The sequence below is a fragment of the Arthrobacter sp. B0316-1-20 genome (genome assembly GCF_059091865.1).
Window position 1 is genome coordinate 1 of sequence record NZ_JBNHHC010000016.1, and the last position, 57671, is coordinate 57671.

The 57671-nt window shown below is 68.5% G+C and carries 50 protein-coding genes, 1 tRNA gene and 1 pseudogene (1 of these 52 running past the window's edge); 40 read left to right on the forward strand and 12 right to left on the reverse strand.

Annotated features, from left to right (window positions below; genetic code table 11):
* Positions 1 to 494, reverse strand: a 494-nt coding sequence (locus AC5RW2_RS23790; RefSeq protein WP_494074691.1) for a hypothetical protein, incomplete at its 3' end; no start/stop codon positions are given.
* Positions 495 to 608: 114 nt separating this feature from the next.
* Between AC5RW2_RS23790 and AC5RW2_RS23795 the strand changes: the two genes are divergently transcribed.
* The 10 genes from AC5RW2_RS23795 (at position 609) to AC5RW2_RS23840 (ending at position 10406) form a co-directional block, all read left to right on the forward strand.
* The gene (locus tag AC5RW2_RS23795) at positions 609 to 1454 is read left to right on the forward strand and encodes a hypothetical protein (RefSeq protein ID WP_493999425.1); all 846 of its coding nucleotides are present in this window, start codon (positions 609 to 611) and stop codon (positions 1452 to 1454) included.
* Complete coding sequence (locus tag AC5RW2_RS23800) at positions 1444 to 2424, forward strand: HAD-IIA family hydrolase (RefSeq protein ID WP_494074692.1); 981 nt, start codon at positions 1444 to 1446, stop codon at positions 2422 to 2424. The genes AC5RW2_RS23795 and AC5RW2_RS23800 overlap by 11 nt, the downstream gene beginning before the upstream one ends.
* Positions 2425 to 2484: 60 nt before the next feature.
* Complete coding sequence (locus tag AC5RW2_RS23805; RefSeq protein ID WP_494074693.1) at positions 2485 to 2688, forward strand: hypothetical protein; 204 nt, start codon at positions 2485 to 2487, stop codon at positions 2686 to 2688.
* A gap of 5 nt (positions 2689 to 2693) precedes the next feature.
* Positions 2694 to 3566, forward strand: a complete 873-nt coding sequence (locus AC5RW2_RS23810; protein WP_494074694.1) for a TlyA family RNA methyltransferase — start codon at positions 2694 to 2696, stop codon at positions 3564 to 3566.
* A complete protein-coding gene (locus AC5RW2_RS23815) occupies positions 3563 to 4558 on the forward strand; it encodes an NAD kinase (RefSeq protein ID WP_493999429.1) in 996 nt (331 codons plus the stop codon). Before AC5RW2_RS23810 ends, AC5RW2_RS23815 begins: the two co-directional genes overlap by 4 nt.
* Positions 4555 to 6267 carry a DNA repair protein RecN gene (gene recN, locus AC5RW2_RS23820; protein WP_494074695.1) on the forward strand — a complete coding sequence of 571 codons (1713 nt, stop codon included), beginning with the start codon at positions 4555 to 4557 and terminating at the stop codon, positions 6265 to 6267. The genes AC5RW2_RS23815 and recN overlap by 4 nt, the downstream gene beginning before the upstream one ends.
* Positions 6268 to 6385: 118 nt before the next feature.
* Positions 6386 to 8107, forward strand: a complete 1722-nt coding sequence (gene pyrG / locus AC5RW2_RS23825) for a CTP synthase (protein WP_493980352.1) — start codon at positions 6386 to 6388, stop codon at positions 8105 to 8107.
* Positions 8108 to 8785, forward strand: coding sequence for an NUDIX domain-containing protein (locus tag AC5RW2_RS23830; RefSeq protein ID WP_494074696.1), 678 nt, complete (start codon positions 8108 to 8110; stop codon positions 8783 to 8785). It begins immediately after the preceding gene.
* Between the two features lie 15 nt (positions 8786 to 8800).
* Positions 8801 to 9772 (forward strand): site-specific tyrosine recombinase XerD, encoded by a 972-nt coding sequence (gene xerD / locus AC5RW2_RS23835; RefSeq protein WP_494074725.1) that lies wholly within the window; start codon positions 8801 to 8803, stop codon positions 9770 to 9772.
* A gap of 130 nt (positions 9773 to 9902) precedes the next feature.
* Positions 9903 to 10406: an 8-oxo-dGTP diphosphatase gene (locus AC5RW2_RS23840; RefSeq protein WP_494013789.1), complete on the forward strand. Its 504-nt coding sequence runs from the start codon at positions 9903 to 9905 to the stop codon at positions 10404 to 10406.
* Here the strand turns inward: AC5RW2_RS23840 and AC5RW2_RS23845 are convergent.
* The 4 genes from AC5RW2_RS23845 to AC5RW2_RS23860 are packed head-to-tail and all read right to left on the reverse strand — an operon-like array spanning position 10403 to position 14683.
* On the reverse strand, positions 10403 to 11563 hold the full coding sequence (locus tag AC5RW2_RS23845; protein ID WP_494013790.1) for a bifunctional 2-methylcitrate synthase/citrate synthase: 1161 nt from the start codon (positions 11561 to 11563) through the stop codon (positions 10403 to 10405). The genes AC5RW2_RS23840 and AC5RW2_RS23845 overlap by 4 nt on opposite strands.
* Positions 11564 to 11584: 21 nt before the next feature.
* The gene (prpB, locus tag AC5RW2_RS23850; protein WP_494013791.1) at positions 11585 to 12490 is read right to left on the reverse strand and encodes a methylisocitrate lyase; all 906 of its coding nucleotides are present in this window, start codon (positions 12488 to 12490) and stop codon (positions 11585 to 11587) included.
* Positions 12491 to 14011: an MmgE/PrpD family protein gene (locus AC5RW2_RS23855; protein ID WP_494013792.1), complete on the reverse strand. Its 1521-nt coding sequence runs from the start codon at positions 14009 to 14011 to the stop codon at positions 12491 to 12493.
* Positions 14012 to 14683 (reverse strand): GntR family transcriptional regulator, encoded by a 672-nt coding sequence (locus tag AC5RW2_RS23860; RefSeq protein ID WP_494074726.1) that lies wholly within the window; start codon positions 14681 to 14683, stop codon positions 14012 to 14014.
* 264 nt (positions 14684 to 14947) lie between these two features.
* Between AC5RW2_RS23860 and AC5RW2_RS23865 the strand changes: the two genes are divergently transcribed.
* The 13 genes from AC5RW2_RS23865 to AC5RW2_RS23925 all read left to right on the forward strand — a co-directional run bounded on the left by AC5RW2_RS23865 (position 14948) and on the right by AC5RW2_RS23925 (position 25734).
* Positions 14948 to 15838 carry a ParA family protein gene (locus tag AC5RW2_RS23865; protein WP_493999437.1) on the forward strand — a complete coding sequence of 297 codons (891 nt, stop codon included), beginning with the start codon at positions 14948 to 14950 and terminating at the stop codon, positions 15836 to 15838.
* Positions 15838 to 16776 (forward strand): segregation and condensation protein A, encoded by a 939-nt coding sequence (locus tag AC5RW2_RS23870; protein ID WP_494074697.1) that lies wholly within the window; start codon positions 15838 to 15840, stop codon positions 16774 to 16776. The genes AC5RW2_RS23865 and AC5RW2_RS23870 overlap by 1 nt, the downstream gene beginning before the upstream one ends.
* A complete protein-coding gene (gene scpB, locus AC5RW2_RS23875; RefSeq protein ID WP_494013794.1) occupies positions 16769 to 17401 on the forward strand; it encodes an SMC-Scp complex subunit ScpB in 633 nt (210 codons plus the stop codon). The genes AC5RW2_RS23870 and scpB overlap by 8 nt, the downstream gene beginning before the upstream one ends.
* Before the next feature lie 59 nt (positions 17402 to 17460).
* On the forward strand, positions 17461 to 18723 hold the full coding sequence (locus AC5RW2_RS23880; protein WP_494023259.1) for a pseudouridine synthase: 1263 nt from the start codon (positions 17461 to 17463) through the stop codon (positions 18721 to 18723).
* A 54-nt stretch (positions 18724 to 18777) separates the two neighbouring features.
* On the forward strand, positions 18778 to 19845 hold the full coding sequence (locus tag AC5RW2_RS23885; RefSeq protein WP_494074727.1) for a prephenate dehydrogenase: 1068 nt from the start codon (positions 18778 to 18780) through the stop codon (positions 19843 to 19845).
* Positions 19842 to 20546 carry a (d)CMP kinase gene (cmk, locus tag AC5RW2_RS23890; protein WP_493999441.1) on the forward strand — a complete coding sequence of 235 codons (705 nt, stop codon included), beginning with the start codon at positions 19842 to 19844 and terminating at the stop codon, positions 20544 to 20546. The genes AC5RW2_RS23885 and cmk overlap by 4 nt, the downstream gene beginning before the upstream one ends.
* Before the next feature lie 282 nt (positions 20547 to 20828).
* Positions 20829 to 22382: a ribosome biogenesis GTPase Der gene (gene der, locus AC5RW2_RS23895; RefSeq protein WP_493999442.1), complete on the forward strand. Its 1554-nt coding sequence runs from the start codon at positions 20829 to 20831 to the stop codon at positions 22380 to 22382.
* Between the two features lie 101 nt (positions 22383 to 22483).
* Positions 22484 to 22557: transfer RNA gene (locus tag AC5RW2_RS23900), tRNA-Pro, on the forward strand.
* A 141-nt stretch (positions 22558 to 22698) separates the two neighbouring features.
* The gene (gene gcvH, locus AC5RW2_RS23905) at positions 22699 to 23085 is read left to right on the forward strand and encodes a glycine cleavage system protein GcvH (RefSeq protein ID WP_493999443.1); all 387 of its coding nucleotides are present in this window, start codon (positions 22699 to 22701) and stop codon (positions 23083 to 23085) included.
* 75 nt (positions 23086 to 23160) lie between these two features.
* Complete coding sequence (locus AC5RW2_RS23910; RefSeq protein ID WP_493999444.1) at positions 23161 to 23640, forward strand: FHA domain-containing protein; 480 nt, start codon at positions 23161 to 23163, stop codon at positions 23638 to 23640.
* A 3-nt stretch (positions 23641 to 23643) separates the two neighbouring features.
* A complete protein-coding gene (gene ftsR, locus AC5RW2_RS23915; RefSeq protein ID WP_493977983.1) occupies positions 23644 to 24393 on the forward strand; it encodes a transcriptional regulator FtsR in 750 nt (249 codons plus the stop codon).
* An 11-nt stretch (positions 24394 to 24404) separates the two neighbouring features.
* Positions 24405 to 24908 carry a bifunctional nuclease family protein gene (locus tag AC5RW2_RS23920; RefSeq protein WP_493999445.1) on the forward strand — a complete coding sequence of 168 codons (504 nt, stop codon included), beginning with the start codon at positions 24405 to 24407 and terminating at the stop codon, positions 24906 to 24908.
* Positions 24909 to 25137: 229 nt separating this feature from the next.
* Positions 25138 to 25734 (forward strand): MerR family transcriptional regulator, encoded by a 597-nt coding sequence (locus tag AC5RW2_RS23925; RefSeq protein WP_493999446.1) that lies wholly within the window; start codon positions 25138 to 25140, stop codon positions 25732 to 25734.
* A 140-nt stretch (positions 25735 to 25874) separates the two neighbouring features.
* On the opposite strand, the gene AC5RW2_RS23930 is transcribed toward AC5RW2_RS23925, so the two are convergent.
* A complete protein-coding gene (locus AC5RW2_RS23930; RefSeq protein WP_494074698.1) occupies positions 25875 to 26714 on the reverse strand; it encodes a ParA family protein in 840 nt (279 codons plus the stop codon).
* Positions 26715 to 27019: 305 nt separating this feature from the next.
* Between AC5RW2_RS23930 and AC5RW2_RS23935 the strand changes: the two genes are divergently transcribed.
* Complete coding sequence (locus tag AC5RW2_RS23935) at positions 27020 to 30451, forward strand: pyruvate carboxylase (RefSeq protein WP_494074699.1); 3432 nt, start codon at positions 27020 to 27022, stop codon at positions 30449 to 30451.
* Positions 30452 to 30525: 74 nt separating this feature from the next.
* On the opposite strand, the gene AC5RW2_RS23940 is transcribed toward AC5RW2_RS23935, so the two are convergent.
* On the reverse strand, positions 30526 to 32334 hold the full coding sequence (locus AC5RW2_RS23940) for an AMP-dependent synthetase/ligase (protein WP_493999449.1): 1809 nt from the start codon (positions 32332 to 32334) through the stop codon (positions 30526 to 30528).
* Positions 32335 to 32509: 175 nt separating this feature from the next.
* Between AC5RW2_RS23940 and AC5RW2_RS23945 the strand changes: the two genes are divergently transcribed.
* Complete coding sequence (locus AC5RW2_RS23945) at positions 32510 to 33469, forward strand: ROK family glucokinase (RefSeq protein ID WP_494074700.1); 960 nt, start codon at positions 32510 to 32512, stop codon at positions 33467 to 33469.
* A 14-nt stretch (positions 33470 to 33483) separates the two neighbouring features.
* Here AC5RW2_RS23945 and AC5RW2_RS23950 read toward each other — a convergent pair whose 3' ends face one another.
* Together AC5RW2_RS23950 and AC5RW2_RS23955 are read right to left on the reverse strand one after the other, a co-directional pair.
* Entirely contained in the window at positions 33484 to 33954 is a 471-nt protein-coding gene (locus AC5RW2_RS23950) for a hypothetical protein (protein ID WP_493999451.1), read from the reverse strand.
* Positions 33941 to 34729, reverse strand: a complete 789-nt coding sequence (locus tag AC5RW2_RS23955) for an alpha/beta hydrolase (protein WP_494023253.1) — start codon at positions 34727 to 34729, stop codon at positions 33941 to 33943. Before AC5RW2_RS23955 ends, AC5RW2_RS23950 begins: the two co-directional genes overlap by 14 nt.
* A 160-nt stretch (positions 34730 to 34889) precedes the next feature.
* Here AC5RW2_RS23955 and AC5RW2_RS23960 point away from each other — a divergent pair.
* Positions 34890 to 35576 (forward strand): annotated as a pseudogene (locus tag AC5RW2_RS23960) (lysophospholipid acyltransferase family protein); the annotation flags it as partial.
* Between the two features lie 457 nt (positions 35577 to 36033).
* Positions 36034 to 37419: a class II 3-deoxy-7-phosphoheptulonate synthase gene (locus tag AC5RW2_RS23965; protein ID WP_493999453.1), complete on the forward strand. Its 1386-nt coding sequence runs from the start codon at positions 36034 to 36036 to the stop codon at positions 37417 to 37419.
* A gap of 160 nt (positions 37420 to 37579) precedes the next feature.
* On the opposite strand, the gene pknB is transcribed toward AC5RW2_RS23965, so the two are convergent.
* A complete protein-coding gene (pknB, locus tag AC5RW2_RS23970; protein ID WP_494074701.1) occupies positions 37580 to 39562 on the reverse strand; it encodes a Stk1 family PASTA domain-containing Ser/Thr kinase in 1983 nt (660 codons plus the stop codon).
* Between the two features lie 81 nt (positions 39563 to 39643).
* Positions 39644 to 41413: a LysM peptidoglycan-binding domain-containing protein gene (locus tag AC5RW2_RS23975; protein ID WP_493999455.1), complete on the reverse strand. Its 1770-nt coding sequence runs from the start codon at positions 41411 to 41413 to the stop codon at positions 39644 to 39646.
* Between the two features lie 181 nt (positions 41414 to 41594).
* Here AC5RW2_RS23975 and AC5RW2_RS23980 point away from each other — a divergent pair, with 181 nt between their 5' ends.
* Positions 41595 to 41984 carry an Rv2175c family DNA-binding protein gene (locus AC5RW2_RS23980; RefSeq protein ID WP_493999456.1) on the forward strand — a complete coding sequence of 130 codons (390 nt, stop codon included), beginning with the start codon at positions 41595 to 41597 and terminating at the stop codon, positions 41982 to 41984.
* Positions 41985 to 42042: 58 nt separating this feature from the next.
* On the opposite strand, the gene AC5RW2_RS23985 is transcribed toward AC5RW2_RS23980, so the two are convergent.
* On the reverse strand, positions 42043 to 43143 hold the full coding sequence (locus tag AC5RW2_RS23985; RefSeq protein WP_494074702.1) for a polyprenyl synthetase family protein: 1101 nt from the start codon (positions 43141 to 43143) through the stop codon (positions 42043 to 42045).
* A gap of 178 nt (positions 43144 to 43321) precedes the next feature.
* Between AC5RW2_RS23985 and dinB the strand changes: the two genes are divergently transcribed.
* From dinB to murG, 12 genes are all read left to right on the forward strand, one after another.
* Entirely contained in the window at positions 43322 to 44566 is a 1245-nt protein-coding gene (gene dinB / locus AC5RW2_RS23990; RefSeq protein ID WP_494074703.1) for a DNA polymerase IV, read from the forward strand.
* A 172-nt stretch (positions 44567 to 44738) separates the two neighbouring features.
* Positions 44739 to 45113: an SCO2097 family morphological protein gene (locus tag AC5RW2_RS23995; protein ID WP_493999458.1), complete on the forward strand. Its 375-nt coding sequence runs from the start codon at positions 44739 to 44741 to the stop codon at positions 45111 to 45113.
* Between the two features lie 413 nt (positions 45114 to 45526).
* Entirely contained in the window at positions 45527 to 45958 is a 432-nt protein-coding gene (gene mraZ / locus AC5RW2_RS24000) for a division/cell wall cluster transcriptional repressor MraZ (protein WP_493987551.1), read from the forward strand.
* A gap of 202 nt (positions 45959 to 46160) precedes the next feature.
* On the forward strand, positions 46161 to 47150 hold the full coding sequence (gene rsmH, locus AC5RW2_RS24005; RefSeq protein WP_493999459.1) for a 16S rRNA (cytosine(1402)-N(4))-methyltransferase RsmH: 990 nt from the start codon (positions 46161 to 46163) through the stop codon (positions 47148 to 47150).
* On the forward strand, positions 47147 to 47812 hold the full coding sequence (ftsL, locus tag AC5RW2_RS24010) for a cell division protein FtsL (RefSeq protein WP_494025803.1): 666 nt from the start codon (positions 47147 to 47149) through the stop codon (positions 47810 to 47812). Before rsmH ends, ftsL begins: the two co-directional genes overlap by 4 nt.
* Before the next feature lie 27 nt (positions 47813 to 47839).
* The gene (locus AC5RW2_RS24015; RefSeq protein ID WP_494074704.1) at positions 47840 to 49618 is read left to right on the forward strand and encodes a peptidoglycan D,D-transpeptidase FtsI family protein; all 1779 of its coding nucleotides are present in this window, start codon (positions 47840 to 47842) and stop codon (positions 49616 to 49618) included.
* Positions 49615 to 51273 carry a UDP-N-acetylmuramoyl-L-alanyl-D-glutamate--2,6-diaminopimelate ligase gene (locus AC5RW2_RS24020; RefSeq protein ID WP_494074705.1) on the forward strand — a complete coding sequence of 553 codons (1659 nt, stop codon included), beginning with the start codon at positions 49615 to 49617 and terminating at the stop codon, positions 51271 to 51273. Before AC5RW2_RS24015 ends, AC5RW2_RS24020 begins: the two co-directional genes overlap by 4 nt.
* A gap of 6 nt (positions 51274 to 51279) precedes the next feature.
* Positions 51280 to 52803, forward strand: a complete 1524-nt coding sequence (locus tag AC5RW2_RS24025) for a UDP-N-acetylmuramoyl-tripeptide--D-alanyl-D-alanine ligase (protein ID WP_494074706.1) — start codon at positions 51280 to 51282, stop codon at positions 52801 to 52803.
* Positions 52800 to 53912: a phospho-N-acetylmuramoyl-pentapeptide-transferase gene (gene mraY, locus AC5RW2_RS24030; RefSeq protein ID WP_494023244.1), complete on the forward strand. Its 1113-nt coding sequence runs from the start codon at positions 52800 to 52802 to the stop codon at positions 53910 to 53912. The genes AC5RW2_RS24025 and mraY overlap by 4 nt, the downstream gene beginning before the upstream one ends.
* Positions 53894 to 55441, forward strand: coding sequence for a UDP-N-acetylmuramoyl-L-alanine--D-glutamate ligase (murD, locus tag AC5RW2_RS24035; protein WP_493999465.1), 1548 nt, complete (start codon positions 53894 to 53896; stop codon positions 55439 to 55441). Before mraY ends, murD begins: the two co-directional genes overlap by 19 nt.
* Positions 55441 to 56757: a putative lipid II flippase FtsW gene (ftsW, locus tag AC5RW2_RS24040; protein WP_494074707.1), complete on the forward strand. Its 1317-nt coding sequence runs from the start codon at positions 55441 to 55443 to the stop codon at positions 56755 to 56757. Before murD ends, ftsW begins: the two co-directional genes overlap by 1 nt.
* 49 nt (positions 56758 to 56806) lie before the next feature.
* On the forward strand, positions 56807 to 57671 hold the 5' portion of the coding sequence (gene murG / locus AC5RW2_RS24045) for an undecaprenyldiphospho-muramoylpentapeptide beta-N-acetylglucosaminyltransferase (RefSeq protein WP_494074708.1). It continues 254 nt past the right edge of the window; only the first 865 of its 1119 coding nucleotides appear in the window; the start codon lies at positions 56807 to 56809; the stop codon falls past the right edge of the window.

Below are 57671 nucleotides of genomic sequence, written 5' to 3' on the forward strand. Positions count from 1 at the left end.
CGCGTCAGGATCGTGGCAGCGCGTCTGGTGGTGCCGGTGGTTTCCGTTCGCGGGATGATCGGCCGCGTCAGGATCGTGGCAGCGCGTCTGGTGGTGCCGGTGGTTTCCGTTCGCGGGATGATCGGCCGCGTCAGGATCGTGGCAGCGCGTCTGGTGGTGCGGGTGGTTTCCGTTCGCGGGATGATCGGCCGCGTCAGGATCGTGGTGAGCGTCGGGACTTTGGTGATCGTCCTCGTCAGGACCGTGGCGGCAGCTCGTCCGGCGGCGGTTTCCGTTCGCGCGATGATCGTCCCCGCCAAGATCGTGAGCGTCGGGACTTTGGTGATCGGCCGCGTCAGGATCGTGGTGAGCGTCGGGACTTTGGTGATCGGCCGCGTCAGGATCGTGGTGAGCGTCGGGACTTTGGTGATCGGCCGCGTCAGGATCGTGGTGACCGTCCCCGCAACGATGGCGGTGGCAGGTCGTTCGACCGCGCCGGCGGAGCGCCTGATCACAATGCCGGAGACCTGCGCAGTTCCAACCGGGTCGACCGCCCGCGTTCACCGGAGATTGACCCCGACGTCACGGGTGCCGAGCTGGACCGCGTCACGCGCGCGCAGCTGCGGACCTTGGAGTCCAAGAACGCTGAGTGGGTTGCCAAGCACCTGGTGATGGCCGGGCGACTGCTGGACGAGGAACCGGAACTTGCCTTCCAGCACGCCCTGGCGGCCAGCCGCAGGGGTGGGCGCATGGCTCCGGTGCGAGAGGCCGTCGGCCTGACCGCATACGCGGCCGGTCACTACGGTGAAGCCCTCAGGGAGTTCCGCACCTTCCGTCGCATCAGCGGCTCCAATGAGCACCTGCCGATCATGGCCGACTGCGAACGTGGCCTCGGGCGGCCGGACAGGGCGCTGGAGCTGACGCGGTCAGAAGACGCCGCAACACTGGATACGGCGGGCAAAGTGGAACTGGCGATTGTGGCCTCCGGCGCCCGTTCCGACCTGGAGCAGTACGACGCGGCGGTTGCGGCCTTGGAGATTCCGCAACTGGACCGAAACAGGGCCTTCTCCTACAGCCCGCGGCTGTTCCGGGCGTATGCGGACGCCTTGGATGCCGCTAACCGTGGTGAGGAAGCACAGCAATGGAGGCGCCAGGCGATGGTGGCCGAAAACGCCCTGGGCGTGGGAGATTTTGCCGAGCCTGAGATTGTCGACCTGGTCGGCGATGAGATGGAACCGGATGACGGCCGCCGCGAAGCTGGCCCCGTTACCGATGTGCGGGGTTTCATCAACGAGGCCGACACGGCCGGCCCGGCCGAATCTGAAGAGTCAGCGCCGGACGACGGCGAAAGTGAACCTGCGGCTGGTTCTCCGACCGCCTCCGATGAAGCGGCTGCTCCAGCTGCGACGGACGTCGAAGACGCCGGCGCTCCCGGCACCGCGTCCGCCCAGGCCAGCAGGGACGATGACGGGTAAGCCCCTGATCTCCGGTTACGACGCCGTGCTGTCCGATCTGGACGGCGTCGTGTACGCCGGGCACCAGGCTATCCCCGGAGCCGTAGAGGCACTGAGGGGCCTCGCGGAGACCCGGACGGCGCTGGGCTACATCACCAACAATGCGTCGCGGTCAGCGGCGCAGGTGGCCGCTCATTTGCGCGAGCTCGGTGCCCCGGCCACCGCCGACCAGGTCTTCGGGTCGGCGCGGGCCGGTGCGCTGATGCTTGCCCGACATGTTCCGGCGGGCTCAAAGGTCTTGGTCACGGGTAGCCGGACCCTGGCGGACGAAACAGCCGCCCAGGGCTTCGTACCGGTCCGTTCCGCCCTCGATGCCCCGGTCGCCGTGATCCAGGGGTTCGACCCGGAGCTGGGCTGGAAAGACCTGGCGGAGGCATCATTCGCCGTCGCCGCGGGCGCCCTCTGGATCGCCACCAACACCGACCTGACCATTCCCCGAGAGCGTGGCATCGCCCCCGGAAACGGGTCGTTGGTGGCGGCCGTACAGTCAGCCACCGGCGCGGTGCCCCTGGTTGCAGGAAAGCCGGAAGCGGGCATTTTTACGACGGCGGCTGCGGCGTTGGGGGCTCGCCGGCCGCTGGTAGTGGGGGACCGGCTCGATACGGACATCCTGGGCGGCAACAACGCGGGCATGGACACGGCAGTCGTCTTGACCGGCATCGACGGGGTCGAAACGATCCTCGCCGCGCGCACGGCGGAACGGCCACGGTATCTGCTGGGCAGCCTGACCGAACTGTACCGGCCCTATCCTGCCGTTACCCCTGACGGCTCGGGGTTCCGCTGCGGTGCTGCGGTGGCCGCCGTCGAAAACGGGAAGCTGAATGTCTCCGGCAGCCGGGAGGATGTGGACACCTGGCGCGCTGCCTGCGCGGCTTGGTGGGATGCCCATCCGCACCAGGCGTCCGCGGCCGCGCCTGACCTTGCCGATTGAAGGCCGATATTAGACTGGCTCATGCGGTTGGGTACAGCCGCCGACGCGAGGGAGGATAGCTTGGACCTGCCAGAATCAGGGGAAAGCGGCGGCCGGATGCAGCCGCAGTGGCCGGTTCCCGGCGACTCCACGGCCGACGAGCCGGTCGACGCGATCATCTCCGGCCTCGCCGGGATTCCAAACCTTCCGGTACGCGGGCACCAAGAGGTGTACCAGCAGATCCACGACGATTTGCTGGCCGAGCTGGAGACCGAGGCTGATTGAGCCCTATGCCCAGACTGGACCAGGAGCTCGTATCCCGCGGATTGGCACGGTCCCGTACCCACGCAGCCAAGCTCATAGCGGCCGGGCGGGTCAGCCGTGCCGGAACTGTTCTGACCAAGGCGGCGGCCGCCGTCGGCCCGGACGACCAGCTGGCCGTGGCCGCAGACGGAGGCCCCGACTACGTCAGCAGGGCCGGACACAAACTTGCCGGTGCACTGGCGGTCTTCCCCGCAGTTAATCCGGCGGGCCTGCGCTGCCTCGATGCCGGAGCTTCTACCGGAGGCTTCACCGATGTACTGCTGCGCGCCGGCGCGCGGGAGATCGTCGCCGTGGACGTCGGACACGGCCAGCTCGTCGACGCGATCCGGACGGACAGCAGGGTCCGGGTATTCGAAGGCCTGAACGTCCGGTATCTCGAACCGGCAGCGATCGGCGGCCCGGTGGACCTGACCGTCGCTGACCTGTCGTTCATCTCCCTCACCCTGGTCATCGGACCGTTGGCCGATGCGACCCGTCCGGCCGGGAATTTGCTGCTGATGGTCAAGCCGCAGTTCGAGGTTGGCCGAGAGCGGCTGGCGCGCACCGGCGTCGTCGGCTCCCACGCGGAACGGTACCGGGCGGTTCGCAACGTTGTCGCCGCAGCGTTGGAACGGGGGCTGGACATCCGCGGGTTGGCGGCCAGCCCGCTTCCCGGCCAGGACGGGAACGTCGAATATTTCCTGTGGATAAGTGTTCCCCCGGGGGCCACTGAGCGCAGAACGGGTAGTGTGCTGCAGGAGGCAGTGGACGCGGCCATGGCCGGTTTCCCGCGGGAGCGGGAAGCGAGGCCGGACCAGTTGGATGAACCGAGAGGGCAGGAACCGGGAGTGGAGCGATGAGCCGGCGGATATTGGTGCTCGCGCACACCGGGCGCGCAGACGCCCTGGCGGCCGCCCAGGAAACCTGCGCCCAACTCCACTCGTCCGGCCTGGTGCCGGTCATGCGACGGGAAGAGGTCGGACACCTCCAGGAGACCTACGGCGAGCTGGCCGTTCCCACCGAAATACTGGACGAGGACATCGGCCTGGACGGCGTTGATCTGGGCATGGTCCTGGGCGGCGACGGTACCATCCTGCGCTCGGCTGAACTGGTCCGGGAATCGGACGTCCCGCTGCTGGGTGTCAACCTCGGACACGTCGGCTTTTTGGCCGAGAGCGAGCGGGCGGATCTGGCCCAGACGGTCCACTGGGTGGTAAACCGCGAATACACGGTTGAGGAGCGCCTGACCATTGACGTCCAGGTGTGGCTGGACAAGCGCAAGATCGGCCATACCTGGGCGCTGAACGAGGCGGCGGTGGAAAAAGGCGACCGACAGCGGATGCTGGAAGTAGTGGTCGAGGTCGACGCCCTGCCCATCAGTTCGTTCGGCTGCGACGGCGTGGTCATGGCCACCCCCACGGGGTCCACTGCCTACGCGTTCTCCGCGGGCGGCCCGGTGGTTTGGCCCCAGGTGGAAGCCCTGCTGATGACCCCGATCAGCGCCCACGCGCTGTTCGCCAAACCGCTGGTGGTTGCCCCGGATTCGATCATGGCGGTGGAAGTGCTCAGCCGCAGCGACGCCAACGGCGTACTCTGGTGCGACGGTCGCCGAAGCCTGGAGTTGCCGCCCGGTTCCCGGATCGAAGTGACGCGCTCCAACAAACCCGTGCGGCTGGCCCGGACCCGGAGGACGCCGTTCTCGGAGCGTTTGGTCCGCAAGTTCGAACTACCGACGTCGGGATGGCGCGGGCCCGTCAGCCCCTCGGAAGAACAGCCGCCGACTTCGTCCCTGCCTACGGTGCGGACAGTGGAACCACGATACGCCCAGCCAAGCCAGGAGGCGCCGAAGTGATCGAAGAAATCCGGATCCGCAACCTCGGTGTGATCACCGAGGCTACGCTTCCGCTGGGGCCCGGCCTGTCGGTGGTGACGGGCGAGACGGGTGCGGGCAAGACCATGGTGGTCACCGCGCTCGGCCTGCTGCTGGGAGCCCGCGCGGACGCCGGGGCGGTGCGGACCGGGGCACGCAACGCAGTGACCGAGGCCGTGGTCCGGCTTGCCGCGGGAAGCCCTGCCCTGGCCCGCGCGGGTGAGGCGGGCGCTGACATCGACGAGTTCGACGGCGGAGCTGAACTGATGCTGGCCCGGACGGTGAACGCCGATGGCCGCAGCCGCGCGCACGTCGGCGGCCGGGGAGCGCCGGTGGGAACGCTGGCCGAGATCGGCGGCCACCTGGTGGCGGTCCACGGCCAAACAGACCAGCTGCGGCTCAAGAGCCAGCAGGCGCAGCGGGAAGCGCTGGACAAGTTTGCCGGTGAAGCCCTCACCACGGCGCTGTCCGGTTATGCAGCATCGTTCGCCCGTTGGAGGGAAGCCAGCACCGAACTGGAGACCCTGCGGACCGAGGCCCGCGAACGCCTGCGCGAAGCCGAGGCGCTGCAGCAGGCCCTGGAGGAAATCGACGGGCTGGACCCCCAGCCCGGTGAAGACGACGCCTTGAAGGCCGAGGCCGTGAAGCTGGCCAACGTCGAGGAACTGCGCGCTGCTGCCACCTTGGCGCACCAGGCACTCGTTGCCGAGGAGTACACCGACTCTCCGGACGCGACGGCCCTGGTCGACGCGGCGAAGCGGTCGCTGGAGCAGGTCCAGGACGAAGACGCCGAATTGGGCCGCGCCGCGGCCCGACTGGCCGAGGTGGGCATCATCCTCGCCGACGTCGCCGCGGAGCTGGCGAGCTACGGCGCATCGCTGGACAGCGAGGGGCCGGGCCGGCTGGAGGAGGTCGAAGCACGCCGGGCCGAGCTGGCGCGGCTCGTGCGCAAATACGCGCCGAGCATCGACGAAGTGCTCGAGTGGGCCGTTCAGGCCCGCACTCGTTTGGAAGACCTGACCGACGACTCCAGCCGGATCGAGCGGTTGGAGGCGGAAATCGCAGAACTGGACTCCGCCCTGGCTGTCCAGTCAGCCGCGGTGACGGCGCTGCGGCGTGACGCCGCAGCCGAACTCGGCCGCCGGGTCGGCGCAGAACTGTCGGCGCTGGCCATGGCCGAGGCCGAACTGTTGATCGATATCGAACCGGCGCCCGCCCTCACGGTGCACGGCGCCGACGTCATCACGTTCTTGCTGAAGCCGCACCGGGGCGCCCCGCCGCGTCCCCTGGGCAAGGGGGCCTCCGGCGGTGAACTGTCCCGCGTGATGCTTGCCATCGAAGTGGTGCTGGCGGAAGTCGATCCCGTGCCCACCTTCGTCTTTGACGAGGTGGATGCCGGCGTCGGCGGCAAGGCGGCCGTCGAGATCGGCCGCCGCCTGGCCATGCTGGGGCGCTACGTGCAGGTCATAGTGGTGACCCACCTGCCGCAGGTGGCGGCCTTCGCGGACCAGCACATCCGGGTGATCAAGACGGCCGGCGGGGACGACGGCGGGATGACCGCCAGTGACGTCCGGTTGCTCGACGACGAAGAGCGGGTGACCGAACTGGCCCGCATGCTCGCCGGCCAGGAAGAATCCCATTCCGCCCGCGCCCACGCCCAGGAACTCATCGACGGAGCGAGGGCGCTGTAGCATCGGCTACAGGCACGACCAGCCCCGCCGCCGGCGGGGGAGCAGTTGACCGGCGGGTGTGTGTTCGCACACCCGGCAGCGGTCGGAACGGCCTTGAGATCCGAGGGCGTCCAGAAAGGTGATAGGCTCGAATTCCGTGGTGCAGCGAACTAATTCCCGGTTTTCCAAGTCGTCCAAGACGACCAAACATATCTTTGTCACCGGCGGCGTGGCGTCCTCGCTCGGGAAGGGACTGACGGCTTCAAGCCTCGGCCACCTGCTCCGTGCCCGCGGCCTCTCCGTGACGATGCAGAAGCTCGATCCCTACCTGAACGTGGATCCGGGCACGATGAATCCCTTCCAGCACGGTGAAGTCTTCGTCACGGACGACGGCGCGGAAACCGATCTGGATATCGGACACTACGAGCGGTTCCTGGACGAGAATCTGGACGGGTCGGCAAACGTGACCACCGGCCAGGTGTACTCCACCGTGATCGCGAAGGAACGCCGCGGCGAATACCTCGGCGACACCGTTCAGGTCATCCCGCACATCACCGACGAGATCAAGCGCCGCATGCGCCTGCCCGCCGAGCCTGTCGCGGGCAAGAAGGTTCCGGACGTGATCATCACCGAGATCGGCGGCACCGTCGGCGATATCGAATCGCAGCCGTTCCTCGAATCCGCCCGCCAGGTCCGGCAGGATGTCGGGCGCAACAACGTGTTCTTCCTGCATGTGTCGCTGGTGCCGTACATTGGCCCGTCGCATGAGCTGAAGACCAAACCGACACAGCATTCCGTCGCCGCGCTTCGCTCCATCGGCATCCAGCCGGACGCCATCGTGATCCGGTCCGACCGGGAAGTCCCTGCGGCGATGCGGGAGAAGATCGGCCGCATGTGCGACGTGGACATCGACGCGGTGATTGGCTGCCCGGATGCGCCGAGCATCTACGACATCCCCAAGACCCTGCACTCGCAGAACCTGGACGCGTACATCGTGCAGCACCTTGACCTAAAGTTCAAGGATGTCAATTGGACCAAGTGGGACCGGCTGCTGTCGGCGGTCCACAACCCGAAGCACCACGTCGAGGTGGCGTTGGTCGGCAAATACATCGACCTGCCCGACGCCTACCTGTCGGTGACCGAAGCGCTCCGCGCCGGCGGCTTCGCCAACCAGACCAAGGTGAAAATCCGTTGGGTTCCCTCCGACGACTGCGCCACCGAAGAAGGCGCAGCCGCCGCCCTCGACGGCGTGCACGCCATCTGCGTGCCCGGCGGCTTCGGCATCCGCGGCCTGGAGGGCAAACTCGGCGCACTCAGGTATGCCCGCGAACACAAGCTGCCCACCCTGGGCCTGTGCCTCGGCCTGCAGTCGATGGTGATGGAGTACGCCCGCAACATCGTGGGACTGGAAGACGCTTCGTCCACCGAGTTTGATCCGGACACCAAGCACCCGGTGATCGCCACCATGGCCGAGCAGTTGGACATCGTCGACGGCAAGGGCGATCTGGGCGGCACCATGCGCCTTGGCCTGTACGAGGCAGCCCTGCAGTCCGGTTCCGTTGTCGCGGAGACCTACGGCAGCACCAAGGTCAGCGAACGTCACCGCCACCGTTACGAGGTCAACAACGAATACCGCGACCAGTTGGCCGCGGCGGGCCTGGTCTTCTCCGGCACCTCCCCGGACGGCAAGCTGGTGGAGTTCGTGGAACTGCCCCGCGACGTGCACCCGTACTACGTCTCCACCCAGGCGCATCCGGAACTCAGTTCGCGCCCCACGCGGCCGCACCCGCTGTTCGCCGGCCTCGTCGCCGCCGCACTGGAGCATGGCAAGGCCAAGGCCACGGCAAAGTCCGGAGCCTGAGTGTCGGCGCACTCCGCGGCCTTTGCCGACATCCCCGACCCGCGTCCGCTGGTCGACAGCCGAACCGTTTACCGCGGACGCATTTGGGACGTGGTCAGCGACACCTTCACGCTGGGCCCGGACACGGGCGAGACGTTGGTGCGCGACTACATCGCACATCCGGGCGCGGTGGCCATCCTGGCGATGGACACGGAGGGACGGGTCCTGCTGCTGAGGCAGTACCGGCAGCCCACCAGGATGTCGCTGTGGGAAATCCCGGCGGGCCTGCTGGACGTGGACGGCGAGGACTTCGTCGATGCCGCGGTGCGGGAACTGGCCGAGGAAGCCGACCTGGTGGCAGGGCGCTGGAACGTGCTGGTGGATTTTTTCAATTCGCCCGGCTCTTCCAGTGAGGCGATCCGGATCTACCTGGCCCGTGACCTCTCGGAGGTGCCGGAGGCGCAGCGGCACCAGCGCACCGACGAGGAGGCCGAAATCGAGCATCTCTGGGTAGATCTGGACGATGCGGTGGACGCGGTCATGGCCGGGCGGCTGCACAATCCGTCGGCCGTGACCGGGGTGCTTGCCGGCGCGCGCGCGGCCGCCACCGGCTTCGAGGACCTGCGCCCGGCCGACGCGCCGTGGCCGGAGCATCCCAGCCAGCGCCCGGACGGTGCCGCCGGAACCGGCCGGGACTGATCCGCCATCGCGCCCCTGCAGGCCCCGTCCGCCAAGGGAGACGAATTCACCGCGACACCGCTGGGCCGCGCCGCGGGCGACTACCTGCAGCACATGGCGGTGGAACGCGGGCTGGCCGCCAACACCGTAGCGGCCTACCGCAGGGACCTGGGCCGTTACCTGCGGTTCCTGAAGGCGCGCGCGGTCGATGAGCCGGCCACGGTGACCCGGCACGATGTCACGGCCTTCGCCCAGGCCATCACCGAGGGGTCCGACGGCGCCGCCGCCCTGAGCGTCAGGTCCGCGGCGCGGACCATCGTGGCCGTGCGGGGGCTGCATAAGTTCTGGACGCTTGAAGGGGTCACGGAGACCGACCCCGCCACTGACGTGCATCCGCCGATGCCCGGCAAACGCCTGCCGAAGGCGATTTCCGTCGCCGCTGTGACGGCAATCTTGGAGTCTGCGGGTGCAGACACCCCCACCGGCCTGCGCGACCGGGCGCTTTTGGAGTTCCTGTACGCAACCGGCGCCCGGATCAGTGAAGCCGTCGGCCTGGACGTCGATGATGTCAGCGTCGAACCGCAGAGCGACGGTCCCGCCGTCGTCCGTCTGTTCGGCAAGGGATCCAAGGAGCGGCTGGTGCCGCTGGGCTCCTTCGCCGCGCAGGCGGCGGACGCGTACCTGGTCCGGGGACGTCCGGCTCTGGCCGCGAAGGGGCACGGCACACCGGCCTTGTTCCTGAACGCCCGCGGCGGCCGGCTGAGCCGCCAAAGCGCCTGGACTATTTTGAAGACCGCCGCGGAGAAGGCCGGGATCACCCAGCCCGTGTCCCCGCACACCCTGCGGCACTCCTTCGCCACTCACCTGCTGGAGGGCGGCGCGGACGTCCGGGTGGTGCAGGAGCTGCTGGGCCACGCGTCCGTCACCACGACGCAGATCTACACCCTGGTCACCGCCGATACCCTCCGCGAAGTTTACGCGGCGGCGCATCCGCGGGCCCGGGGCTGACGCGTCTCCCGGGGGCCCGGAGCTAAGGCGGCTCCGCGCGCGCCCGGGCCCGCCGGCGTCTCTCTCGGGCACCGGCCGGTTGCACCGGAACGCACCGTCGGCGCCGTCGCGCCGGGCTAGACTCGCTGCCATGACTGTCGCCGTTGCCCTGTGTTTCCTGCTCCGGGAGGAAGCCGGGCGCCGTTACGTGCTGCTCGGCCGGAAGAAGACCGGGTTCGGCGCCGGGAAGGTCGTGGGGGTCGGCGGCAAAGTGGAGCCGGGGGAGGGCGACGACGACGCGGCCTGCCGTGAGATGCAGGAAGAGACCGGAGTCCGCGTGGGGCCGGAGGCGCTGGAGCAGGCCGGACGGATCTTCTTCGATTTTCCGGCCCTTCCCGCGTGGAACATGGACACCGCGCTCTTCGTGGCCCGGCGGTGGGAGGGCGTCCCGGTAGAGTCCGCGGAAATCGCGCCGGCCTGGTACCGGGTGGACCGGCTGCCGCTGGCGCAGATGTGGCAGGACGCCGGCCACTGGCTGCCGCTGGCGTTGTCGGGGCAGCGGCCGCGGCTGCGGGTGCTGATGCAGCCGGACAACGAAACGGTGGCCGGCGTCGAGAATCTCGACACCGGCCACCGCGTGGCCTGGCAGCTTTAGCGGCCCAGCTCCCGCTGGGCGGGCCCGTTGTATTCACTGAGCGGCCGGATCAGCGAGTTCGACTCCAACTGCTCCATGATGTGCGCGGTCCAGCCGGTGATGCGGCTGGCCACGAACAGCGGGGTGAACATCTCGGTGTCGAACCCCATCAGGTGGTAGGTGGGGCCGGCGGGGTAATCCAGGTTCGGCTTGATGTCCTTCGCCTCGGCCATCGCGTGCTCCAGGCCGTCATAGAGGCCGAGTATTTCGGGCCGCCCATAGTGTTCGATCATCTTGTCCAGCGCGGCCTTCATGGTCGGCACCCGGGAGTCGCCGTGCTTGTAGACCCGGTGGCCGAAGCCCATCACCTTCTGCTTCCGGGCCAGCGCCTGTTCCATCCAGGTCCGGGCGCGTGCGGCGGCTTCCTCGCGGGGCTCGTCAGGGCGGATCCCGATCTGCTCGAAGGTGTGCATGACCGCCTCATTGGCTCCGCCGTGCAGCGGGCCCTTCAGCGCGCCGATCGCACCGGTCACGGCCGAGTGCAGGTCGGAGAGCGTGGAGGTGATTACCCGCGCCGCGAACGTGGACGCGTTGAACGAGTGCTCCGCGTACAGGATCATCGACACGTTGAATGCGTCCACGACTTCCGGCGCGGCCTCTTCGCCGAAGGACATCCACAGGAAGTTCGCCGCGTAGCCCAGGTCCGCGCGCGGTTCCACCAGGTCCTGGCCGCGGCGCCGGCGCTGGTCGTAGGCGACGACCGCCGGGAAGGCCGCCAGCAGTTCCACGGCCTTGGACATGTTCGCCGCCGGAGAGGAATCCCCGGCCAGCGGGTGCCGGGCCCCGATCACGCTGGCGGCGGTCCGGCAGACATCCATGGGGTGGGCCTCGGCCGGCAGGGCATCGATGACCGATTTCACCACCGGGTCCAGCGCGCGTCCGCCGCGTTCGGCCGCGGTGAACTCCCGCAACTGGTCGCCGTCCGGCAGCTCCGAGTTCCACAGCAGGTAGGCCACTTCTTCGAAGCTGCAGTGCGCGGCCAGATCCTGGACCGGGTAGCCGCGGTAGAGCAGCGAGTTTGTCTCCGCGTTGACCTTGGAAATCTTCGTGGTGTCGACGACGACGCCGGCCAGCCCCTTGCGGATCTGCGGTGCTTCGGTTGATGCATCGGTGCTCATGGCGACTCCTATGTCTTGTGGTCAGTACCGGCCGGGCACGTGGAAATTGAATACAGAGGTGTCGAATTGGTTATACGCCTCATAATCCACCAATTCGTACAAACGCGCACGGGTGAGCATGTCGCCTACCTGTGCCTGCTGGGTCCCGTCGGCCTTGATGGCGTCGAGGGTCCGCTCTGCCGCGCCCATCGCGCTGCGCAGCAGGGTCACCGGATAGATCACCATGTTCACACCCACGGAGGACAGCTGGTCCGCGGTGAACAGGTCGCTCTTGCCGAACTCGGTCATGTTGGCCAGCACCGGCACGTCGACGGCGTCGCGGATGGCTGCGAATTCGTCCAGGGTCCTCATGGCTTCGGGGAAGATGGCGTCCGCGCCGGCGTCGACCAGAGCGCGGGCACGGTCCTGGGCCGCGGCCAGGCCGTCCACGGCCCTAATGTCGGTGCGCGCCATGATCAGGAAGTTCTGGTCCCGGCGGGCGTCGGCGGCGGCGCGGATCCGCTTGCTGGCGGTCTCCAGGTCCACCACGTTCTTGCCGTCCAGGTGGCCGCAGCGCTTGGGGTTGAACTGGTCCTCGATGTGGCAGCCGGCCAGGCCGGCGTTCTCCAGTTCCTGCACCGTGCGGGCCACGTTCATCGGCTCGCCGAAGCCGGTGTCGGCGTCCACCAAGGCCGGCAGGTCGGTCATCCGCGCGATCTGCCCGGCCCGGACAGCGACCTCGGTCAGCGTGGTCAGCCCGATGTCCGGCAGCCCCAGGTCGTTGGCCAGCACGGCGCCGGAGATGTACACGCCGTCGAACCCCTTCTCCTGGATCAGCCGCGCCGAGAGGGGATTGAACGTGCCGGGGAACTGCTGCAGCTTCCCGGAGGCCAGCCCTTCGCGCAGCGTCCGGCGCTTCTGCTCGGGGGTTGTCGCGGAGTAGAGCATTTAGAACAGCCCCTTCGGCCCGGCGGAGAGGTCGATGACGCCGTCGGCCGCCCGGATGTTCAGCTGGTCCAGCTCTCCGGCGGCCAGTTCGGGCAACCGCTCGACGGCGGCGAGGAACCGGTCGATTTCGGCATCGTCGACGATGCCCTTGGCCAGGGTGCGCAGCTTGTTCACATACTGTGCCCGGGCGAACGGGCGGGCGCCCAGCGGGTGGGCGTCGGCCACGGCGATCTCGTCGGCGATGACGGTCCCGTCGGTGAGCGTGATCTCCACCGAGCCGCCGAACGCCTTCTCGGCGATGTCCAGCGAATGGTAGCGGCGGGTCCACTCCGGGTCTTCCTCGGTGCTGACCTTCTGCCACAGCGCCACGGTGTCCGGCCGGGCCGCCCGTTCGGGGGCGTACGAATCAACGTGGTGCCAGGCGCCGTCCTGCAGGGCCACGGCGAAGATATACGGGATCGAGTGGTCCAGCGTCTCGCGGGACGCCGTGGGGCTGTACTTCTGCGGATCGTTCGCGCCGGAGCCGATCACGTAGTGCGTGTGGTGGCTGGTCCTGATCAGGACGGACTTCACGTTCTCCGCGTCGGTGGCTTCCGGATGCTCGCGGTGCAGCTTGCGGGCCAGGTCGATCCAGGCCTGGGCCTGGTACTCGGCGGAGTGTTCCTTGGTGTAGGTGTCCAGGATGGCGCGCTTGGGCTCGCCCGGGGCCGGCAGCGGCACGTCGTAGGAGGCGTCCGGCCCGTCCAGCAGCCAGGCGATGACGCCGTCCTCGCCCTCGTAGATCGGCACGGGTGAGGTCTGGCCGCGCATCGCCCGGTCCACTGCCTCCACCGCCATCTTGCCCGCGAAGGCCGGTGCGTGCGCCTTCCAGGTGGAGATCTCGCCCTTGCGCGACTGGCGCGTCGCCGTCGTCGTATGCAGCGCCTGACCCACGGCCTGGAAGATGGTCTCCGTATCCAGGCCCAGCAGCGTGCCGATGCCCGCCGCGGCCGACGGGCCCAAATGGGCCACGTGATCGATCTTGTGTTTGTGCAGGCAGATGGCCTTGACCAGGTCCACCTGGATCTCGTAGCCGGTGGCGATGCCGCGGAGCAGGTCGCGGCCATTCGCGCCCACGTGCTGGGCCACCGCGAGGATGGGCGGGATGTTGTCGCCCGGGTGCGAGTAGTCGGCGGCCAGGAACGTGTCGTGGTAATCCAGTTCGCGCACTGCCACGCCGTTGGCCCAGGCCGCCCACTCCGGGGAGGTCTTCCCGGCGATGCCGAAGACCCCGGCACCGGCCCCGCCGCCGGAGACCGGGTGGCTTAGCGCCTGCGCACGCGCGGCGACAATGGGGGAGCGGTTCAGCGACGCAATGGCCACCGAAGCGTTGTCGATGATCCGGTTGATCACCATCTCGGCCACGTCGGCGGAAACCTCCACCGGGTCGGTGGCCACGCGGGCGATCTTGTAGGCGAGCTGGTCCTCGCGGGGCAGGTTCTCTTCGCTGCGGTAGACGCGCACATGATGGTTGACGGTCATTCAGAATGTCCTCTCGGCTGGCAGGTCGGTCCGGTGTTTCGGATCGGTGGTCTTGAAGTGTTCCAGGCTCTGGTGAAGATGGATGCGGGTGGCGGCGGCCGCCACCTGGCTGTCGCCGTCGGCGATGGCGCCGGCGATGTTGGCGTGTTCGGCCGCCGAGGCCAGCAGGCGGGCCGGGTTGTCCCGTGCTAGCCGCCGGATCCTTACCAGGTGGACGCGCAGGTTGGCCATCGCCTGGCGGAGGTAGGTGTTGGCGGCGGCGTGGTCCACCGCGGCGTCCAGCCGGCCGACCAGCCGGTAGTAGGCCTGCGGGTCCGGAACGGCGCCGCGCATGGCCTCGGCCGCCGCGAGGAATTCCTGCTGCAGCCGCCGGAATTCGGCCGGTTCGCCGCGCCTGGCGGCCAAGGCCGTCGCCTGGCACTCCAGTGCCGTGCGCAGTTCGAAGAGCTCGGTGACGTTCTCCAGTGAAACGTCGGCGACGACGACGCCGCGTCCGGTGTGGGGCGTGGCCAGCCCTTCGGCGGTCAGCCGGCCCAGCGCCTCGCGGAGCGGCGTGCGGGAGATGCCCAGCCGGGCGGCCTGCTCAACCTCGGCCAGGACCGTGCCCGGGGGCAACCGCCATTCCACAATGTCCTCGCGCAGCGACCAATAGGCCCGTTCGCCGGCACGCAAGTTCTGCTTCATCCCGCCAGTGTATACACAGCTGCGGGAAAAGCGAGACAGATCGGGAAAAATGCTCTGTTTTGTATACATGCCGATCCGCCCCCGCCGTCGGCCGTGCCCTGATTCCCCGACGGCGAAGCGTAAACCTTAGACCTCTACTTGAAGCTAAAGGCTCGCCGATCATCAGCGGCCTGTCGATCGATAACGGGGCGGTCACTGTAACCTTGTCAGGAAGAAGAACGGCAGCGAAACGATGGAAGCTGGGTTAGATACGTGAGCAGCGAACAAGGTTCGACAACCACTCTGCGGCAAGCGGACGAGGATGTCCTGGGCCCGACCGGGCGGCCGCTGACCGAGTTCCCTGAACCGCCCGTCCTGACGTCCCACGGCCCCGCGCGCATCGTGGCAATGGTCAACCAAAAGGGCGGCGTCGGCAAGACCACGTCCACCATCAACCTCGGCGCCGCCTTGGCCGAGGTCGGCCGCAAGGTCCTGCTGGTCGACTTCGACCCGCAGGGCGCCCTGTCGGCCGGGCTTGGCACCAATCCGCATGAGCTGGACCTGACCGTCTACAACGTGCTGATGGACCGCAAGACCGACATCCGCGAGGCCATCCAGCCCACGGACGTGGAAAACATCGACCTGCTGCCGGCCAACATTGACCTCTCGGCCGCGGAAGTGCAGCTGGTCAACGAGGTGGCGCGCGAACAGGTCCTGGCCCACGCGCTGCGCAAGGTCGAGGACGACTACGACGTGATCCTGATTGACTGCCAGCCCTCGCTGGGCCTGCTGACCGTCAACGCGCTCACGGCGGCCCACGGCGTGATCATTCCCCTTATCTGCGAGTTCTTCGCGCTGCGCGCAGTGGCGCTGTTGGTGGAGACCATCGAGAAGGTCCAAGACCGGCTGAACCCGCGCCTGCAGATCGACGGCGTGTTGGCCACCATGTACGACGCCCGCACCCTGCACAGCCGCGAGGTCATCGGCCGGCTGCTGGAAGCCTTCGGCGACAAGGTCTTCGAAACCGTGATCAAGCGCACCATCAAGTTCGCCGACGCCACCGTCGCCGCGGAACCGATCACCAGCTACGCGGGCAACCACGCCGGCGCGACCGCCTACCGCGACCTGGCCAAGGAGCTCATCGCCCGCGGCGGCGCCCCCTGATGACGCCGGCGCCGGCGGGGACGGTGCCGGCAGGCGGCCTCCCGGCAGGGCAGGACACTGTGCCCGACGTCCCGGACCAGGAGGGCGACCGGAAGCCGGCAGGCTTCGCCGTCACGCTGGACAACTTCAGCGGACCGTTTGATTTGTTGCTGGGACTGATTTCCAAGCACGAACTGGACATCACCGAAGTGGCGCTTGCCCGCGTCACGGACGAGTTCATCTCCTACATCCGCCGCCTCCAGGCCGACGGCAACGACAAGGCCCTGGACGAAGCCAGCGAGTTCCTCGTCATCGCGGCGACCCTGCTGGACCTCAAGGCCGCCCGGCTGCTGCCCACCGGCGAGGTGGAGGACGACGAGGACATCGCCCTGCTCGAGGCCCGGGACCTGCTCTTCGCCCGGCTGCTGCAGTACAAGGCCTTCAAGGAAATCGCGGCCCTGCTCGGCCAGCGCCTGGCCCGGGAGGCCGAACGATTCCCGAGGCAGGTCGCGCTGGAGCCGCAGTTCGCCGCGCTGCTGCCCGAGCTTGTCTGGCGCACGCCCCTGGCGGACTTTGCCGCCCTTGCGGCCAAAGCCCTGGAGCCCAAGGAGCCCGCGCCGACCCAGGTCGGGCTCTCGCACCTGCACGCGCCGCCGGTCAGCGTGAAGGAGCAGGCGGCGATCCTTGGGGCGCGACTGCAGGCAGGCCCGCCCCTGACGTTCCGGGCGCTCACCGACGACGCGGACGGCGCGCTGGTGGTGGTTGCCCGCTTCCTGGCGCTGTTGGAGATGTTCCGCGACGGCGTCATCGCCTTCGACCAGGTTGCGCCGCTCGGCGAGTTGACGGTCCATTGGACCGGGCCGGACGCGGAATGGACCGGCGCCAGCCTCAGCGAGGAATATGACAACGGCCCGGCCGCCGACACGGCCGCGGACACAACGGAGGGACGCGATGACTGATCCGCAGGAGGAGACGGCGGGGCCCGAGGTCGATGTGGAACGGTTGCCGGGCGGTGCCCGGGCCGCGTTGGAAGCGGTCCTGATGGTTATCGACGAACCGGCCACCGATGTGGAATTGGCCACAGCGCTGGCCCTTCCGGTGGGCACCGTCCAGGCCCTGCTGCTGGACCTGCAGCGCGATTACGACGGCGGAGTCCGCTCCGAAGGGCGGCCCGCCGCGGAGCCGCGGGGCTTTGAGCTGCGCCACATCGCCGGCGGCTGGCGGATCTTCTCGCGCAGCGATTTCGCGCCGCTGGTGTCCCGTTTCGTGCTGGAAGGCCAGACCGCGCGGTTGACCCAGGCCGCCTTGGAGACGCTGGCCGTCATCGCGTACCGGCAGCCGGTCTCGCGGGCCCGGGTTTCGGCGATCCGAGGGGTCAATGTCGATTCCGTGGTACGCACGCTGACCCAGCGCGGCCTCATCGAGGATTCCGGCACCGATCCGGAGACCGGAGCCGTCCTGTACCGGACCACCTCTTATTTTCTGGAAAGATTGGGGATAGGAAGCATCGGCGAACTGCCGGAGATCGCCCCGCATCTGCCGGGACTGGAAAACCTGTCCGAGTACGACGACGCTTCGCTCTAGGCTGCCGGCCTCCGGCAGCAGCAGACCATTGCAGTAGTTTCCACGGGTAAGGATCCACCATGACACAACCGCCTCGTTCCGGCTCCGGACGGAACAACCCCCGCGGCGGAAAACGTCCCGGCGACGGCCGCCGTCCGGACGATGCCGAGCGCCGTCCGCAGGGCGGTTCGGCCCAAGGACGTGGCCGGCCCGGTCAGGGGACCGGCGGCGCCGGCCGGACCGGTGCCGGCAAGCCGGGCGGCGGCCGCTCCGGGGCGGCCGGACGGGACCAGGGCCGCAACGAGTTCGGCACCGGCACCGGTCAGCCCGGTGCCCGCCGCGGCCCGGCCGAGCCCGGTGCGGCCAAGCACGGGAGCCGCAAGCCGTCGACGGCCGGCCCGGGCCAAGGAAAGCCGGCCAAACCGGCCGGCGGCAAGACCGGCGGCAAGGCTGCGGGCAAGGCCGGTGCCGGCAAGTCACGCGGCGGGCAGCCGCAGCGTCCTGCCGGGCCGCGGCCCTTCGGGCGGGAGCGGTTCGGCCAGAACCTCGGACCGGTCAGGCGCCCGGACCGTCCCTCGCGGGCGGGAGCGGGGGCGGCCTCCGAGCTGCACGATCCCGAGGGCGTGCGCCTGCAGAAGGTGCTCGCCGGCGCGGGCGTGGCCTCCCGGCGGGTGTGCGAGGAATTGATCCAGGCCGGCCGGGTCGAGGTGGACGGCGTTATCGTGCGCGAACTTGGCGTGCGCGTCGACCCGTCCCGCGCGGTCATCCATGTGGACGGCATCCGCGTCCAGATGGATGAAACGCTGACGTACCTGGTCTTCAACAAGCCAAAGGGTGTTGTCTCCACCATGGAGGATCCGGAGGGACGCCCCTGCATCAGCGACTACCTCAAGCCGCAGCAGGGCCAGCGGCTGTTCCATGTGGGGCGGCTGGATCAGGCCACCGAAGGCCTGCTGCTGTTGACCAACGACGGCGAACTCGCCAACCGCCTCACCCATCCGTCCTACGAGGTCCCCAAGACGTATCTGGTGCAGGTCCGCGGGCCGATGCCGCACGGCGTCGGGGCGCGGATGAAATCCGGGATCGAGCTGGAAGACGGCGTGTCCTCGGTCGATTCGTTCAAGCTGGTCGACTCGACGCCGGGACACGTCCTGGTGGAAGTCGTGCTGCATTCGGGCAAGAACCGCGTTGTGCGGCGGTTGTTTGACGCCGTCGGCCACCCCGTGGAACGGCTCGTCCGGATCCAGTTCGGCCCCATCCGGCTGGGCGACCAGCGACAGGGCAGCATCCGCGCCCTCGGTCGCCAGGAAGCAGGGCACCTGCTGGCCCTGGTGGGGATGTAGCCGGTGAACCCGGCACACGCGCAGGCAACCCACCTGTCCGGGCCGGTCCTGGTGATGGGAACCGGGCTGCTCGGAGCCAGCATCGGGCTCGGCCTGCGTGCCCGCGGCATCGACGTGCTGCTCTCGGACCCCTCGCCGTCGGCCCAGGCGGTGGCGCAGGATATCGGTGCCGGCCGGATCCTGCCTGCCGGCGAGAGGGTGGAGCCCCAGTTGGTCGTCGTCGCGGCGCCCCCGGACGTCACCGCCGCCGTCGTGTCGCGCGCGCTGCGCGACTACCCGGACGCCGTCGTCGTGGATATTGCGAGCGTCAAGACGGCCGTCTTCGAGGCGCTGGCCAAGGACCCGGACCTGGCGGAGGCGGACCTGGGCCGCTACGTGGGTACCCACCCGATGGCGGGGCGGGAAAAATCCGGCCCCGTCGCCGCCCGCGGCGAGCTCTTCACGTCGATGCCGTGGGTCCTGTGCCCGTCGGAGTTGTCCTCGCCGGGGGCGGTGAAGACGGCGCACGCGCTGGCGATCGACCTGGGCGCGGTGGTTTCCCACATGTCGGCCGACGAACATGACGCCGCCGTGGCGTTGATCTCGCACCTGCCGCAAGTGATGTCCTCGCTGCTGGCCAGCCGGCTGCAGGACACGCCGGCGCATGCCTTGTCCCTTTCCGGCCAGGGCCTGCGCGACGTCACCCGGATTGCGGCCAGCGACCCGGCGTTGTGGGTGCAGATCCTCGGCGCGAACGCGTCCCGGCTCGTGGACATCCTGTACGGCGTCCGCGAAGACCTGGAACGGCTGATCAGGACGCTTGAGCACCCCGAGGCCGACGGCTCCCGGTTGGACATGGCCAAGCTGATCAGCGAAGGCAACGCAGGCCAGGCACGGATTCCCGGCAAGCACGGCGCTCCGCCGCAGGCGTTCGCATGGCTGACCGTCCTGGTCGACGACACGCCGGGCCAAATCGCCCGCCTGCTGACCGAGATCGGCGAGGTGGGCATCAACCTGGAAGACCTGCGCCTGGAACACTCGGCGGGCCAGCCGGTGGGGCTGGCGGAGCTTGCCGTGCTGCCCAGCAAGCGGCACGAATTAATTAATTACTTGACCTCACGTGGATGGAAGGTTGTGCAATGAGCGCGGCGGAAGTGGATATGGCTCGTTACCGGCAGGGCAAGGCGCTGGTGGTTGCCATCGACGGGCCGTCCGGCTCCGGCAAGTCGTCCGTCAGCAAGGAAACCGCACGGCGGCTGCACGCGTCCTACCTCGACACCGGCGCCATGTACCGTGCCGTGACCTGGTACTGCGTCAACACCGGTGTGGACCTGGCGGATGCGGCGGCCGTCGAACAGGCCAGCAAGGACGTCGACCTGCAGATCAGCACCCACCCGGACGACGAATACGTGCGCATCGGCTCCACGGACATCACCGACGAAATCCGCAAGCCGTCAATCTCCGCCTCCGTGAGCGCCGTGGCCACGACGCTGGGGGCACGGGCCGAGCTGGTCCGGCGCCAGCAGCAGATCATCGCCGACTCCGGCCGTCGGATCGTTGCCGAGGGCCGCGACATCACCACGGTCGTCGCTCCCGACGCCGAGGTGCGGCTGCTGCTGACCGCCAGCGAAGAAGCAAGGCTGCGCCGGCGCGGCCTCCAGCTGGGCGGAACGCAGAGCGACGCCGACCTGCACGAGCAGGTGCTGGCCCGGGACGCCAAGGATTCGACCGTGGTGAACTTTTCCGAGGCCGCCGACGGCGTCTTCACGGTGGATTCGTCCGATCTGGATTTCGAACAAACCGTCGAAGCGGTGCTCGCCGTCGTCCGGCATGCCGCGCACTGAACCCGCCCGGAACGGCGGATCCACCGGTCCGGTGCGGCGGGGGCCGCGGTGGGGCAGGCCGGTCGGCAAGGTGCCGGACCAGTCGGCGTTCGGCTCCCCGCAGACCTGCCGGAGGCGGTCCTCGGTGTCCGGGCGTGTTTCAATTGACACTGCAGCCGAAGAGATCCGCCGGCAGTTGTCCGGCCATGTCCGGCACAGCGTGGCGTTCACCGGGCAGCCGCTTCCGGCCAACCACGCCCCCCGACGACAACCGGCTTGCTGCCTACCCAGAAGGAACAGACGATGAGTGACACCCAGCCCGGATCCTCCCCGGCGGATCGGCCGGCCGACGAGGAATACCGTCCGGCGGGCGAGGACCAGATCGCCGAGCACATGCTTGAGCTCGATGACGACGAAGCCGAGTTGCGCGCCGCGTCGCTGCGCGCCGGCCTGGCCGATTACGACCTTGACGACGAGGACGCCGCGCTGCTGGCGGCTGCAGGAGAACCCGTCCCCGACGACGAACCGCTCCGGGTGGCCCCGGTGCTGGCCATCGTCGGCCGGCCCAATGTGGGCAAGTCGACGCTGGTGAACAGGATCATTGGCCGGCGCGAGGCAGTCGTCGAAGACACCCCCGGCGTCACCCGCGACCGGGTCTCCTACTCGGCCCACTGGAACGGGCGCCCGTTCACCCTGGTGGACACCGGCGGCTGGGAGCATGACGCCCGCGGCATCCACGCCCGCGTCGCCGACCAGGCCGAAATCGCGGTGGACATGGCCGACGCCGTCCTGCTGGTCGTCGACGCCAACGTCGGGGCCACGGCCACGGATGAGGCCGTGGTAAAGATGCTGCGCCGCAAGAAGAAACCGGTCATCCTGGTGGCCAACAAGGTGGACGACCTGGCCCAGGAAGCCGAAGCCGCGGCCCTGTGGGGCCTCGGCTTCGGCGAGCCCTATCCCGTGTCGGCACTGCACGGCCGGGGAACGGCCGACATGCTCGATGCGGCCCTGGAGGTGCTGCCCGAATTCTCTGCCTACGGGGGACTCGAGCGCACCGGAGGCCCCCGGCGGGTCGCCCTGATCGGCCGCCCGAACGTCGGCAAATCGTCGCTGCTGAACAAGTTGGCCGGGAGCGAGCGGGTAGTGGTCGACACGATCGCCGGCACCACCCGCGATCCGGTCGACGAAATGATCGAACTGGGCGGACGGACGTGGCGCTTTGTTGACACGGCCGGGATCCGCCGCCGCGTGCACATGCAGCAAGGCGCGGACTTCTATGCTTCGCTCCGCACGCAGGCCGCGCTCGAAAAGGCGGAGGTCGCCGTCGTGCTGCTGGCCGTGGACGAGGTGCTCAGCGAGCAGGACGTGCGCATCCTGCAGCTGGCCATCGATTCCGGCCGGGCCCTGGTGCTTGCCTTCAACAAGTGGGACCTGCTGGACGACGACCGCCGCCGGTACCTCGAACGCGAGATCGAGCAGGACCTGGCCCACGTGGACTGGGCGCCCCGGGTGAACATCTCGGCCAAGACCGGCTGGCACAAGGACAGGCTGGTCCCGGCGCTGGACCGTGCCCTCGAGTCCTGGGACAAACGCATCCCCACCGGCCGCCTGAACGCCTTCCTGGGCGAACTGGTCGCGGCCCACCCGCACCCGGTACGCGGCGGCAAGCAGCCGCGCATTCTGTTCGGCACGCAGGCTTCCTCACGGCCGCCGAAGTTCGTGCTGTTCACCACTGGTTTCCTGGACCCCGGCTACCGCCGCTTCATTACCCGCCGGCTGCGTGAAACATTCGGCTTTGAAGGCACCCCGATCGAGGTCAGCATGCGGGTGCGCGAGAAGCGGTCCCGCAAGCACTGACCCGGCCCCGCCGCCCGCGGGGGCGCCCGGTGGTCATGACGCAGGGAAAAATGCTGTACAGTATTTGAGGTGGTTCCGCCGGTTGCATGAAGGCGGAACTTCGGGTTGTGGCGCAGCTTGGTAGCGCACTTGACTGGGGGTCAAGGGGTCGCAGGTTCAAATCCTGTCAACCCGACAGCAAGGGATCCGGTTCGCGAGGACCGGGTCCCTTTTCCATTGGCTTGTGCAAGGCCCTGTATGCCTATACTTTCAGCGATGGCGGGGAACGGATCCTTGCCGTAGCAACTGGCCGTCCATGGTGCGAGAAAGGCAACCGATGAGCAATATTCCTGCCGACCTGAAGTACACAGCCGAGCATGAGTGGGTGGCTGCCGCCGAGGCCGAAGGCACGGTGCGCCTGGGTATCACCGACTTTGCGCAGGACGCCCTCGGCGATGTGGTCTACGTGCAGATGCCGGAAGCCGGCTCCTCCATCACCGCCAACGAGGTCATCGGCGAGGTGGAATCGACCAAGAGCGTCAGCGACATCTACGCTCCCGTCAGCGGTGAGGTCGCCGCCGTCAACGACGCCCTGGAAACCGACCCGGCCCTGATCAACTCCGATCCGTACGGGGAGGGGTGGCTGCTGGAGGTCAAGCTGTCGGATCCGGCGGCGCTGGAGACCTTGCTCAGTGCCCCGGAGTATGAACAGCAGGTAGGCTAGGAGCTACCGGAGCCACTCGACGGCCAACCGGTCCTGAACCGGTTGGCCGCTACATTTTTACGGGAGGAACTATTGATGGTGGGCGAAGCTCGCAACGCCACGGATAACGGGAACGGCGACAGCCGGAACCCGGAGGCGCACGCGGAAACCACATCCATCTTTTTGCCGCCGCAGACCCTGGCCCACGTCGCCAAACCGAGGCTCTCCCGCGAAGAGGAAGCATCGGTGATCGCGCTGCCGGCCGGGTCGGCGCTGCTGATAGCCCACGACGGCCCGAACGCCGGGGCCCGGTTCCTGCTGGACCAGGACGTCACCACCGCCGGCCGGCACCCGGAAGCGGACATCTTCCTTGACGACGTCACGGTGTCGCGGAAGCACGCGGAATTCCGCCGCTCCGGCGACGGCTTCATGGTGGTGGACTCCGGCAGCCTCAACGGCACCTACGTGAACAACGACCGTGTGGACAGCCTGCAGCTGCGGACAGGCAATGAGGTGCAGATTGGCAAGTTCCGCCTGACCTACTACGCAGGCACGGCGGCAAAGGGGCAGGGCTAACCCGTGCCCGGGTCCCAGCCAGCGCGGCGCACCCTCGGGCCGTCCCGGGAGGGGTACCGCAGCAGCGTCCTCAATATCGGCGAGGTGCTGCAACAGCTGACGGAGGATTTCCCGCAGATCACGGCCTCCAAGATCCGGTTTCTGGAAGAAAAGGGGCTGATCAGCCCCCAGCGGACGCCGGCCGGCTACCGGAAGTACACCGGCCAGGACGTAGAACGCCTCCGTTTCGTGCTGGCCCTGCAACGCGACCAGTACCTGCCGCTCAAGGTCATCAAGGATTATCTGGACGCGATCGATCGCGGCGAGCGGCCGGAGGCCCTGCCCGGCGGTATGACCCTGGCCCCCCGGATGGTCTCGGAGCCGCTGGCGGCAGAACTAAACGGACGCGGCCGGGCGCTCACCCGGGCCGAGCTCCTGCAGGCCAGCGGAGCGTCCACGGAACTCGTGGACGACCTTCTGGCCTACGGCCTGATCCACGCCCACGACGCCTGTTTCGACGAACACGCACTCAAGGTCGTGCGCGCCTGCAGGCAGCTGGGCAGCCATGGCATCGAACCTCGGCACCTCCGCCCGTTCCGGGCCGCCGCAGACCGCGAGGTCGGGCTGGTGGAGCGTGCGGTGGCCCCGCTGGCGTCCCGGCGCGACGTCGCCTCCCGGGCCCGCGCCGCCGAGGCGGCCAAGGAAATCAGCGATCTGTGCCTGAACCTGCATACGGCGCTGGTTCACGGGCACCTGGCCCAGATGGACCGCTGAACGGAGAAGCCATGCTCGAACTCGAGGTTGTCGGAGTCCGCATTGAACTCCCGTCGAACCAGCCGCTGGTGCTGCTCAAGGAAACCGAAGGCGAACGGCACATACCCATCTGGATCGGCGCGCCGGAAGCCAGCGCGATTGCGTTCGCCCAGCAGGGCATCAAACCGCCGCGCCCCATGACCCACGACCTGCTCCGCGACGTCGTGGACGTGCTCGGCCGGCGGATCACCGAAGTCCGCCTGGTGACGGTCCAGGACACCGTCTTCTTTGCCGAGCTGGTGTTTGACGGCGGGGTGACAGTCAGCTCCCGCGCCTCGGACGCCATCGCGGTGGCACTGCGCGTGCCCTGCCCGATCTATTGTGCGGACGAAGTAATGGACGAGGCCGGGGTCAAGATCGCCGAAGCGGCCGACGACGAGGAATCCGACGGCCCGGCGCAGGAGAACGCGGAAAGCCAGTTGCGCGAGTTCAGGGAATTCCTCGCCGACGTGGAGCCCGAGGACTTCGAGAAATAGCCGTCGCCGGCATTCGGTTCCGGCACCCGAAACGCCCGGCCCGGCTCCGGGGCATCCGACACGCCGCAGCAAAAAGGCCAGCGTCTTTGACCGGCGGCCCCCGCCGTTCTAACGTCGAAGCATACAGTTCCCATTGCACCGCAGGCCATCTCAAGGCAGACTTAGACCAGACCTCTGGGCTGACTGCGAAGCTCATTCCCCACAGGGAACTTCGACAAGGAGGGTTCACGTGAGTCCTAAAGGTGATGCAGGCGAGATGCCGCACGCTCTGCAGACCGGCGCTGCCATACCCGCAAGTGCCCAGGGCTTGCTGTTCACCGAAGACCTGCCCGTGCTGGACGAGGACGCCGGTTACCGCGGTCCCACAGCATGCAAGGCAGCCGGCATCACCTACCGGCAGTTGGACTACTGGGCACGCACCGGACTGGTGGAACCTGCCGTCCGCGGCGCGTCCGGCTCCGGCTCGCAGCGCCTCTACAGCTTCCGCGACATCCTGGTCCTGAAGGTGGTCAAGCGCCTGCTCGACACCGGCGTCTCGCTGCAGCAGATCCGCTCCGCCGTCGGCCACCTGCGTGAACGCGGCGTGGAAGATCTGGCCCAGATTACCCTCATGAGCGACGGCGCCAGCGTGTACGAGTGCACCTCCGCCGACGAAGTCATCGACTTGGTCCAGGGCGGACAGGGAGTCTTCGGCATCGCCGTCGGCCGGGTGTGGCGAGAGGTCGAAGGCAGCCTCGCGGAGCTCCCCAGCGAACATGCCGCAGAGGAACAGGATTTTCCCGACGACGAGCTGAGCCGCCGGCGCGCCGCACGCAAGATCAGCTGACCGCACACAGGACATAACAGCGGGCGGGGCTCAGGGAAACCGGGGTCCCTCCCGCTGATTAAAGGCGCGATCCCGTGTATCGCGATCCCGTGTGTAAGGTGCGGCCCGGGCGGACCCGCCGCACGGTTCGGGACCTGTTGTCAGCTGGGCTGGCGGCGGAGCGCGCGGCTGCGCATCCGGCCGGAATCGGTCAGGTTCTTGAGCAGCTCGTCGAAAAGCGCGGCCGCCTGCCGCGCCGATTCACCCGGCCACTGGTGGACGGAATGCGCTGCCCCCTGGATCTGCTGCCAGTTCGCCTGCTCGGCGATGGTGGGGGAGAGCAGCAGGTCGCCGAACATGGTTTTCATTTCGGCCAGCCGGTAACCGTGTTCGTTGGAGCTGGGCCGGACACGGTTGGCCACCACCCCGGCCGTCTTCAGGTCCGGCGCGAATTCCTCCCGGAACAAATCGATGGCGCGCATGGTGCGCTCGGTGCCCGCCACCGAGAAGAGGCTCGGCTCGGCCACGAGCAGCACCCGCGTGCTCGCCGTCCACGCCATGCGCGTCAGCCCGTTGAGCGACGGCGGGCAGTCGATGAGCACCAGCGAGTAGTCATTCACGCGGGAGAGCACGGTCGAAAGCCTGCGCAGGTCCCGGCGGCTCAAATCGGGCCGGTCGTAGATGCCGGAGTAGGCGGAGCCGATGGCGACGTCGAGAACCTTCCGGCCGGAAGCCGGCGCGCTGCCGGGATCCGCCGAGGCCACCCAGCCGCTCGGGGCGACGTTGGCCCGCAGGTCGGCCTTGCGCGCGTTCTTTAGGAGCCGGCCGACGTCGGTCTGGCGGGACGGCTTGACGCCTAATCCCGTGGTCGCGTCAGCATGCGGATCCAAGTCGATGACCAGGGTGGGGATTCCCGCTGCCAGCGCCGCAGAGGCCAGGCCCAGCGTGACCGAGGTCTTGCCGACCCCGCCCTTGAGGCTGCTGATGCTCACTACTTGCACGTAAAAACCAAAACCTAACGTATCGAGTCGTGGGGCTTCTGCGCCGGATAAGTCTTCACGGCACCCTATTCATCATAAGTGGAGCGCCGCAGCACACCGTGCCACCCGCGCCGCCGGGGCGTTTCGCAGCTTGCGCCGTAACATGCGGCCCGTGAGGACCGCCGCGGCGCGTGATCTGTGCAACACTGGCTTGCCAGCCCGGCTCGCAGTCCGTGAGACTTGGCTCACTGAGTCCGCCGGCGCCGGCGCCGGACGGTCGGTGCTTCACCCCCAAAGTCCGGACCCGGCAACGATGCAGGAGTGAAATGTTCGAAAAGATCTTGGTAGCCAACCGTGGCGAAATCGCCATCAGGGCCTTCCGTGCGGCCTACGAACTGGGCGCCAAAACGGTGGCTGTCTTCCCGTATGAAGACCGCAACTCGATCCACCGGCAGAAGGCCGACGAAGCGTATCTGATCGGCGAGCAGGGGCATCCCGTCCGGGCTTACCTCGACGTCAACGAAATCATTCGGGTCGCCAAGGAGTCGGGCGCGGACGCCATCTACCCGGGTTACGGATTCCTGTCCGAGAATCCCGAGCTGGCCCGCGCCGCTGCCGGTGCCGGCATCGCCTTCGTCGGCCCCAAGGCCGATGTGCTGGAGCTCGCGGGTCATAAGGTCCATGCCCTGCAGGCGGCCCGCCGGGCCGGGATCCCGGTGCTGAAGTCCACCGAGCCCAGTGCCGATCCGGAGAAGTTGCTGGCCGAAGCCGAGGAGATAGGCTTCCCGATCTTCGTCAAGGCGGTTGCCGGCGGTGGCGGGCGCGGCATGCGCCGGGTCGACAGCCGCAAGGATCTCCCGGACGCCCTCGCGGCTGCCATGCGGGAAGCCGACACGGCCTTCGGCGATCCGACCGTTTTCCTTGAACAGGCCGTATTGCGGCCGCGCCACATCGAGGTGCAGATCCTGGCCGACGGGCAGGGCAACGTCATGCACCTCTTCGAACGCGACTGCTCGCTCCAGCGCCGGCACCAGAAGGTCATCGAAATCGCCCCCGCACCCAACCTGGACGAGGGCATCCGGCAGGCACTGTACCGGGACGCGGTCACGTTCGCACAGGCGCTCGGATACACCAATGCCGGCACGGTCGAGTTCCTGATAGACACGGTCGGTGAACGGGCCGGGCAGCATGTCTTCATTGAGATGAACCCGCGCATCCAGGTGGAGCATACGGTGACCGAGGAGATCACCGACGTCGACCTGGTACAGTCCCAGCTGCGCATCGCCGCGGGCGAGACCCTGGCCGACCTGGGCCTGTCCCAGCAGGCCGTGTCCGTCAACGGCACGGCCATGCAGTCCCGTATTACCACCGAGGACCCGGCCAACGGCTTCCGTCCCGACGTCGGCAAGGTCACCGCCTACCGGTCGGCCGGCGGCGCCGGTGTCCGGCTGGACGGCGGCACCATCTACACCGGGGCCGAAATCAGCCCGCACTTTGACTCGATGCTGGTCAAGCTCACCTGCCGCGGCCGCGACTTCGCGACGGCGGCCGCCCGCGCCCGGCGTGCGCTGGCCGAGTTCCGCATCCGCGGCGTCTCCACCAACATCGCGTTCCTGCAGGCGGTGCTGGAGGACCCGGACTTCCTTGCCGGCAACGTCGCCACCTCGTTCATCGACGAGCGGCCGGAACTGCTCAAGGCCCGGGTCTCGGCGGACCGCGGGACCAAGCTGTTGACCTGGCTGGCGGACGTCACCGTCAACAAACCGCACGGCGAGCTGCCGGTGTCCACGGCACCGGTGGAGAAGCTGCCCGAACCCGCCAGGCAGGCGCTGGAGGCCACCGGTGCCCTGACGGCCGTTCCGGCGTCCGGCTCCCGGCAGCGGCTGCAGCAACTGGGCCCGGAGAAGTTTGCGGCCGAGCTGCGGGCCCAGACAGCCGTGGCGGTCACGGACACGACCTTCCGTGACGCCCACCAGTCGCTGCTGGCCACCCGGGTACGCACCAAGGACCTGCTCAACGCCGCACCCGCCGTCTCGGCCCTCACCCCGCAGCTGCTCTCGGTCGAGGCGTGGGGCGGCGCAACCTACGATGTCGCGCTGCGGTTCCTGGGCGAGGACCCGTGGGAGCGCCTGGCGGCGCTGCGCCAGGCGATGCCGAACATCTGCCTGCAAATGCTGCTGCGCGGACGGAACACCGTCGGCTATACCCCGTACCCGGAGGAAGTCACCACGGCGTTCGTCCGGGAAGCTGCCGCCACCGGCATCGACATCTTCAGGATCTTCGATGCGCTCAACGACGTCTCCCAGATGGAGCCGGCAATCCGGGCGGTGCGGGAGACGGGAACCGCCGTGGCAGAAGTAGCGCTCTGCTACACCGGAGACCTGCTGGATCCGGCGGAGGACCTGTACACGCTGGACTACTACCTGGAGCTGGCCGGGCGGATCGTCGAGGCCGGGGCGCACATCCTGGCGATCAAGGACATGGCCGGCTTGTTGCGTCCGGCGGCCGCGGCGAAGCTGGTCACGGCGCTGCGCGAGCGCTTCGATTTGCCGGTGCACGTGCATACCCACGACACGGCCGGCGGCCAGCTGGCGACGCTGCTGGCCGCCGTGGATGCCGGCGCAGACGCGGTGGACGTCGCCAGCGCGGCCATGGCCGGCACCACCAGCCAGCCGCCCATGTCGGCGCTCGTCGCGGCGCTGGCGCACACCGAACGCGACACCGGCCTGGACCTGGCCGCCGTCGGCTCGCTGGAGCCCTACTGGGAGGCGGTCCGCCGCGTCTATGCCCCGTTCGAGTCGGGGCTGCCGGGACCGACCGGCCGCGTGTACGCGCACGAGATTCCGGGCGGCCAGCTCTCCAACCTGAGGCAGCAGGCCATCGCGCTGGGACTCGGGGAGCGGTTCGAGGCGATCGAGGACATGTACACCGCCGCGGACAAGATCCTGGGCCGCTTGGTGAAGGTGACCCCGTCGTCCAAGGTGGTGGGCGACCTGGCCCTCCAGCTGGTCGGCGCAAACGTCGATCCGGAGGAGTTCGCGTCCGATCCCGGGAAGTACGATATCCCCGATTCCGTCATTGGCTTCCTCTCCGGCGAGCTGGGCGATCCTCCCGGCGGCTGGCCCGAGCCGTTCCGCACCAAGGCCCTGGCTGGCCGCACCATCAAGCGGCGCGACGAGGAGCTGACGGCCGAGGACTCGGCGGCGCTGGCCGCGGATTCGGCGACCCGGCGCGCGGCCCTGAACCGGCTGCTGTTTGCCGGCCCGGCCAAGGAGTTTGAGAAGATCCGGGACATGTACGGCGATGTGTCCGTGCTGGACACGCTGGACTACCTGTACGGGCTGCAGCCGGGAACCGAACACGTGATCGAGCTTGAGAAGGGCGTCCGCCTGATCGCCATGCTCGGGGCCATCTCCGAGCCGGATGAGAAGGGCATGCGCACCGTGCACTGCACGCTCAACGGCCAGCAGCGCAATGTGATGGTGCGCGACGCCAGCGTGGAATCCGAAGTCAAGGTCGCCGAGAAGGCCGATCCCGCGCAGCCGGGGCACGTGGCGGCTCCGTTCGCCGGCGCCGTCACCGTCCTCGCCAAGGTCGGCGACACCATTAAGGCGGGCGACACGGTGGCCACCATCGAGGCCATGAAGATGGAAGCCGGCATCACCGCTCCCGCCGGAGGCACCGTCACGCGGCTGGCGGTCTCCGCCGTCGAACAGGTCCAGGGCGGGGACCTGCTCCTGGTCATCGACCCGGCGTAGGCCCGAGGCAACCTTCGGGGGGAAACAGGCAGGGCCGCGGCGTGGAAGCCGCGGCCCTGCCTGTTTCGTCGAAGCTACTGACGCACGCCGGCGTAAATCTGCTCCACGTAGTCGTCGAAATCGGCCAGCACCTGCGCCCGCTTGATCTTCAGCGACGGGGTCAGGTGCCCCGATGCTTCCGTGAAGTCGGACGGGATGATCCGGAAGGACTTAATCCCTTCCGCCTGGGAGACGGTCTGGTTGGCGCGGTCGATGAGCGACTGGACCGCCTCCTTCACCACTTCGTGGTCGGCTGCCTGGTCCATGGTGGTGTCGGCCGGCAGGTTGTGGCGGTCCAGCCAGCCGGGCAGGGCCTCCTCGTCCAACGTGATGAGCGCGGAGATAAAAGGCCGGTTGTCGCCGATCACCACGCACTGGGAGACCAGCGCATCGGCGCGGATCTGGTCTTCAAGCAGGGCCGGGACGACGTTCTTGCCGCTGGCGGTGACGATGATTTCCTTCTTCCGGCCGGTGATGCGCAGGAAACCGTCAGCGTCCAGTTCGCCGATGTCTCCGGTGCGGAACCAGCCGTCTTCGAAGGCCTCGGAGGTGAGGTCGGGACGGTTGTAGTAGCCGCGCAGCACGCAGACGCCCTTGGCGAGGATCTCGCCGTCGTCGGCGATCTTGACCGCGTTTCCGGGCAGCGGAGCCCCGACCGAACCGATCTTGACCAGTTTGGGGGTGTTGACGGACACCGGGGCCGTGGTTTCGGTCAGGCCGTAGCCCTCCAGCACCAGAAGGCCGATGCCGTGGAAGAAATGCCCCAGCCGTTCGCCCAGCGGGCCGCCGCCGGAGACCGCGTGCTCGACCCGACCGCCCATCGCTTCGCGGATCTTGTGGTACACCAGCTTGTCGAAGAGCTTGTGCTTGAGCTTGAGCATCAGCGGCACCTTGCCGGCCTCGTCGGCCCGGGACCAGGCGACGGCCGTGTCCGCGGCGGCGTGGAAGATCTTGCCCTTGCCGGCATCCTCGGCCTTGAGCATGGAGTTGTTGTAGACCTTTTCGAACACCCGCGGGACAGCCAGGATGAACGTCGGGCGGTAGCTTTGCAGATCCGGCAGCAGGTTCTTGATGTCCGGCGTATGCGCCACGGTGGCACCCGCGGCGACGCACAGGACGGAGATAAACCGGGCGAAGACGTGGGCCAGCGGCAGGAACATGATGGTCTGCGCGCCCTCGTGGGCGACGTCCGGCAGCGCCGCCGCGGCGTTCTTGGACAGCTCCACGAAATTTCCGTGGGTGAGTTCGCAGCCCTTGGGCCGGCCGGTGGTGCCGGAGGTGTAGATGATCGTGGCCAGATCGTCCAGATTCGCCGCCGTGCGGCGTTCCTCCACCGTGGCGTCGGGCACCTCCCGGCCGGCGGCGCGGAGCGCGTCCAGCGACTCCTCGCCCAATTGCCACACGTGTTTCAGGTCCTCCAAGCCTTCGTTGAGGGCGGCCTGGCGGACCTTCGCCTCATGGGAGGCGCTTTCCGCGAAGACTGCCACAGCCCCGGAGTCGCCGAGGATCCAAGCGATCTGGCTGGGGGAGGAGGTCTCATAAATCGGCACCGACACGGCGCCGGCGAACCAGATGGCGAAGTCCACCAGGGACCATTCGTAGCGGGTGCGGGCCATGATGCCCACCCGGTCGCCCGGCTGAACACCGCTGGAGACCAGCCCCTTGGCCAGCCGGGTCACATCCGCGAGGAACTCAGTGGCACGGATGTCCTGCCACGTCCCGGACGGGTCCTTGCGGGAAAACAGGGCCGGATTCGATGCCTTCTGCGCCTGTTCAACCACCAGACCGGCGATATTGGCCTCCCGCGGAACGTCAACCAGGACGGGCACGCTGTATTCGCGCACGATAGCTCCTCACTTCCTCAGCTGTGGCCAGCTCTGTATAGCCTCCCTGACGGAGGGTGCTTTTAGCCTATAACCTAAATCACAACGGATACCGGCAGGTAACCTACGAAACGGTAACGGTCGGGCCCTCCCTGGCCCGGCAGGCCCGCCGCGAGCGGCTGCCTAAGATGGTGGGGTGGAGAACAGCGCCCTGGCGGTGGGCATAGACATCGGCGGCACCAAGGTGGCGGCCGGGGCCGTCGACCGGGCCGGGCGCGTCGTGGCGGAGCTGGTCCGTCCCACGCCGGGACACGATCCGCGGCACGTGGAACACCTTATCTCGGCGTTGGTGCGGGAGTTGGCTTCCGAGCACGACGTTGCCGCAGTGGGCGTCGGAGCGGCGGGGTGGATGGACCTTGCCGGGGGAACGGTTCTGTTCAGCCCGCACCTGGCGTGGCGGAATGAACCGCTGCGGGACAACCTGGAGCGGCTGCTGGCCCGGCCCGTCAAAGTGGTCAACGACGCCGACGCCGCCGCGTGGGGGGAGTTCCGCTTTGGCGCCGGGACGGGGGAGCGGCGCCTGGTCTGCATCACCTTGGGCACCGGCATCGGCGGGGCGATGGTGATGGATGGCCGGCTGGAGCGGGGCCGGTGGGGTGTTGCCGGGGAATTCGGGCACCAGGTCATTATGCCCGGCGGGCACCGCTGCGCGTGTGGAAACCGCGGCTGCTGGGAGCAATACGCCTCGGGCAACGCCCTGGGCAGGGAGGCCCGGGAGTTGGCCGCGGCGAACTCGCCCGTGGCGCAGCGTTGGCTGGAGGCCGTGGGCGGAACGGTGGCAGACATCACCGGCGCGGTGGTCACGGATCAGGCGAAACGCGCCGACCCCGCCAGCGTCCGGCTGCTGGAAGAGGCCGGCGAGTGGCTGGGGCTGGGGCTGGCCAATCTTGCCGCGGCGCTGGATCCCGGGCTGTTCGTGATCGGCGGCGGCCTGTGCGAAGCCGGGGACCTGCTGTTGGAGCCGGCCCGCCATGCGCTGCAGCGGAACCTGACCGGTCGCGGGTTCCGGCCGGTGGCTGAGGTTCGGGCGGCCGGCCTGGGACCGAAGGCGGGGATGATCGGCGCCGCGGACCTCGCCCGCGGGGCCTCCGTCTGATTCCACGGCCGGCGCTAGACGCGCGCCCCGTCGTCGTGCCCGTCGCGTTCCGTGGGCAGGCGGAAGAGCAGGTAGGCCGCAGAGGCCACGAAGAGGGCCACCAGCGCCAGCACCGCGGTGAAGGGGGCGCCCGGCCAGAACATGGCGGTCAGCAGCAGGCCCAGCGGGGCCCCCACGGCACCGATCCACGCCAGCACCAGCAGCGGCTCGCCGGCGCCCAGCGGGGCAGGTTCCGGCGGGACGTAGCCCTCGTCGTCGTCCGGTTCGGCGACGGTGTAATCGCGCGGCCCGGGCGGCGCTTCATCCGCCGGGACCTCCGGCAGGCGGTTCTCGAAGATCTCGCGCAGGCGCTGGGCATCGCCGCCGTTGCCGGCCGCGGGCCGCTCCGGGGGCATGCCGTCCGCGTTGCCGGAGTCTGTCTCTTCCAGCCGGGCGACCAGATCCTGCCAGGCGGCGTCGTCCCGGTCCTGGTCATGCCCGGGCATGGGTGGCTCCCGTCTGCCCCGGCGCTGTGGCTGCAGTGGCGTGAATGAATTCGGCGGACCGGCGGTAGATCAGCTCGGCGTCGTGGTCCATGGTGGCCACGTGATAGCTGTCCGCCAGCGGCACCACCTCCAGCCGGTCCGTGCCAATCCGCCGCCGGAGCACATCCATGGAAGATTCCGGGACTATGTGGTCCACCGCGGAGCGGAAGACGAGCGTGGGAGCAGTGACGCGTGGCAGGTCGGCCACGACAGTCTTGAAGAGCTGGCCCAGCTGGTGCGCGGCGGCCACCGGGGTGCGTTCATAGGCACCCTCATCCATGCCCGGCTTGTTGATGTCGTTGCCAATGGCCGGCACAGACCGCAGGACATACTTCAACAGGCCCGACAGCGGAGCGCGCCGGTCCGCGATGGTCAGACCCGGGTTGACCAGCAGCACGCCGGAGACCGGACGGTGCGCGGCCAGCCGCAACGCCAACGCTCCGCCCATGGACAGACCGGCCACGAAGACGTGGCTGCGCTCGCGGGCGAGCTCCGAAAAGGCCTGCTCGGCCGCCCCGTACCAGCTTTGCCAACGGGATGTGGCCAAGTCCTGCCACGTGGTGCCGTGACCGGGCAGCAGCGGCAACCGTACTCCGAAGCCGGCATCGGCCAGGCTTTCCGCCCACCCCCGCATACTGCGCGGGGAACCGGTGAAACCATGCAGCAGGACGACGCCGACGCGGGAATTCGGGCCGTGCCCGGGGCTGGAAAAGACGCCGTCGGCAACAGAAGTCATGGCACTATCGTGTCATTACGGGAGCCGTTCGGCCATCAATAGCCGACCGGTTCCTTTCTCCGGCACCCCCATCCCGCGCAGCCACGCAAAGCCAAAGCTGGAGTAGAGTCTCAAGCGGTATTGGTAAAGCGGCCGGCGGCGGCGGAACGGAAAGGCACACGTGTTCTACTGGTTCATGAAGACCATCGTCGTAGGACCGGTGGTCCGGCTACTCTTCCGGCCATGGGTCAAGGGGCTGGACAACATTCCCGACAGCGGCCCCGCGGTGCTGGCCAGCAACCACCTTTCCTTCTCCGATTCGATTTTCCTGCCCCTCGCGGTGCCCCGGCCCGTGGTGTTCCTGGCCAAGAGCGAGTACTTCACCGGCAAGGGCGCCAAGGGCAAGCTCACCGCGGCTTTCTTCAGGATGACCAACCAGCTTCCAATGGACCGATCCGGCGGAGCGGCCTCGGCCACGTCCTTGCTGGCGGGACGGGACGCGCTGCAGGATGGCGGCCTGCTGGGCATCTACCCGGAGGGCACCCGGTCACCGGACGGAAAGCTATACCGCGGCAAGACCGGCGTGGCCAAGTTGGTGCTGCACACCGGCGTGCCGGTGATCCCGGTGGCGATGATCGGCACGGACAAGGTTCAGCCCATCGGCCGGCGCATCCCCAACATCCGCCGGGTGGGCATCATCATCGGCAAGCCGTTGGACTTCTCCCGCTACAAGGGGCTGGAAGACGACCGGTTCATCCAGCGTTCGGTCACCGACGAGATCATGTACGAGATCATGCGGCTCTCCGGCCAGGAATACGTCGACTCGTACGCCAGCACGGTCAAGGCCAAGCTGACCGCCCGCAAACCGGCCAAGACCGAAAACCAGCGCCACGCCGCCGTCGGCCTGCCGCCGGAGCAACCGGAACCTCCGAAGGCCAAAGCGCCCGGCGCCATCACGGTCATCGGCGGAGCGGACCCCGCCGCGGGACGGGAGCCTGCCGCCGCCGCAGGGCCTGAGCCTGCCGCCACCGGGTTGGGGCAGGAACAGCCCGAGGCGGACGGGCAGGCTGCCGGCCACGCCGCAGCGGCCACGCCCTCCGGCGCCCTGCCCGACAGCCCGTCCGACAGCACCGCCGGGCACAGCGGCGGAGCGGGCGCGGCCGCGGCGGAAGGACCGGAGGCCGACGGCCTCCCGGATGCCGGGGGAACAGTCCCGCGATCCGGCCGGAAGGGCCGGCGCTGACGCCGTCGGAATGTGACGCCCGTGTGGCGGCCCATGACCCCTGCACGTGAAGCCAGCGAAGCCGCAGGTCTACGATTGAAGGGTGACCGATACAACCTTCATTTCTTCCGTTCCCGACCAGCTGCCGACGGCAGCGGACTATCCCGGTCTGGATGACTGGCGAGAGCTGCCGGTGGTGCAGCAGCCCACCTGGCACGATCCCTCGGTCTACGCGTCCTCCGTTGCCGAGCTGAACTCCCTGCCGCCGCTGGTCTTTGCCGGGGAAGTCGACGTCCTGCGGGAGCGTCTGGCCCTGGCCGCCGACGGCAAGGCGTTCCTGCTCCAGGGCGGGGACTGCGCCGAAACCTTCGGCGCGGCCACTGCCGACAAGATCAGTGCCCGCGTCAAGACCATCCTGCAGATGGCCGTGGTGCTCACCTACGGCGCCTCGCTGCCCGTGATCAAGATGGGCCGGATGGCCGGGCAGTTCGCGAAGCCCCGCTCGTCCAACGACGAAACCCGTGAAGGCGTGACCCTGCCGGCCTACCGCGGCGACATGGTCAATGGCTTCGAATTCACCCCCGAGTCCCGGGCCCACGATGCCAGCCGGATGGTGCAGGCGTACCACACGTCCGCTTCCACCCTGAACCTGATTCGGGCTTTCACCCAGGGCGGTTTCGCCGACCTGCGCCTGGTGCACCACTGGAACAAGGGCTTCACGGCCAACCCGGCGCATTCGCGCTACGAGTCACTGGCACGCGAAATCGACCGCGCCGTGAAGTTCATGGATGCCTGCGGCGCCGACTTCGACGCCCTCAAGCGGGTCGAGTTCTTCGCCAGCCACGAGGCGCTGGTGCTGGACTACGAGCGCGCGCTGACCCGCATCGATTCGCGGACGGGACTGCCCTACAACACCTCCGGGCATTTCCTCTGGATCGGTGAACGCACCCGCCAGCTGGACGGCGCCCACGTGGACTTCCTGTCCCGGGTGCGGAACCCCATCGGCGTCAAGCTGGGCCCGACCACGTCCGCCGACGACGCCCTGCGGCTGATCGACAAACTGGATCCCGAGCGCGAGCCGGGCAGGCTGACCTTCATCACGCGGATGGGTGCCGGCAACATCCGGCACAAGCTGCCGGAGCTCGTCAAGCGGGTCACGGAGAGCGGCGCCAAGGTGCTCTGGGTGACTGACCCCATGCACGGCAACACGGTCACCTCGCCCAACGGCTACAAAACCCGGAACTTCGACGACGTCATCGAGGAGGTGCGCGGTTTCTTCGACGTGCACCACGAACTGGGCACCTTCCCGGGCGGCCTGCACGTGGAAATGACCGGCGACGACGTGGCGGAGTGCCTGGGCGGCGCCGATCCCATCGATCAGAACGCCTTCCTGGACCGCTACGAGTCCGTCTGCGACCCGCGGCTGAACCACATGCAGTCCCTGGAGATGGCGTTCCTGGTGGCGGGAGCGCTCTCCCGCCAGCGGTAGCCCGCCGCACGCCCGCCGTCCCGCGCTCCTCAGGACCGGGACGAAATGGAAGGCCCGGAACCAAGTGAACAGGTTCCGGGCCTTCCGGCTTCACAAGACGCGGGCGGCGTGAGCGTCGTCGGTCCGCCGGCTCAGGCTCTTGCTCGCGCCCGGGACGGCATCACACCACGGTCAGCGTGATGACCGAGCCCTCCGGCAGCGACCCGCTGTCCGGGTCCTGCGTCCGCACGGTGCCGAAGAAGCCGCCGAGGAACTCCTTGACCTTCACCTCGAAGCCCAGTTCCTCCAGCGCGCGCTTGGCGTCGTCCACCTGCCGGCCCACGGTGTCCGGGACCTCGACCATCCGCGGGCCCTTGGAGAGCGTCAGCGTCACGGTGTCACCGCGGATGACCTGGCCTTCGGCCGGCGTCTGCGCCGCGACCGAGCCGGCCGGGACGTTGCGGTCGAACACGGCCTCCGGGGCCACCGCCACCTTCAGGCCGGCGCCTTCCAGGGCTGCGGCGGCGTCGGACTGCGGCTGGCCCACCACCTGCGGCACGCTGAACGGCTTCGGCCCCTTGGAGACCGTGAGCCCGACGGCGGTGCCCCGCCGCAGTTGTTCGCCCTCGCCGGGTTTGTGGCTGAGAACCGTACCCGCCGCTGCTTCTTCGTCGTACTTCTCCTTGACATCACCGGCGGCCAGCCCGGCCTCCTCCAGCGCGGCGGTGGCCTCTTCCACGCTCATGCCCGCCAACGCGGGCACGCCGAACAGCTCCGGCCCCTTCGAGACCACGAGGGCCACCTGCTCGAAGCGGCGGACTTCGACGGGCGCATCGGGTTCCGTGCCGACGGCTACCCCCGCGGCCAGCTTCTCGTCGAAGACTTCCTTGAGCGTGTACTCCAACCCCTGTTCCCGCAGCATGCCCTCGGCTTCGGCCACCGGCTTGCCGGCGACGTCCGGCACGGAAACAATGGCGCCGGGCCCCATGCCGAAGAACCACCCTGCGGCTGCGACCAAGGCGGCCAGGATGGCCAGCACCACAATCCAGATGATGCCCCGGCGCCGGGGATTTCCGCGGCGCAGGTTTTGTTCGGGACGCCGCGACCGGCGGGCCAGTTCCCGCTGGCGCTTCTTGGATTCGCGGGCGGAGAGCGTGCGCTGCTGGCCGGCCGGTGCCGCCGCGGCGGCCTCGCCGGCGCTGAAAACCTGCGTGTGGTTTGCGGAGCGGGAGATGACGGTGGTGCGGTGCGGATCGGACGGGATGACCTGGGTGGATGATGTTCCCGCCGGCTCGGCCCGGGGTGGCCGGGCATCCAGCTGGGCGTCGCTGAGGGATTTGTGCACGTGCCGCAGTTCACCCAGCAGCGCGGCGGCGTCCACCGGCCGCTGGTCCGGATCGGACCCGGTGCACCAGAGCACCAGTTCGTCGAGATCGGGAGCCAGCCCGGGAACCAGGGTCGACGGCGCAGGGACGGTGGAATTGACGTGCTGGAATGCCACCTGGATCGGCACGTCGCCGGTGAACGGCTGACGCCCGGTCAGCATCTCGAACAGCATGATGCCGACCGAGTAGACATCGCTGCGTTCATCGGACGCGGTTCCGGTGACCAATTCGGGCGGCAGGTACGCCACCGTCCCGATCAGGGACCCGGTATTGGTGCTGGTGGTCACGGCGCGCGCCAGGCCGAAGTCTCCGAGCTTGACCCGGCCGTCGTCGGACATCAGCACGTTCTCCGGCTTGATGTCACGGTGCACCAGACCGGCGGCGTGCGCGGCGGCCAGCCCCTCGATCACAGGATCAAGGACAGCCAGCGCATGCCGCGGCGTCAGCGGAGCGGACTCGTCGAGCAGGTCCCGCAGCGTGTGTCCGGGCACGTATTCCATCGCGAGGTAGGCGACGTTGCCGTCGATGCCCTGGTCGTAGACGCCCACCACATGGGGGTGTGAGAGCCGGGCCGCGGACTTGGCCTCGCGTTCAAACCGTTCCAGGAAGCCGGCGTCTTCCGCCAGGTAGGGATAGAGGACCTTGAGCGCCACATTGCGGTCCAGCCGGGTGTCGGACGCCAGGTAAACGGTGGACATTCCGCCGCGCGCCAGGCGCGAGGCAACCCGGTAGCGCCCGTCGATCAGGGCGCCGACCAGTGAATCAGTTGCCGGTTGCACTCTACGATCCTAAGTCCGATGAGCGAAAGGACCCGAATCCACACCGGGGTTCGGGTCCTTTTGCCACGGGGGCGGTGGCCGCTAGAACTTCTTCATGTGCGATTTAACCGCTGCCACGTAGGCCTTCGTGTCGTTGTACATGCCGTACGTCATCACGCCGTACTGGCCCTGGTAGTAGGACGCAATGGCGATGTCCAGGGACGGGCTGGTGCTCACCAGGGACCGGATGATCGCTACGCCGGCGGTTGCGTTGTCGTAGGGGTCCAGCAGGTTGAGCTTGCGGCCCACCAGGGTCGAGGCCCACTCGCCCGAGGACGGAATGACCTGCATGGCGCCGATCGCGTTGGCCGGCGACACGGCGTCCTGCTGGAAGCCGGATTCCTGGTAGGCGTGCGCCAGGGCGAGCCGCGGGTCCACCCCCATCTTGACGGCCGTCTCGGCGATGATGTCTTTCATCTGCGCCTGGGTGGGCTGCGGGGTGGAGAGCAGCAGGCGCTTGTTCTCGTTCGCCTTGCCCACCACGGCGGCCGGGTAGGTGTAGTGCAGGAAGGTACTGGGAACCAGCGGCTGGGCCGACGCGGTCCCCACAGTCGACGTCGTGGTTTGCGCACCGCCGGGGACGCTGATCTTCTGGCCCGGGTGGATGATCGACGTCGACTTCAGGCCGCTGGACTGCAGCAGGCTGGACAGGGTCACGTTCAGCTTGGCGGCAATGCCGGAAAGCGTATCGCCGGACTTGACCGTATAGCTGCCCGCGCCGGTGGCTGCGCCGTTGTTGGCCGGGGCCTTGGACGACGCCGACGCGCTGGTAACCGACGAACCGCTCACCTTAATTTTCTGGCCCGGGTAAATGACCGAGGTGACCTTGAGGTTGTTGGCGGAGAGGACGGCGCCCAGGCTCATGCCGTGGCGGGCGGCGATGCCGGAGAGGGTATCGCCCGGCCTGACCGTGTAGCTGCCGGTGCCGGAGGGCGCGACCGACGTGGTGGAAGGTTTCGCCTGCGCGGCCGGGGCGGAGGCGCTGGAGGCCTTGGCCGCGCCGTTGACCGAGATCTTCTGGCCCGGGTAGATGATCGAGCTGATCTTGAGGTTGTTGGCGGAGAGGAGGGCGCCCAAACCCATGCCGTGCTTGGCGGCAATCCCGGAGAGGGTATCGCCCGACTTGACCGTGTAGCTGCCGGTACCGGCGACGGTTTTGGTGGAAGGTTTCGCACGGGTAACGGTTGAGGCGGCCGAGACCTGGGCGGCGCCGCCGTTGACCGAGATCTTCTGGCCCGGGTAGATGATCGAGCTGATCTTGAGGTTGTTGGCCGAGAGCACGGCGCCCAGGCTCATGCCGTGCTTGGCGGCGATGCCGGAGAGGGTATCGCCGGACCTGACGGTGTAGCTGCCGGAACCCGACGAGGACTGCTTCGCGGCGTTGCCGGAGGACTTGGCGGCCGAGCCGCCCAGCTTGATCTTCTGCCCCGGGTGAATGATGGTGCTGGCACTGAGGCCGTTCAGCGACAGTACCTTCTGCGTGGAGAGGCCGTACCGGGCCGCGATGCCGCTGATCGTCTCGCCGGCCCTCACCGTATGGACGGCGGGAGTGTTCTGCGCCCGCAGGGAAGCGGGCAATCGGGCGGCAACCTGGGAAGCGGGAATGAAAGCGGTCGCCGGAACCGTAACGCCCGGAATCGCCGCCTTGGGCTGCAGCGCAGAGCGCGGCGGCAGCTCGGCTGCCTGGGCCGGCATGGCCAAGGCAGCGGAGGACAGCACGACGGCGGGAATCGCCGCGGTTGCTGCCGCGGACAGTAGTACCCGGCGGGGCTGGCTGCGGTCGTTGCGCGTGATCGGGCGCTGATCGGTCATTGGTGTCCCTCATCCTTGTTCTGCGGCCTGGCGAGCGTCCCCCAACGGGCCGCACAGTGGTACTGGTGTGCCGTTTGTTATCGATGTGAAAGCTGTTACTCAAGTGAATTTACACTATTGACGCATAACACAAAAGCCATCGGCGGAGAATGAAGAATGAAGGCGGCGTGTCGAAAAGGAAATGGCTCCCCGGGGGCCGCCATGGCACCCTTATACGGTGAGTGAACTTGAAGAACTGATTACCGACTGGCTGCCCCTTCCCGACGTCGCCGAACAACTGGACGTCTCCATTAAAAAGGTGCACGCCCTGCTCGAAGAACGCGCCTTGGTGGAGGCGCGCGTGGGGGAGCGCAGGATCCGCTCGGTGCCGGCGGCGTTCCTGGTCGGCGGGACCGTGCTCGAAAGCCTCAAGGGGACCCTGGCGGTGCTGTCCGACGCCGGCTACAGCGATGAGGAAGCCCTGGTCTGGCTCTTCACCGCCGATGACTCGCTGCCCGGCCGGCCCATCGACGCGCTGCGCGAGGGCCGCAAAACCGAGATCCGCCGCCGCGCCCAGGCGCTCGGCTGGTAGGGACCCGGTAGCCGGCGCAATTGCCCAACCCGCGGGGGTCGGGCCCCGGGCTGCCGGCTCAGGCGCTGCGGCGCACCGCTGCGTCGGCCAGCATGCCCAGGGCCTGCCGCACACCGTCGGCCACCGGCAGGGCCGCCAGGGCCGCCTCGACCGCGGCGGTCCGGTCGGCAATCATTTGCTCGGCGGCAGCCAGGGCGCCGCTTCCGGTGATCAGGTCCCGCAGTTCTTCCACCGCCGCGTCCGAGAGTTCCGGTGAACCGAGCCGCGTCTCCAGCAGGGCGCGTTCGGCCGGCGTGCAGTGGTTGAGCGTGTGCGCAATCAGGACCGTGCGTTTGCCTTCCCGCAGGTCGTCCCCGGCCGGCTTGCCGGTGGTGGCCGGATCGCCGAACACGCCCAGCACGTCGTCGCGGATTTGGAAGGCCTCGCCCAAGGGCAGCGAGAATGCCTCGTAGGCCTCCAGCAGGCCGGTAGAAGCGCCGGCCAGCGCACCGCCCACGCTCAGGGGATGCACGGTGGAGTACTTGGCCGACTTGTAGCGGAGGATCTGCAGCGCGCGGTCCACGGCGGCTTCGGCCGGGCGCCCCGGTCCGGCAGCTTCCTCCAGCAGGTCCAGATACTGCCCGGCCATGACCTCCGCGCGCATGCGGTTGAAAATTGCGCGGGCCGGCGTTCCTGACGCGGACTCCGCCCCGATGCCGGCAAAGACTTCTTCGCTGAGGGACAGGCAGAGGTCGCCGGCCAGCAGGGCGGCGGCCTGCCCGTAGCGCTCGGCGTCCAGCGCCCAGCCGTTGAGCCGGTGCTGCTGCTCGAACCGCCGGTGCACGCTCGGGCTGCCCCGCCGGGTGTCCGAGCGGTCGATGATGTCGTCGTGGATCAGTGCCGCGGCCTGGAAGAGCTCCAGCGCGACTCCCGCCTGAACGGCCTGGCTGGCGAGCACGGACCCCCCTGCCCCGCGCCAGCCCCAGTAGGCCAACAGCGCCCGGAGGCGCTTGCCGCCCGCGGTGAGGTCGGTGATGGCCTCCACCAGCGGTGCCGCGTCCGGAGCCGCATCCTGCAGCAGGTCCTTCTGTCCGGCCAGGAACTCCCGGAGCAACCCGGCCACGGCCTGCCGGAAGTCTTCCTGTTCCGCCGCGCTCGTTGTGGTCGCAGAGGGTTCCATGCCGTTACCTCCGGTCTGCCCGTGCGGGGAGGGATTCGTCAGGGCGGTACAGCATGCGGCGGAGCTCCTCGCGGTGGTACTGATGTCTGCAGCCAGTCTAGACAATCCGGCCGGGCGCCGGGCCGCCCGCCCGCAGCATCGGCGGCACCGCAGGCGGCAGCCAGCCTACGATAGTGCTGTGACCTCCCCGGACCAGCAAAACTGCACCATTCTCCACGTGGACATGGACGCCTTTTTCGTGGGTGTGGAGTTGCTGGAGCGGCCGGAGCTGGTCGGGCAGCCGGTCATCGTGGGATCCGCCTCGGGCCGGGCGGTGGTGCTCTCGGCGTCGTACGAGGCCCGCAAATACGGTGTCCGCTCGGCGATGCCGATGGCCCGGGCCCGCATGCTGTGCCCGCAGGCGCTCATCATTGAACCCAGCCACGGCAAGTACCAGCAGGCCTCGACCCGGATCATGGCGATCTTCCGGGAAATCACGCCGTACGTGGAACCGCTCAGCGTCGACGAAGCCTTCCTCGATGTGGCCGGTGCCCGCCGGCGGCTGGGCGAACCGCTGGAGATCGGCGCGCTGATCCGCCGTAGGATCTCGTCCGAGCTGGGACTGACCGCGACGGTGGGCATCGCCACGACCAAGTTCGTGGCCAAGATAGCCTCCACGCACGCCAAGCCGGACGGCCTGCTGCTCATACCCGAGGCCGAGACGGTCGACTTCCTGCATTCCCTGCCGGTGGGGGCCCTCTGGGGAGTCGGCGCCAAGACGCGGGAGGTCCTGGCCCGCCTTGGGATCCGTACCGTTGCCGACGTGGCGCACACGCCGCCCGCGGCGCTGCACCGCGTCCTGGGCGCCACCGGCGACCACGTCCATCGGCTGGCCTGGGGAATGGACGACAGGGCGGTCACCCCTGAACGGGTGGAGAAAAGCGTAGGTGCCGAAGAAACCTTCGAAAAGGACGTCGACGACGACGAGGTGCTCGAGCGCGAGCTCCTGCGGCTGGCCTACCGGACGGCCGCCAGGCTCCGCGCCGGGAACATGCGCGCCGGAACCATAGCGTTGAAACTCAGATATTCCGACTTCACCACCTTGAACCGGTCACGGAAGCTGCCGGCGCCCTCGAACAGCGCCCAGCAGTTGCAGGCCGCCGCTGCGGCGCTTTTGTCGGCCCTCGGCGAGCGGCCGCAGGCGGTCCGGCTCATCGGGTTGCGGGCGGAGCAGTTGGAGGACGCCGGCCGGGGCGGCCAGCAGTTGAGCTTCGACGGCCACGAAGACACGTGGCACAGCGCCGAACAGGCCCTGGACGAGGTGAACCGGAAGTTCGGCGGCGCGGGGATTGTGCCTGCCTCGCTGCTGAAGTCCGGGCCCCGCAAGCCGGCGGAGCAGGGCCCGGAATCCCGCCGCCGGCCGGGCCGGGGCCAAGGTGCGTGAAATCGGGACGGGTGGGATCACAGGTGGGTCATCGTGGCTTTTGATTGCAGGCTTTGCGCTCTATTCTTAGTAGCAGAGGTCAATTCGGTTCCGGTTGGTTTCAGGAACTCTTGTCCCGCGGAGTTCGTTGTACGCTATGCACCCTTGGGGGACTGGAACAAAGGAGGCTCAGATGCCACTCTCAGAGCATGAACAGCGGCTGCTGGAACAACTGGAGCAGCAGTTGCATGCTGATGACCCGAAGTTTGCCAGCCACATGGAATCGGCCAGCGGCCGATCGTTGTCGACGCGCCACATCGTCGTGGGCTCACTCGTCGCGATTGCCGGAATCCTGGTCCTGCTCACCGGCATCCTCAGCCAGATCATCGCCGTCGGAGTCCTGGGATTCGTCATCATGGGTGCCGGCGTCTACTGGGCCACCACGCGTCGCGCCGGGGCAGGGTCGCCGCGGGCGACCGGCACCAGGCAGACTTCCTCATCGAAGGGCGGCTTCATGGCCAGCCTCGAGGAGCGGTGGGACGAGCGGCATCACGGCGAAGACCGCTGACATAAGACCCGGCCGCCGGAGCAGCCGTTGAGGCTCCTCCACTTCGCCCCACCCGGCAGCTAGCGGCCGAAAGGCACGAAGGCAAGACCCGTCAAACGTCGGGTCTTTTCGTGTTTAAAGGCCCCGTGTGGGCCGGGTCCCGCCCGTTTCCCGGCGCAACGGCCGCATCGGCCGGCCTGGACGCGATCCAACAGGAAACTTCTACTGCCGGGTTCCCCAGGCCCTCCACTTTCCCTCCACTCTGCTCCACCCGCCTGCTTCCGCGCCCTCACGCGGAGGGCGCCGAACATTTCCAGCTACAAAAGGGGCCGGAAGTAGTTGACTGTGGCGTGATGTGGAGTAAAGTGGAGGACATAAGAGGGTAGTGGTGACGCAGGGGGCGACGGTCTCCTCCAATCGGCAGGGCGGTGGCGATGTTCCTCGGGACACACTCGCCGCGGCTCGACGAGAAGGGGCGCCTGATACTTCCCGCAAAGTTCCGCGAGGAGCTTGCCGATGGACTCGTCCTGACGAGAGGCCAGGAGCGTTGCATCTACGTCTTCAGCCAGAAGGAATTCGAGCGGGTTCACGAGGAGATGCGGAAGGCTCCGATATCTTCCCGCCACGCCCGTGACTACATTCGCGTCTTTCTGTCAGGAGCCTCTGACGAAGTTCCGGATAAGCAGGGCCGGGTCACCATCCCGCCGGCACTGCGGACCTATGCAGGGCTGGACCGGGAGCTGGCGGTCATCGGTGCGGGAACCCGCGCTGAGATCTGGGATGCCCGGGCCTGGGACGACTACCTCCAGGAGCAGGAAACCGCCTTCTCCGAAACAGACGAAGACGTATTGCCCGGAGTCTTTTGACCCCGGGACGACAAACAGCACACGCGGCACGGACGTTCTTGGATGAGATCTCCAGCCGCCCGGCAGGTCCAACCTGGCTCACCTTCCCCGGAGCCAGGCGGGACAGGCCAGGCGCGGATGGGGATCTGGTTCAAGGACTTTCGGACTTAAAGACTCCAGCGACCAACCGGTCCCGGGCACCAGCAGGAAAGAAGGCTTCAGGATGAACAGCGAGCGGCCGGCAGGGGAGCGCCACATTCCGGTGCTCCGCGACCGCTGCATCAACCTGCTCGCCCCGGCCGTCGAACGTGCGGTGGCCGAACGCGGCCGCGCCGTCGTCGTCGATGCGACGCTCGGCATGGGCGGGCATTCGGAGGCCTTGCTGCAGCGTTTTCCGCAGCTGCACCTGATCGGGATCGACCGGGACGAACAGGCGCTGGCGTTGGCCGGAGAGCGGCTGCGCCGCTTCGCGGAGCGCACCGATCTGGTTCACGCGGTGTACGACGAGATCGCCGACGCGGTTGACGACCTCGGCGTCGGCCAGATCGACGGCGCGCTGTTCGACCTGGGCGTCTCCTCGCTCCAGCTGGACGAGCGGGACCGCGGCTTCGCCTATTCCTACGACGCGCCCCTGGACATGCGGATGGACACCAGCCGGGGCATGACTGCCGCGGACATTGTCAACACGTATGCCGAGGCGGACCTGGTGCGCATCATCCGGCGCTGGGGCGAAGAGAAGTTCGCCGGACGCATCGCCTCCAGCATTGTGGCAGCCCGCGACGAGGCCCCGCTGACCACCACGGGCCAACTCGTGGACGCGATCCGCAAGGTCGTGCCGGCTGCTGCGGCGCGGACCGGCGGCCATCCGGCGAAACGCACCTTCCAGGCACTGCGGATCGAGGTCAACGAGGAGCTGGACGTGCTCGAGCGGGCCTTGCCGGCCGCCATCGACGTGCTGGCGCTGGGCGGCCGGATCGTCGTGATGTCCTACCACTCGCTGGAGGACAAGATCACCAAGGCCGTTTTCGGACAGCTCTCGAAGTCATCCGCACCCCGCGGGTTCCCCGTCGAGCTGGAAGAACACAAGCCGCAGCTGAAGACCCTGACCAAGGGCACCGAAGTGCCGACGGCGGCAGAGATTGCAGAAAACCCGCGGGCGGCTTCGGCCAAGCTGCGGGCGGTAGAACGGATCCGGAACAGGAGCGCAAAATGAGTGCCAGTGCCCACGCGGCCCGTCCCGACCAGCATCAGTACGTGCACGGCAGTGCCGTGCCGGCCCGAGGTCCCGCAGCGGCGCCCCGGCAGGCCCCCCGCCGCACCCCGCTCTCCGTCGTACCCAACAGCCCGACGCGCAAGCGCGTGCCGTTCGCCCTGTTCTGTTTCACGGTTCTGGTGCTCGCGCTCGGCAGCGTCCTGATGCTGAACATCTCGGTCTCCAGCGGGCAGTACAAACTGGTGGAGCTGCGCAACGAGCAGGTCTCCCTGGCCCAGGCGAACGAAAAACTGACACAGCAACTCGAAAACCACCAGGCTCCCCAGAATCTTGCCGCGAAGGCGGCAGAATTGGGGATGGTAACGTCTCCGTCGGTCGGCTCCATCAATCTGGAGAGCCAGAAGGTCACCGGGAAGCCGAAGGCGGCGGAACCAGGCGCAGCCCCGGAGCTGTTGGTGGCCCAGCCGGAAAATCCGGTCCAAAAGCCGGCCGCGAAGGATGAAGCCGGGAAGAAGGACGGCACCCCCGCGGCGGCGAAGGAACCGGCGAAACCTGCTGCCGCTGCTGAAGCCGGTGCAGAAGAAGGCGCGGCACCGAAACCCGCCGAAAAGCAGCTGAACGGCGGCAGCATCCCGGCGCCGAAGCAACAGACAGGCCAGTAATCGCCCGGCAACGCAAACGAGGTACCTGTGGCAGCACCAACAGCCGACCGGCAGCACCCCAACCGCACGGCGAGGGCTACCAGGAGGCTCCGGGCCGGGCTGGCGATGGTGCTGATCCTGCTGGTCATTCTCGGGGCCCGTCTGTTCCAGCTGCAGGGGCTGGACACCGCCGGCATGGCCCAGGCGGCGGTGGACAAGCGCCTGCGCACCGTCGACCTGCCCGCGCTCCGCGGCGAGATCCTGGACGCCAACAACAACGTGCTCGCCCGCAGCGTGCAGCGGTTCGACGTGGTGGTGGACCAGCGGCTGGTCCAGGACTACACCCGGTTCGATCCGATCAGCCAAAAATCCGAGGACGTCAAGATCGCCGACGCCATCGCCGAGCTGGCCGGCATCCTGGGCCAGGACGTGGAGACCGTCACCAAAGCGGTCACCGGCGACAAGCCCTTTAATTACGTGGCCAAGTCGGTCACCCCGGAAGTCCAGCAGAAGATCGAGGAGCTGGCCTTTCCCGGGCTCTCCGCCCGCGCGACCACCATCCGCAACTACCCGGCAGGGGCGGTGGCCGGCTCGGTGGTCGGATTCATGCGGTCGGACGGCGTGCCGCTCGAAGGCATCGAGGCCTCGCAGAACGACGTCCTCTCCGGGACGCCGGGCACGAAGACCTACGAAATCGGCGCCGACGGCATCCGCATACCGGTCGGCACCTACGAAGAAGTCCCGGCCGTGGATGGCCAAAGCGTGCGACTGACCCTCAATACCGACATACAGTGGTACGCCCAGGAAGTCATCGCCGAGACCGTGCGGGATTACGGCGCCGAATACGGTACCGTCGTCGTCCTCAATGCCAAGACCGGCGACCTGATCGCACTGGCGGACTCCACGACGGTGGACCCCAATGACCCGGGCGCCACTCCGGACAGCGAACGGCAGTCGATGGCTGTGACACGCGCCTTCGAGCCGGGGTCCACTACCAAGATGATCACCATGGCGGCCGCGATCGAAGAGGGCATCACGACCCCGGCATCGCGATACACCATCCCGCCCAAGTACACGGTCAACGGCCAGACCTTTCAGGACGCGACACCGCACGGCACCCTGACGCGCACCACGGCCGGCATCTTCGCGCAGTCGCTCAATACCGGCACCACCATGATCGGCCAGCAGTTGACGCGGCAGCAGCGCTACGACTACTTGCGGAAGTTCGGCATCGGCCAGCGCTTCGACATCGGCATCAACGGCGCCACCGCCGGCCTGCTGGCCGAGCCGGAAACGTGGGACGGGCGGCAGGAGTTCACCGTCCTCTTCGGCCAGGGCCTCGCTCAGACGGCCCTCCACACCGCCGTGGCCTTTGGGACCATCGCCAACAACGGCGTGCTGATGCAGCCGCGGCTGATCGACGCCTATATCGATCCGAACGGCACCGAGCACGAGGTGCCGGTCGAGAAGGGCAGCCGGGCGGTTTCCAAGAAGACCGCCAACCTGGTGCAGGACATGCTGGAAACCAACTCGAAGTACCACAGCGGCAAGCCCGGTAACATTAAGGAGTATCGGATCGGGGTCAAGACCGGTACAGCCGAAGCACCGGCCGCCAACGGGGGATTCAGCGGCTACACCATTTCGATGGCCGGCATCGCCCCGATGGAGGATCCGCAGTTCGTCGTCGTGGCGACCATCCAGCGGCCGCAGGGCGGGGTGCTGACGCTGTCGGCCGGACCGACGTTCAAGAAGGTCATGACGCAGGTCCTCAACGCCTACGACGTGCCGCCGTCCACCAGCAAACGGGTCGACCTGCCGCTGGAATGAGCAAACCTGGAGAATATGTGAGTTCCACTGCCGAGCAGCCCCACCGGTCCGCCTCGCCCTTGCGGCCCCAAACGGTCAGGCCGGTCCGGCTGGCGGCGCTGAGCAGCATGCTGCAGCACCGCGGGCTTCCCGTACCCGAGGGCGGCCCGGGGTCGGAGGACCTGACCTTTACCGGCGTCACCATAGATTCGCGTTCCGTCGAGCCGGGGGACCTGTATGTCGGCCTGCCCGGAGCCCGCCGGCACGGCGCCGACTTCGCCGCCCAGGCCGAAGCGGCCGGAGCGGCGGCCATCCTGACCGACGACGACGGCGCCCGGCGGGCAGCCGGCCTGGCTCCGGGCCTGCCCGTGCTGCGGTCGCGGGACCTGCGCGCACTCGTGGGGCCGCTGGCGGCCGCCGTCTACCGCAGCCAGCCGGCGGGCGGACAGGCGCCGGCGCTGTTTGGCGTCACCGGAACCAACGGCAAGACCACCACCACCTACTTCATCAAGTTCCTGCTGGAGGCGCTGGGCCTCAGCACCGGACTGATCGGAACCATCGAGATCACGGCCGGTTCCGAACCGATTCCCAGCGCCCTGACCACGCCGGAATCGCCCGAGGTGCACGGGCTGCTGGCCCTGATGCGCGAACGCGGGCTGGACGCGGCGGCCATGGAGGTCTCCTCGCATGCCATTTCCTTCCGGCGGGTCGATGCCGTCCGGTTCGACGTGGCCGGCTTCACCAATCTCACCCAGGATCACCTGGACCTGCACGGGAGCATGGACGAGTACTTCGAGACCAAGGCCCGCCTGTTCAGCCCGGAGCGGTCCGGCCACGCGGTCGTCTGCGTCGACGACGACTGGGGCCGCCGGCTCGCCGGCCAGGCCCGGGCCGCCGGAGTCCCGGTGGCCACCCTGGCCACCCAGGGCGGCAGCGCCGACTGGTCCGTCCGCAACCCGGTTCGGGAGGGCCTGGGGCACCGGTTTGAACTGCACGGGCCCGACGGCGTGGTGCTGCGGTTGCACACCGGGTTGCCCGGCTCGTTCAACATCTCCAACGCCGCGCTGGCCGTGGTGATGGTGGCGGCCTCCGGCACCCCTCCGGTGCGGCTCCAGCAGGCGCTCGACACGGCGGATCCGCTGACCGTGGAGGTTCCCGGCCGGATGCAGGTGCTCAGCGGCAACCCGGCAGCGATCGTTGACTTCGCTCACAATCCCGACGCGCTCGAGCGGACCCTGGCCTCGGTGCGCCGCCCCGAACCCGGGGCACGCGTGATCGTGGTGTTCGGAGCCACCGGGGAACGCGATCAAACCAAGCGCCCGCTGATGGGGGCGATCGCCGCCCGGCTCGCCGACGTCGTTATCGTCACCGACGACGACCCGCACGGCGAGGACGCCGCCCGCATCCGCGCGGATGTGCTGTCCGGCGCACGCGCCGCGGCCGAACGGGAGCAACTGCCGGCCGACATTATCGAAGTCTTTCCCCGTGCGGAGGCCATCGAGCGGGCTGTGGCCCTGGCGGCGCCCCGTGACACGGTCCTCGTCGCCGGCCGCGGCCATGAGGTCTGGCAGGAGGTCAACGGCCAGAACCTGGCCCTCGACGACCGGGAGGAACTGCGCGCGGCCCTGCACCGGCACGGATTCGAAGTGCTCTCCCCGAACGCGGTAGAGTCCTAGATCGTCATGATTGAACTAACTGCAGCCGATATAGCGGCGATTACCGGCGGACGGATCGTTGGGGAACCCGTCGGTGCCACGGGGGACACCGGCGGCATCACCGTGAGTTCCGCCACCACAGACTCCCGCGAAATTGAGCCCGGCGGCCTGTTCGTGGCCAAGCCGGGCGAGACCGCAGACGGGCATTTCTACGTCGCCGCGGCCTTCGAAGCCGGTGCCGTGCTGGCGCTGACCGAACGCGAGGTCTCCGACCCGGCCGGCCGCCTCCTGCCGCAGATCGTGGTGGCGGACGCCGTGCTGGCCATGGGCGCCGTCGCCGCGGCCATCGTGGCACGGCTGCGCGCCGCCGCGGGACTCGAGGTCGTGGGCATCACCGGCAGCGCCGGCAAGACCACCACCAAGGACCTGCTCGCGGGGATCCTGCGCCGAACCGCGCCCACCGTGGCCCCGATCGGCTCCTACAACGGCGAGGTCGGCGTCCCGCTGACGGTGTTCGCCGCGGACTTCGACACCCGCTATCTGGTCGTGGAAATGGGCGCCACCGGCATTGGCCACATCCGGTACCTGACGGACATGGTCAACCCCGGCGTCGGCGTGGTGCTGGGAGTCGGGACCGCCCACGCAGGGGAATTCGGCGGCGTGGACAACATCGCGATCGCGAAGGGCGAGCTGGCCGAGGCCGTGCCGGCCGGCGGTACCGTCGTGCTCAATGCCGACGATCCCCGCGTCCGGGCCATGTCGGCGCGCACCCGGGCCCGCATTCTGTACTTCAGCTCCGACGACGACTTCACCCTGCCCGACGGGAGTACCGCGCCGTTGCTGCGGGCCCGCGGCGCCCGCGTCAACGACGACGGGCACCCCGAATTCACGCTCCGCTTCCCGGACGGCTCCGAGCACCCGGTAACCTCCGGGCTGATCGGCATCCACCACGTGACCAACCTGCTGGCCGCCGCCGGCGCCGCCTGGGCGCTGGGCGTGCCGGCGGAAACCATCGCCGCCGGCCTGAACGGGGCCGGCCCCGCCAGCCGCTGGCGGATGGAACGCACCGAGCGCGCCGACGGCGTCACGGTGATCAACGACGCCTACAACGCCAACCCCGAATCCATGCGGGCAGCGCTGCGCACGCTGGCCGAACTCGGCCGCGGCCGCCGCACCTGGGCGGTGCTGGGCGAAATGCTGGAACTGGGCGAAGACTCCGTGCAGGCCCACGACGCGATCGGGCGGATTGTGGTCCGGCTGAACATCTCCCACCTGATCGTCGTGGGAGAGGGAGCCAAGGCCATGCACAACGCCGCCGTGCTGGAAGGCTCCTGGGGCGACGAATCGCTCTGGGTCGCCACGCCCGAGGAGGCCCGCCGGGTGCTCGAGGAGAAACTGGAACCGGGCGACCTGGTGCTGTTCAAGTCCTCCAACTCGTCCGGGCTGCGGTTCCTGGGCGACCGGATAGCATTAGGAAATCCGTCGACGGACGGCCCCGCGGCGGCTGCAGCGCGCAGACCCGAAACCCAACAGGAAGGCCAGGCGCAGTGATAGCCCTGCTGATCGGCTCTGCCCTGGCGCTGGTCCTGTCCCTGCTCGGCACGCCCTTGTTCATCAAGCTCTTGGTGCGGAGAGGCTACGGCCAGTTCATCCGCGACGACGGCCCGACGGCGCACCACACCAAGCGCGGAACGCCCACCATGGGCGGCGTGGTCATCGTGGCCGCGGTGATGCTCTCCTACTTTGCCACGCACCTGATGATGTGGATGATGAACGGGGAAGCGCATTCCGGGCCCACCGTCTCCGCCGGCGTCCTCATGCTGCTGATGGCCGGCATGGGGCTGGTCGGTTTCCTGGACGACTTCATCAAGATCTCCAAGCAGCGCAGCCTCGGGCTGCGGGCCTGGGCCAAGATCGTGCTGCAGGGCATCGTCGGCATCCTCTTCGCCGTCCTGGCCCTGAACTTCCCGGACAATATGGGCCGCACCCCGGCGTCGATGAACATCTCCTTCGCCCGTGACATCCCGTGGCTGGACCTCGCCTTCGGCGGCACCGTACTCGGCACTATCCTGTTCATCATCTGGTCGAACGTCATTGTCACCGCAGCCACCAACGGCGTGAACCTGACCGACGGGCTGGACGGGCTCGCGGCGGGCGCATCGGTGATGGTCTGCGGCGCCTACATGCTGATGGGAATTTGGCAGTTCAACCAGAGCTGCGGCTCGGTCAAGGTCCCCGGGGAGGTCTGCTACGAGGTACGCGACCCGCTGGACCTGGCGCTGCTGGCAGGAACCATGGCCGGCGCGCTGATCGGGTTCCTGTGGTGGAACACCGCGCCCGCCAAGATCTTCATGGGCGATACCGGATCGCTGGCGATCGGCGGCGCCATCGCCGGATTCGCCATCCTGTCCCGCAGCCAGCTGCTGCTGGTGGTCATGGCGGGCCTGTTCGTGATCATCTCGCTGTCCGTGATCATCCAAGTGGTCTACTTCAAGCTCAGCGGCGGCAAACGCGTCTTCAAGATGGCCCCGCTGCAGCACCACTTCGAGCTCAAGGGGTGGGCCGAAGTCACCGTCGTCGTGCGCTTCTGGATCATCGCCGGGCTGTGCGTGGCGGCCGCGCTGGGCATCTTCTACGCCGAATGGGTGCTGGGCTCATGAGCCGGCTGGACGCACTCACCTCCTGGGACGCGGATTGGTCCGGGCTGCGCGTGGTGGTCGCCGGGATCGGGCTGTCGGGATTCTCCGCGGCCGACACGCTGATCGAACTGGGCGCCGCCGTCGTCGTCGTGGACGGCAGCGACACGGCGGAAAACCGGGCCAAGGCCGATACGTTGAAGATCGTCGGGGCCCGGCAGGTCCTGCTGGGTGAAGAGCACACCGGCGCACTGCCCGACGTCGGCGGGGAGCCGGCCGAACTGGTGGTCACCTCGCCGGGCTGGCAGCCGCGGACACCGCTGCTGGCCGCCGCGGCGGACGCGGGGATTCCCATCTGGGGCGACGTTGAACTGGCGTGGCGGGTGCGCGAACGCGCAGGCCGGCGCACCGCCGAATGGCTGGCCATCACCGGTACGAACGGCAAGACCACGACGGTGGGGATGGCCGAATCCATGCTGCAGGCGGCCGGGCTGCGCGCCATCGCCGCCGGCAACGTCGGCACGCCCATCCTGGACGCGGTGCGTGATCCCATCGGCTACGACGTCATCGCCGTCGAGCTGTCGAGCTTCCAGCTGCACTGGACCCACACCATGTCCCCGCTGGCCTCCGTGGTGCTCAACGTGGCCGAAGACCACGTGGACTGGCACGGGACCTATGAGGCATACCTGGCCGACAAGGCCAGGATTTACGAGCGGACCAGGATCGCGTGCGTCTACAACGCCGAGCAGCGCGAGACCGAGGAGATGGTCGAGGAGGCCGACGTCGTCGAGGGCTGCCGGGCAATCGGCTTCACGACCGGAATGCCGGCGGTCAGCATGGTCGGCGTCGTGGAGAACCTGCTCGTGGACCGGGCCTACATCGAAGAACGCCGGGACTCCGCAACCGAACTGGCCGGCCTCGGCGACCTGGGTGACCCGGCGCCCCGGCACCAGGTGGCCAACGCCCTGGCCGCCGCCGCACTGGTCCGGGCGTACGGCGTGGAACCGGCCGCGGTCCGCGAAGGACTGCGGCGGTTCGATCCCGGGGCACACCGGATCCAAAAGGTGCTGGAGCACGCCGGCGTGCTCTGGGTCAATGACTCCAAGGCGACGAACCCGCACGCGGCTTCGGCGTCGCTGGCGTCGTTCTCCTCGGTCGTGTGGATCGCCGGGGGACTGTCCAAGGGCGTCAGCTACGACGAGCTGATCGCCGACCACGCGCGCAGGCTGAAAGCGGTGGTGCTGATCGGCAGGGACAACACCGCCCTCCTGGCCTCGCTGCAGCGACACGCACCGGATGTCCCGGTCGTCCACGCGCACCCGGGAGACACTGGAAACAGCGCCCCGGAGGCGGAGGACACTGACGGCGAAACCGTGATGGCGGCGGCCGTGGAAGCGGCAGCGGGCATCGCCGCCGGCGGGGACACCGTGCTGATGGCGCCGGCAGCCGCCTCGATGGACCGGTTCACGTCCTACGCCCACCGGGGCAATGCGTACATGGAAGCAGTCCGCCGGTACGGAGAGGGACAGGCACCGTCGACTAAGGAGCAGTAATGGCCACCACCCGCAGCGGAAGCCGGACACCGGCCCCCGCCGCTGCCCGCGGACACGCCGCTCCCGGCACGAAGCCCGCCCCCGAAGGCCGGTTGCGCGAGCTCCGGCAGCGAGGCACCGACCTGCTGGACCGCATCCAGGGCACCGGCACGCGGTCCAGCGGGGCCAGCTACTACCTGATCCTGGGCTCCGCGCTGGCCCTGACGGCCATCGGCCTGCTGATGGTGCTGTCGTCGTCAGCGGTGGAATCGATCGCCGATGAAACCTCGCCGTTCAGCCTGTTCATCCGGCAGGCCGTGTTCGCCGGCCTGGGGGTCACCGCGATGCTGGTCCTCTCGCGGTGGAAGGTCTCCACCTACCGGAAGCTCGCCTGGCCCGGCCTCGCGGTGTCGGTGCTCCTGCTGCTGCTGGTGTTTACCCCGCTGGGCGAATCCGTCGGCGGCAACCGCAACTGGATCCATTTCCCCGGCAACGTTTCCCTGCAGCCGTCGGAAGTGGCCAAGCTGGGCATGTCCCTGTGGATGGCAACGGTGCTGGCGGCCAAGGAGCGGCTGCTGGGCCAATGGAAGCACCTGCTGATCCCGGTGGTCGTGCCCGGTGCCCTCCTCGTGGTCGGCCCGGTGCTGCTCGGCAACGACCTGGGCACCGCGATGATCCTGATGCTCATCATCGCCGGCGGACTGTTTTTCGCCGGCGCACCGCTGAAGCTGTTCGGCGTGGCCGGACTGGGGGCCGGCGCGCTGGTGCTGCTGCTCGTGGTGGTCAGCCCCAACCGCATGGGCCGCATCCTCATGTGGACGGACCAGAGCTGTGAAGCGACGACCGGGCTGAACATGCAGTCATGCAACGGGCTCTTCGCACTCGCCTCCGGCGGCTGGTGGGGCGTGGGACTGGGACAGAGCCGGCAAAAATACAACTGGATTCCGGAAGCCCACAACGACTACATTTTCGCCATCATCGGCGAAGAGCTGGGCCTGCTCGGCACCACCGTCATCCTGGCGCTGTTCGGCGTCCTGGCCATTGCCCTGGTGCGCACCGTGATGCGCCAGGATTCCCTCTTCGTGCGCATCCTCGCCGGTTCCATCATGGTGTGGATCATCGGCCAGGCGTTCGTGAACATCGCGGTGGTCACCGGCCTGCTTCCGGTGATCGGAGTGCCCCTGCCGTTCATCTCCTACGGCGGCTCCGCGCTGACGGTCACCCTGGCCGCCGTCGGTGTACTCTTGTCCTTTGCCCGGACCGATGTGCCCGGCCGGAAGAAGTCCGGGGGACTCCTGAGCCGGTGGCGGCAGCAAGCGCCGGCCGGGAACCGCTGACCCCAACCCAGACCACCAGCAGCCGAGCAGAAGGTACTTCCGCAACACCATGAACACTTCCGATCCCTCTGTGGTCCTGGCCGGCGGCGGCACGGCGGGGCATGTCAGCCCGCTGCTGGCCATCGCCGGCGCCGTCCTCCGGGCCGCCCCCGCGGCCCGCATCCTCGCCGTCGGCACCGCCGTCGGCATGGAGACCCGGCTGGTCCCCGCGGCGGGCCACCGGCTCGCCACGATCGGGCGGGTTCCGCTGCCGCGCCGCCCCTCCCTCGACCTGCTGAAGCTGCCGTTCAAGTTCGCCGCGGCCGTGCGCCAGGCCGCGGGCATCATCGACGGCGCGAAGGCCGACGTCGTGGTGGGCGTCGGCGGGTACGTGTGCACCCCGGTCTACATCGCAGCCAGGCTGCGCCGGGTCCCGATCGTGATCCATGAGGCCAACGCCCGGCCGGGGCTGGCGAACCGGGTCGGGGCACGGCTGACCAGCCGGGTCGCGGTCGCGTTCAAAGACACGAAACTGCCCGGCGCCCGCTGGGTCGGCATGCCGATGCGGCCCGAAATCGCCACCCTGGACCGGGAAGCCTCCCGCGAGGCCGCGCGCCGGCGGCTGGGACTGGCGGCGGACCGGCCGACCCTCATCGTCACCGGCGGCTCCTCGGGCGCGCTGAGCATCAACCGCACCATCGGCGCTTCCCTGCAGGAGCTCGCCGCGGCAGGCATCCAGGTGCTGCACATCACCGGGCGGAACAAGGCGCTGCGGGACGCCGACGGGCAACTGCTCGCCGCTCCCGGCTACCACCAGGTGGAATTTGTGGACGGCATGCAGGATGTCTACGCGGCGGCCGACCTGCTGCTGGCCCGCGCCGGCGCGGCCACGGTGTGCGAGATAGCCGCCGTGGGCCTGCCGTCCGTGCTGGTGC

Coding starts and splice junctions, on each gene's coding strand:
- AC5RW2_RS23800 (WP_494074692.1), top strand. CDS start 1,444: ATGACGGGTAAGCCCCTGATCTCCGGTTACGACGCCGTGCTGTCCGAT.
- AC5RW2_RS23810 (WP_494074694.1), top strand. CDS start 2,694: ATGCCCAGACTGGACCAGGAGCTCGTATCCCGCGGATTGGCACGGTCC.
- AC5RW2_RS23815 (WP_493999429.1), top strand. CDS start 3,563: ATGAGCCGGCGGATATTGGTGCTCGCGCACACCGGGCGCGCAGACGCC.
- AC5RW2_RS23840 (WP_494013789.1), top strand. CDS start 9,903: ATGACTGTCGCCGTTGCCCTGTGTTTCCTGCTCCGGGAGGAAGCCGGG.
- AC5RW2_RS23845 (WP_494013790.1), bottom strand. CDS start 11,563: ATGAGCACCGATGCATCAACCGAAGCACCGCAGATCCGCAAGGGGCTG.
- prpB (WP_494013791.1), bottom strand. CDS start 12,490: ATGCTCTACTCCGCGACAACCCCCGAGCAGAAGCGCCGGACGCTGCGC.
- AC5RW2_RS23855 (WP_494013792.1), bottom strand. CDS start 14,011: ATGACCGTCAACCATCATGTGCGCGTCTACCGCAGCGAAGAGAACCTG.
- AC5RW2_RS23870 (WP_494074697.1), top strand. CDS start 15,838: ATGACGCCGGCGCCGGCGGGGACGGTGCCGGCAGGCGGCCTCCCGGCA.
- scpB (WP_494013794.1), top strand. CDS start 16,769: ATGACTGATCCGCAGGAGGAGACGGCGGGGCCCGAGGTCGATGTGGAA.
- AC5RW2_RS23880 (WP_494023259.1), top strand. CDS start 17,461: ATGACACAACCGCCTCGTTCCGGCTCCGGACGGAACAACCCCCGCGGC.
- AC5RW2_RS23885 (WP_494074727.1), top strand. CDS start 18,778: ATGGGAACCGGGCTGCTCGGAGCCAGCATCGGGCTCGGCCTGCGTGCC.
- cmk (WP_493999441.1), top strand. CDS start 19,842: ATGAGCGCGGCGGAAGTGGATATGGCTCGTTACCGGCAGGGCAAGGCG.
- der (WP_493999442.1), top strand. CDS start 20,829: ATGAGTGACACCCAGCCCGGATCCTCCCCGGCGGATCGGCCGGCCGAC.
- gcvH (WP_493999443.1), top strand. CDS start 22,699: ATGAGCAATATTCCTGCCGACCTGAAGTACACAGCCGAGCATGAGTGG.
- AC5RW2_RS23910 (WP_493999444.1), top strand. CDS start 23,161: ATGGTGGGCGAAGCTCGCAACGCCACGGATAACGGGAACGGCGACAGC.
- AC5RW2_RS23920 (WP_493999445.1), top strand. CDS start 24,405: ATGCTCGAACTCGAGGTTGTCGGAGTCCGCATTGAACTCCCGTCGAAC.
- AC5RW2_RS23935 (WP_494074699.1), top strand. CDS start 27,020: ATGTTCGAAAAGATCTTGGTAGCCAACCGTGGCGAAATCGCCATCAGG.
- AC5RW2_RS23950 (WP_493999451.1), bottom strand. CDS start 33,954: ATGCCCGGGCATGACCAGGACCGGGACGACGCCGCCTGGCAGGATCTG.
- AC5RW2_RS23955 (WP_494023253.1), bottom strand. CDS start 34,729: ATGACTTCTGTTGCCGACGGCGTCTTTTCCAGCCCCGGGCACGGCCCG.
- AC5RW2_RS23975 (WP_493999455.1), bottom strand. CDS start 41,413: ATGACCGATCAGCGCCCGATCACGCGCAACGACCGCAGCCAGCCCCGC.
- AC5RW2_RS23980 (WP_493999456.1), top strand. CDS start 41,595: ATGGCTCCCCGGGGGCCGCCATGGCACCCTTATACGGTGAGTGAACTT.
- AC5RW2_RS23985 (WP_494074702.1), bottom strand. CDS start 43,143: ATGGAACCCTCTGCGACCACAACGAGCGCGGCGGAACAGGAAGACTTC.
- AC5RW2_RS23995 (WP_493999458.1), top strand. CDS start 44,739: ATGCCACTCTCAGAGCATGAACAGCGGCTGCTGGAACAACTGGAGCAG.
- mraZ (WP_493987551.1), top strand. CDS start 45,527: ATGTTCCTCGGGACACACTCGCCGCGGCTCGACGAGAAGGGGCGCCTG.
- rsmH (WP_493999459.1), top strand. CDS start 46,161: ATGAACAGCGAGCGGCCGGCAGGGGAGCGCCACATTCCGGTGCTCCGC.
- ftsL (WP_494025803.1), top strand. CDS start 47,147: ATGAGTGCCAGTGCCCACGCGGCCCGTCCCGACCAGCATCAGTACGTG.
- AC5RW2_RS24020 (WP_494074705.1), top strand. CDS start 49,615: ATGAGCAAACCTGGAGAATATGTGAGTTCCACTGCCGAGCAGCCCCAC.
- AC5RW2_RS24025 (WP_494074706.1), top strand. CDS start 51,280: ATGATTGAACTAACTGCAGCCGATATAGCGGCGATTACCGGCGGACGG.
- murD (WP_493999465.1), top strand. CDS start 53,894: ATGGGTGCTGGGCTCATGAGCCGGCTGGACGCACTCACCTCCTGGGAC.
- ftsW (WP_494074707.1), top strand. CDS start 55,441: ATGGCCACCACCCGCAGCGGAAGCCGGACACCGGCCCCCGCCGCTGCC.